The sequence below is a fragment of the Flavobacterium xylosi genome (assembly GCF_042787345.1).
Lineage (GTDB): Bacteria > Bacteroidota > Bacteroidia > Flavobacteriales > Flavobacteriaceae > Flavobacterium > Flavobacterium xylosi.
The window spans coordinates 1-57,671 of record NZ_JBHZPZ010000020.1; the positions used below are offsets into that span (position 1 = coordinate 1).

Genomic DNA, 57,671 nt, shown 5'->3' on the forward strand with positions numbered 1-57,671 from the left:
GGAGCAAATAAAGAACATTTATTCCATTCGAGAGAGAGGACTTTAAAGTCCTTTCTTTTGAAAAAATATCTTTATCTTTTCCCTAAAGTTGCATTAATTAGTTGAATCTAGTAAACATAAATTTTAACAAATTGTAAAAGGGTGATATTCATCCTTTTTCTTTTTTTAAGTCAAAAAAAAATGAAATGGATTGCTAGGTTTTCCTTTTTTAACTTATTTAGTCTTATTTTTGTTCGGATAAAGGCATTAATCTTTAAAAAAATAAATTTTGGGTACTACTGAAAATTCTGAATCATCATCGGTAAAAGCAAATTTTTTTTCTAGAGCGAATTTAAAATTTAACATTCATAACTTAAGTTATCTTCCTAGGTGGGTAATCGTTATGATGGATTTCTCCGTTTTACTCATCTCCTTTTTCTTTACTATTCTGATTTTTAGAGGCACTGGATTGGATTATATTATTACTCCTTATACCGTCCGATTTATCGTAGCTTTTTTTGGAATAAATATTTTCTTTTTCTGGTTGTTTAGAACCTATTCCGGAATTATCAGACACTCGTCCTATATTGATGCGATTAAGCTTTTGTTTTCACAAATGGCTGTTCTGGTGATTTTTCTTTTTTTTAACTTTTCATACGAATTGTTCTATGGTGAAAAAGCCTTTTTAAACACTGCATTTTTTATTAATATAGTGCTTTCTTTTTGTGGTCTGTTTTTGTATCGTGTGATAATTAAACAAACTTTCGAACGGTATTTTTCAGAAATTGGAAAAGAGAAATTAATACGGACTATCATTTATGGTACGGATGCCAATGCCATATCCGTAGCCAATGCCTTAAAATTTGAAACGCCTTCCCGTTTTAAAATCGTTGGATTTGTGGATAAAAACAGCCAAAATGCAACCAAAAGAATGTTGGATCTGCCTATTTTAATTAAAAAGAAAAAATTACCGCCTCTTATGCGCTCCGTAAATGCTCAGGCAGTAATTATTGCAGATAAAAGCATGTCTAAGGAAGAACAGTTGACCATTGTAGATCAGTGTTTAGAATTCAATTATAGTGTGTTTACAGTGCCTCTTATTTCCGATTGGCAAAATCAAAAAGAGATTTCCCAAAAAGTAAAGAGCATCCAAATTGAAGATTTACTGGAGAGAAAACCTATTGTATTAGACAATAAATCGATATCTAAGCAGTTGAAGGATAAAACTGTCCTGATTACCGGTGCTGCAGGGTCTATTGGAAGCGAAATTGTACGTCAGGTATTAAGTTTCAACCCTAAAACAATAATTATTTTGGATCAGGCTGAAACTCCCTTGCACCATATGTGTTTAGAAATGCAAAACACAGGTTCTAATTCAAAAATATATGCTGTAATTGCTGATGTAAGAAATAAAAGCGCCATGAATATGGTTTTTAAAACTCATCTTCCCCAAGTGGTTTATCATGCAGCTGCCTATAAACACGTGCCATTGATGGAAGAGAATCCCTCACAAGCTATACTTACCAATATAGAGGGAACTAAGAATCTGGCCGATTTGTCCTGTTTGTATAAGGTCAAGAAATTCGTAATGGTCTCTACTGATAAAGCAGTAAACCCCAGTAATGTAATGGGTGCCAGTAAAAGAATAGCCGAAAAGTATGTGCAATCATTGCAATTAAAAAGTCAAAACGAAGGAGAGAACATTGTTACGAAATTCATCACCACCCGTTTTGGAAATGTTTTAGGTTCTAATGGATCTGTAGTGCCTTTGTTTACCAAGCAAATCGCTGCAGGCGGACCGGTTACCATTACGCATCCTGATATTATTAGGTATTTTATGACGATACCCGAAGCCTGTCAGTTGGTTTTGGAGGCAGGGGCGATGGGTAATGGAGGGGAGATTTATATTTTTGACATGGGAAAACCGGTTAAGATTATTGATTTGGCCAAAAAGATGATCAAGCTGGCCGGATTTATCCCGGATAAAGATATTAAGATACAAATAGTTGGTTTAAGGCCAGGGGAGAAATTATATGAAGAATTGCTCAATGATACTTCAAAAACATTAGCCACCCATCACGAAAAAATTATGATTGCACAGGAAATTCAAGATGAATTTGAGACCCTGCATGCCGATATTGACGAACTGATAGAAAAAGCGAACTTCTTTGGTAATGACGATATCGTAATGCAAATGAAAAAAATTGTACCTGAATTTATAAGTATGAATTCCACTTTTCAACTATTGGATAAGTAATAAAAAAAAGGATTGAATAAAAAAAGTCTGCAAAGAATTTGTTCTCTGCGGACTTTTTTTTTTTAAATGGAACGCATCCCTGGAACGTCACTTCGAGTGTTTTTGACTTGAATGTATTATTTGAAAATACGAATTTGTTCCGTCAAAATGTAACGAGAAGTATTGGTAGCAAAATGGTTCTCGATACATTTTTTAAAGCTAAATCTGTCGCTTATTTAGGAATAGTATCTCAGCTTTTAAAGTCGAACTGACTAATACGAGGTCTGAAAGATTTGAAAAAAAAAAAATTATTATAACTTGAAGAACTGATTGTTAGCTATTGCTTCTTTTAACGGTACCAAGTCTTTTATTTTTACTTTTTGTTCAAAAGAAGCAATGTGATTGTCATGATGTACATCAGAACCTACATAGGTGTACATTCCTTTTTTTAGTAATTGCTCGGCTATATTTGTGATTTCAGCGCCATAATAACCAACTACCGACAATAAATTCAATTGAAATAGACAACCTGCTCTTTTTAGTTTTTCATATTCACTGAAATTATTATGATAAAAGAGATAACGCTCCGGATGGGCTAACACAGGAATATAGCCAGCCACCTGTAGATCAAAAAGGATAGAATACAATTGGATAGGCGCGTTGATATAGGACATTTCGACTAATACGTAATTGTCTTTCAGTGTTAATAATTCGTGTGATTGGAAAAGTTGCACAAACTGATCGTCCATTAAGTACTCGGCAGCAGCGTTGAAGGGAATAGTGATTTTATTTTTTTCTAATTCAAGAACAATTGTTTCTTTCTTGGACAGGATTTGATCGTGCGTGTTGTCCCAAACATATTGAATAATATGAGGCGTAGTAATAAACTGGCAAACCCCAAAACCCTGAAGAGCTTGTGTAAGTCGTAAAGTGTCTTCAAAAGTTCTTGCTCCGTCATCAATACCCGGCAAAAGATGGGAATGAATATCGATATGACTATCAGGAATTAGATCTTTAAGGACGGGTTTTGATTTGAATAGTGTAAACATGAGGCAAAGGTAGAGAAAAGTAATTAGTATTCAGTGATTAGCAGGGGGACGGCATAGAAACTGTCTGGAAATATCTAGTGTGAAATCGTATTACAGCAAAAATTTAAAAACCCCAAAACTAGATGAGTTTTGGGGTTTACTTTTTAATGAATGTCCTTTTTCATCAATATGTTATATTGATTACAGTACAAAAGAAACCAACTGAATTATAAACTTTTAGCAGTTTTTGTTTTTTCTGTTTTTACTTCTTCATTATTTTTTAAATATTTTTCCAAAAACTGGTCTTGTTCCCAAAGTAAATGCAAAATATTTTCTTTTGCCACATAACTATGCGCTTCTTTTGGTAAAATTACCATTCTGGCTGGAGCTCCCAATCCTTTCAAAGCTTGAAAATAACGTTCGGTTTGCAAGGTGAACGTTCCCGGATTATTATCGGCTTCACCGTGTACTAAAAGCATTGGCGTTTTCATTTTATCCGCATTCATGAATGGCGACATTGTGTTATACACTTCAGGAGTTTCCCAGTAGTTACGTTGTTCTGTCTGAAAACCAAAAGGAGTCAAGGTTCTGTTATAGGCACCGCTTCTGGCAATTCCACAGGCAAAAAGATTAGAGTGTGTCAATAAATTTGCCGTCATAAAAGCGCCATACGAGTGACCACCAACAGCTACTTTTTTTCTGTTGATGTACCCCAAAGCATCTACAGCATTAATCGCTGCTTCTGCATTGTCTACTAATTGCGTCATGAAATTATCATTTGGTTCTGTTGTTCCTTCCCCAATAATTGGAAAAGCAGCGTCATCCAGTACGACATATCCTTTGGTTACCCAATACACGAAGGAACCATAATTAGGAAACGTGAATTCATTTTGGTTTTGTGTGCTTTGTCCTGCTGAATTTTTGTCTTTGTATTCTGCCGGATACGCCCAAATCAACAATGGCATTTTCTCTTTTTTAGCTTTGTCATAACCCAAGGGTAAATACAAAGTTCCTGATAATTCCAGGCCATCTTTACGTTTGTACTTAATCACTTCTTTGCTGACATTTTTGATGCTTTCAAAAGGATTTTTGAATGCGGTAATCGGAGTCAGTTCGTTCTTTTGTTTTATGTTTCTAAGATAATAATTCGGATATTCGTTTTTAGATTGGATTTGTACCAAAACCGTTCCTTTTTTGAAATCTTCAATTTCCAACACATCCTCTTTCTTATCGGTATACGCCGAAGTGTAAAGTCGTTTTGATTGTAAAGTTTCCAAATTATACTCCGCTATAAAAGGGAATTGTCCGTTTTTAGTGTATCCGTTTCCAATAAGGAATGCATTGTCATTTTCTATCGCCAGAACATATCTATTGTATTGGTTTTTTCTGGTTTCAAAGTTCCCGGGATCGGAATAAACATCCTGAGAGTTTCTGTCGAAAATTACTTTAGGAGCCTGACTTGGATTCGATGGATTGATTAAATATGTTTTGGTATTACGCGTATCGTACCATTCATCTGAAACAATAGCGATATTGTCATTTCCCCAAATCATTCGCTCGAAGCGCTGCGGCGTTTTTACCAATGAAGTCGGTGCTGCGTCAAAAGGCGCGTTCCAAAGAAAAACTTCGTCTCTGAATTCCACTTTGTTAGCAGGATCTCCACCGTCTAGAGCTTCAGTATAAACTAAGGTGGCAGGTTTGTCTGTTCTCCAGCTCATGTTTCTTTTTCCTTTTCTAACGGCCATGAAACCCTTTGGAATGATTTCAGTTAAAGGGACTTCGTTTACTGTTTTTACTTCGGTACCAGCTTTGTCGTAAATAACCGATTTTAAAGGGAAACGACTCAACGGAACAATGTATGAAAACGGTTTTTGAATAGTGTTCAGCATTAAAAAATTGCCGTCAGGAGAGAAACTTTCTCCGGCATACATGTCGGCTTTTTTGAATAAAGTGATGTTTCCGCTGAGGTTCACCTTGTACAATTCAGAGGTCATGATGTTTTCAAAATTGATTTCGTCATTTTTGTTTTTCAACATGTCTGGATAGGTTCTGTTTTGAGATTTGGCACCGTCAGCATTAGATATAATCGGACCGGCTGGCAAATCTTTTTTGGCATCCAAAAGTTCGGCTCTGTTTTTTGGCAGCATTTTTACCAAAATAGTCTCGTTGTCATTGAACCAACTGAACGGATTGCCTAGATTAGCGTTTACGTTAGCCTCTGTTAGTTTAGTGGCTTTCGCCGAATCAACATCCAGTACCCAAAGTTGTACTCCCGTATTTGTAGAATGAGAGAATGAAATTTTCTTGTCATTTGGTGACCAAGATATATTGCTGATACGAGGGTTTTCAGGCAATCCCGAAACTTGTACTTCGTCTGTTCCTTTTATTTTTCGTAATTTGATGTTCGTGATATAGGTAACGGTGCTTGAAATATTCGTCACCGGATTGATACGCAAACCACCTAATCGCAATTCTTCCTGGTTTAAATCATCTAAAGTTTTATAAGTATTTCTATAGCTTAAGAGCATGTATTCTTTTTTGGTATCCATGGATACCGAAGGAGCTCTTTCATAATCTGCTAAATCTAAAATGGATTTAGATGGTTTTTGGTAGCTCAAATTTTCTTGTGCCAATGCGGTTAAGCCAAGACCAAGAAACAATAATAAGGTAACTTGTAATTTCATAAGTTGAAATGTTATCGATTAATAGAAATGTTATTGTTCTGATTTGTCTGAAATAATTGAATATTGTTACATACAAAAACGAATATTTGTTGGAATTGAAACTTGCTAGCCCCGATGGTAGCGGCATCCTTTTATTATCGTTTTTTAACGAGAATGAAAGATATAGCGTACAGCGGGAAATAGCTTCTGAAAAATATAATTGCATATTCCTAAAAAAGTAGTAATTTGTGGCCTGATGTTTTAAAGAATATTTAAATTTGCATCCTTGATTATAATAAAATAACAAAATATGTACCATTCAAAAATAGCAGGATTAGGATTTTATGTTCCTTCAAATGTGGTCACTAACGATGATTTGTCGAAAATAATTGACACCAACGATGAATGGATTCAGGAAAGAACAGGAATTCAAGAGAGAAGACACATAATAAGAGGTGAGGACACGACCACATCGATGGGAGTGAAAGCGGCAGAAATTGCCATTGAGCGCTCCGGAGTTGCCAAAGAAGATATTGATTTTGTAGTTTTTGCGACCTTAAGTCCGGATTATTATTTTCCTGGACCAGGAGTTTTAGTGCAACGTGATTTAGGTTTAAGAACCGTTGGCGCATTAGATGTCAGAAATCAATGTTCGGGTTTTATATATGCTTTATCAGTGGCAGATCAATATATTAAAACGGGAATGTATAAAAATGTTTTGGTTATTGGATCCGAAGTGCATTCGACAGGACTGGATATGACTTCTCGTGGTAGAGGCGTTTCGGTAATTTTTGGTGATGGAGCAGGAGCCGCGGTTTTGAGCAGAGAAGAAGATTTGACGAAAGGAATTTTGTCTACGCATTTGCATTCAGAAGGGCAACATGCCGAGGAATTAGCACTAGTTGCTCCTGGAATGGGAGCGCGTTGGGTTACCGATATTATTGCTGATAATGATCCGGATGATGAAAGCTATTACCCATATATGAATGGACAATTTGTGTTTAAAAATGCAGTAGTTCGTTTTGCGGAAGTAATAAATGAAGGTTTACAAGCGAATAATTTACAAGTTTCAGACATTGATATGTTGATTCCGCATCAGGCCAATTTAAGAATTTCTCAATTTATTCAGAAGAAATTTGGATTGACGGATGACCAAGTTTATAATAACATTCAGAAATATGGTAATACAACAGCCGCTTCTATTCCTATTGCTTTGACGGAAGCTTGGGAACAAGGAAAAATTAAATCAGGAGATACAGTGGTTTTGGCTGCTTTTGGTAGTGGATTCACTTGGGGAAGTGCTATTATAAAATGGTAGTATAACTTCATCTTATATTTTGAAGTAAAAAACCCGGAGTTGGCAAACTCCGGGTTTTTCTTAGTAACAAATAATTTAAAGAAGCCCACCACTACCTTGGGTTTCATTTTTGTCACGTTATTTTCTTTTAATGGCTTTGTTTTTACCACTACCAAAACGGTAATTGAATCCTATTTATGCTGTTTGACTTTCCCAGTTAAATTGTCCATTTGATTTGTAAGGTCTGTCGCCATTCGATAATGTTTGTTACTTTTCTTTTCGATTGCTTTTCCATAATACTGCCGAGGTTTTCCTGACTTGTAAGCTGGACCGAATTTTACACTTTCATAGAAAGCATGGTTCCAAATACGCACACTAAAATTAATTTGAGATTTGAGATTGTTTTTTTTTATTAAAATTGATTGATGATACTTGCTGTTTTAAAAGTTACCTAATAGACTCTTAAGTGGATATATTGTTACAAGTTTTTCTAAAATAAATAACGGAACTTTAATCAATAAATAGTTTAGCAGGATATTTTGGATGGGAAATTATATTGTTTTCCAATTTTCAAATCGATGCAATATGACTATATTTGCAACCTTAAAATAAACACATAAAATGACATTATCACAAATTCTTACGCCATCGATTGAAAAAGCGGTTCAAGCCTTATTTGGCATTGCTATTGACAAAGTAGAATTTCAAACTACTCGGAGAGAATTTGAAGGAGATATCACTATGGTTATTTTTCCTTTATTGAAGGTTGTAAAAAGTAATCCGGTAGAATTAGGAAATAAAATCGGGAACTATTTATTAGAAAATGTAACTGAAGTAAGTCGTTTTAATGTCGTTTCAGGATTTTTAAATATTGTTATTTCTGACGAATATTATATCAATTTCTTTAATGAAATTAAGGATGATGCCAAATATGGTTTCGTTACTCCATCCCCAGACGATAAAGCGGTAATGGTTGAATATTCTTCGCCAAACACAAACAAACCATTGCATTTAGGTCACGTTCGTAATAATCTTTTGGGTTATTCCGTAGCAGAGATTATCAAAGCTTCCGGTAAAAAAGTATACAAAACACAAATCATAAACGATCGAGGAATTCATATTTGCAAATCGATGTTGGCTTGGCAGAAATTTGGCAACGGACAAACTCCGGAAAGTTCAGGTTTAAAAGGAGATAAATTAGTCGGGAATTACTATGTGGCTTTTGATAAAGCATACAAACAAGAGATTGCTCAACTGATGAGCGATGGAAAAACAGAAGAAGAGGCCAAGAAACAAGCGCCAATAATTCTGGAAGCCCAAGAAATGCTATTAAAATGGGAAGCCGGTGATGAAGAAGTGATTTCGCTTTGGAAAACCATGAACCAATGGGTTTATAATGGTTTTGCCATTACCTATAAAAATTTGGGAGTTGACTTTGATTGTTATTATTACGAAAGCAATACCTATTTATTAGGTAAAGACGTAGTTCAGATTGGTTTAGAAAAAGGAGTATTCGAAAAAGATCCTGATGGTTCTGTTTGGATTGATTTGACTGATGAAGGATTGGATCGTAAAATCGTGCTTCGTTCTGATGGAACTGCGGTTTATATGACGCAGGATATAGGAACAGCAATACAACGTGTGAAAGATTATCCAGATGTTGGCGGAATGGTTTACACGGTGGGTAACGAACAGGATTATCACTTCAAAGTATTGTTTTTAATTCTAAAAAAACTCGGTTTTGACTGGTCTAAAAACCTATTCCATTTATCGTACGGAATGGTGGATTTGCCTACGGGAAAAATGAAAAGCCGTGAAGGAACGGTTGTTGATGCAGATGATTTGATGCAGGAAATGACGGATACCGCTCAAAAAATTGCTGAAGATTTAGGAAAATTAGACACCTATTCTACAGAAGAAAAAGCTAAATTATACAATACTATTGGTCTTGGTGCTTTGAAATATTATATTTTGAAAGTGGATCCTAAAAAACGAATCCTTTTTAATCCGGAAGAATCAGTTGATTTTGCTGGAAATACAGGGCCGTTTATCCAATATACCTACGCCAGAATTCAATCTATAATTCGAAAAGCAAATTTCGATTTTTCTAATAAAGCAGAGATAGTGACCCTTCATGAAAAGGAAAAAGAATTGTTGAAACAACTCGAGTTATTTCCAGAAGTCATACAAAATGCTGCTCAAAATCACAGCCCTGCATTGTTAGCAAATTATACGTATGATTTAGTGCGCGAATACAATTCATTTTACCAAGCGGTTCCTATTTTAGGATCAGATGTGGTAAATGAAAAAATATTCAGAGTACAACTTTCTAAAAAAGTTGCTGATACTATCGCAGCTTCATTTAAACTACTAGGTATTGGTGTACCCGAAAGAATGTAATAATGGCATGCCTTTTGCGTTATGAATTAATTAACAATTTAAAAATACCATTATGAAAAAAATTTCAATTTTAGCTTTGCTTGCGCTTATAATAAGTTCTTGTACAAATGATTCCACTTCAGGAGGGAATGTAACATTGAAGGCTTCTGCAGTTTCCTCAACAGGTAAGACCTCTTTAACGGCACGAACTACAGCAACTTCTACAGTAATTATAACCGACTTTAAAATTAATATTGGGAAGATCAAATTTGAAACCGATATGGAAGATGCAATGTACAGTACGGATCCAAAGCATGATGATGTTAAACTTAATGGGCCTTTTTTATTGGACTTGCTTGATCCTAACTTAACCTTAAGTCCTTTTATTACTTCTGTAAATGTTCCGAATGCTAGATATGAAGAAATCGAATTTAAGTTCGAAAAATCAACTTTAGTAGGTGAAATGAATGGTAAGGCTTATTTGATTAAAGGAACTATTAATGGGAAACCATTTATTATCTGGAGCGACAAGGATGCGGAACATGAATTGGATTTTGAAGACCATAACAAAGATTTCACTATCAATGGTAATGATATATCTTTAAACATTAAAATACATCTTGATACTTTAATGGCGAGATTAACTACTTTGGCAAACCAAGGTCTATTGTTAGATACCGATGGAGATGGAGTTATCGAAATTAGTACTGGCAGTGATGATAGTCACAATGATATTGGGGAGTTGATAAAAGATTTACTAAAGGATGAAACAGATTTAGACGATAAGGATTAACCTTCAGGTTAATTGATTTCATAATAAAAGAGGCTATCTTAAAAAGACAGCCTCTTTTTATGTATAATACTATTTAAACTTCAAAATCAAATGCTTAAATTTGCACCTTAATTAAAGAGAAAAAAAATTATGTTCGATAATTTAAGCGATAAATTAGACAAAGCTTTCCATATACTAAAAGGTCACGGAAAAATAACAGAAGTAAATGTTGCCGAAACTTTGAAAGAAGTTCGTAGAGCTTTACTTGATGCCGATGTCAACTTTAAAATTGCCAAAGATTTTACCACTAAAGTAAAAGAAAAAGCAATTGGACAGGACGTATTAACTACGCTTCAGCCAGGACAATTATTGGTAAAGTTGGTCAAAGATGAACTTACGGAATTGATGGGTGGCGATGTTGCGGGAATAAACCTTTCCGGAAATCCAACTGTTATTTTAATGGCGGGTTTACAAGGATCTGGGAAAACAACATTTTCCGGGAAATTAGCGAATTATCTACAAACAAAAAAGAATAAAAAACCGCTTTTGGTGGCTTGTGATATTTATCGTCCGGCTGCAATTCAGCAATTATACGTTGTTGGAGATTCGATAGGTGTTGAGGTTTACTCAGAACCTGAAAATAAAAATCCTGTTGAGATTGCACAAAACGCCATCAAACACGCAAAAGCAAATGGCTTTAATGTAGTGATTGTCGATACGGCTGGTCGTTTGGCTGTCGACAAAGAAATGATGGATGAGATCGCTAAAGTTCATAAAGCGATTGAACCACAAGAAACTTTATTTGTAGTTGATGCAATGACAGGTCAAGATGCGGTAAATACTGCTAAAGCTTTCAACGATATCTTAAATTTTGATGGGGTTATTTTAACCAAATTAGATGGTGATACTCGTGGTGGAGCTGCTATTTCGATTAAATCAGTAGTAAACAAACCTATAAAATTTGTTGGTACCGGTGAAAAAATGGATGCCATTGATGTGTTTTATCCTATTCGTATGGCAGAACGTATCCTTGGAATGGGAGATGTTGTGTCTTTGGTAGAAAGAGCGCAAGAGCAATTTGACGAAGAAGAAGCACGAAAAATCCAAAAGAAAATTGCCAAAAACGAATTTGGTTTTGATGATTTCTTATCTCAAATTCAGCAAGTAAAGAAAATGGGTAATATGAAGGATTTGGTAGGAATGATACCAGGTGCTTCAAAAGCGATGAAAGATGTAGAAATTGAGGATGATGCTTTCAAACATATTGAAGCGATTATTCACTCAATGACTCCAGCAGAGAGAAGTAAACCAGCGATTATTGATGTTAAAAGAAAAGCCAGAATATCAAAAGGTTCGGGAACCAAAATAGAGCAAGTTAATCAGCTGATGAAACAGTTTGAGCAGATGAGCAAAATGATGAAAATGATGCAAGGACCAGGAGGAAAAAACCTCATGAAGATGATGGGCGGAATGCCAGGTGGTATGCCAGGAATGAGATAATTATTAGTTATAGGTTTAAAAGTTCAAGTTCTTGAAATTTTAAACCTTTACTTTTTATATACAACAACACACTACTATTCAGTTAGAAGTTTTTTGTTTTTCGATTCCAAGGAAAACTTTAAGCATTAAACTTTTTAACTTTAAACTAAATTAAAATGCAACTACTAGACGGGAAAAAAACGGCGGAAGATATTAAAAGTGAAATCGCTGCAGAAGTACAAAAGATCAAAAATAAGGGGGAGAAAGTGCCTCATTTAGCAGCAGTTATTGTAGGTAACGATGGAGCGAGCTTAACTTACGTGGGAAGTAAGGTAAAAGCATGTGAACGAGTAGGTTTTGAATCGACTTTAGTAAAAATGCCGAGCACTACATCAGAAACGGAATTGCTAAAAAAAATAAAAGAATTGAATGAAGATCCTAATATTGATGGATTCATTGTTCAGTTGCCGCTTCCAGAACAGATCGATGAACAAAAGGTATTAATGGCTGTTGATCCAAGTAAAGATGTTGACGGTTTTCATCCTGAGAATTTTGGAAAAATGGCATTAGACATGAGTACTTTTATTCCGGCGACTCCTTTTGGAATTCTGGAATTATTAGAAAGATATGGAGTAGAAACTAAAGGAAAGCATACCGTTGTAATTGGGCGTAGTCATATTGTGGGCCGACCGATGAGCATTTTGATGGGAAGAAAAGGTTTTCCTGGAAATTCAACAGTTACCCTGACACATAGTTACACTAAAAATATCGAAGAAATCACGATTCAGGCAGATATCATTATTACTGCTCTTGGTGTACCCAATTATCTAAAAGCTGATATGGTGAAGGATGGGGTAGTAGTTATAGATGTTGGTATTACCAGAGTTGCTGATGAAACAAATGCCAAAGGATATGTGATCACCGGTGACGTTGATTTTGAAAATGTGAGTAAAAAGGCCTCTTTTATTACCCCGGTTCCCGGAGGAGTTGGACCTATGACGATTGCCATGTTGTTGAAAAACACGCTTTTGGCTAGGGAAATGAAAATATTGAAATTAGAATAATAAAAACACTTAGCCTATTCATTCGAATAGGCTTTTTTTATATTTATGGGAAATACACAAGGAAAAGAATTTAAAACCATAGAGGAGTTTCTGGACTATCTAAGTGAAGAAGAACTGGAAATTGTTCTTTTTTTGCGTAAAATTATTTTGGAATGTATGCCAGATTGTAAAGAGAAATTGGCATACAATGTTCCTTTTTATTACCGCCATTCCCGAATTTGTTATATCTGGCCGGCTTCCGTTCCTTGGGGGAAAGTAGAAAAAGGAGTAGCAATTGGCTTCTGCAAAGACGCTTCATTTTTAGACGAAACTTTTGAAACTACAAAGTTTGTTACAAAACTGAATTTCAATTCTGTTAAAGAAATTGATGTCTCATTATTGAAACAGGAAATCTGTGAAGCAATTTTGGTAGATAACCAAATTGTTAAAGCGAGAAGAAGAAAAATTCAGTAAAATCAGTTTGCAATAGAAAACAATTAGGCGTAATATTCAAACACGAATTTCACTAAGTTGTACAAATTAATTCGTGTAAATTAGTGAAATTCGTGTTTTACTTTTAAATATTGCCGATTTTCTTTATGCTAATAATCTCCTCGTCCTTTAAACCTGGGATCATCTCTTTTGATGAATTCTGTTCTTCTTTTAGCAGGTTCCGCTTTAGGTAAACTTGCTTCTTCTGTTTTGCTCGAAGGTTCTATCAATTCGTTCAATTCTTTGATTTCGGCATCAGTCAAATCTCGGTATCTCCCAACAGGAATGTCCAGTGAAATATTGATGATTCTGATGCGTTTTAAAGCAGTGACATCTGAACCTAGGTATTCACACATTCTACGAATTTGGCGGTTTAGACCTTGTGTCAGAATGATTTTGAAAGTGTATTTGCTGATTTGTTCTACCTTACATTTTCGGGTAACGGTGTCTAAAATAGGAACTCCATTTCCCATTCTTTCGATAAAACGATCGGTTATAGGTTTGTTTACAGTTACGGTATATTCTTTTTCGTGATTATTTCTGGCGCGTAATATTTTATTAACGATATCGCCATCATTAGTCATGAAAATCAATCCTTCACTGGCTTTGTCTAATCGCCCAATCGGGAAAATACGCTTCGGATAATTGATGTAATCCACAATATTATTTCGAACGTCCAGATTAGTCGTACATTCTATTCCTACAGGTTTATAGAAAGCAAGATAAACAGGTTTCTCATTTTTCTCACGGATTAATTTGCCGTCAATACGCACTTCGTCATTTGGAGAAACTTTAGTTCCTAACTCGGGAACAATTCCATTGATAGTCACTCGACCTTCTTCAATGATCTTGTCTGCTTCACGACGGGAGCAGTACCCGGTTTCTCCTATGAATTTGTTAAGGCGTTTTAGATTTTCTTCCATACTGCAAAAGTAATACTAAATTGTTTAATCGTTTGTGCGGTTATTTGTTTATTTGAAAAATTAGAAGTCAGCAAAATATTTTACCGATGTATTTTTTAGTTATTCCGTTTCAAATAAAAAATGAATGACTTTTTTGTACAATTGCTCATCATGCATGCTGTGTCCCAAGCCGTTTGTTTCGATGAAAATTGAATCTTTCCATGTGCTGGCTATTTTTTTTCCTTCTTCAAATAAAACAACTTTATCGTCGGTGTCATGAGCTATAAAACCTTTTGTTTTTATTTCAGATGCAAATTGTTTAGCAGAGAATTTTTCCAGTTTTAGCTTAAAATGGTTGAGATAATGTGCTTCTAGCCCTTTTGAAATTTTAGAATTCAAACTCAACATTGCAATGTAATTATTAAGAATAATTTTGAAATCACTTGGAGAGCCTAAAATCACCATTTTCTCAATGCTGTTATTTTGATAAACGGATTGGTAATACAGGCATGTTTTTCCTCCTAAAGAATGACCAATGAGGTATCGTGGTTTGAATTTTTGAACTATAAAATCAATAGATTTGGCATATTGGGGGATATTAAATTCCTTTCCACTTGATAATCCGTGGGCAGGAGCGTCGATTGCTATAATGGTGCTTCCTGATTTTTTTAAATATGGTAACATTTTTTTCCAGCGCGAGGCGTTACTTTCCCAGCCGTGTACGAGCAGTATAACCGTATCGTTTCCCTTCCATCTATACGTTTGAATATCATGGCCGTCATGCTGAAAAGTTTCAGTCTCCGTTTCCTTTAGTATTTTAGGAAGCTTTGCCTTTGTAAGTCTGCCTTCTCTAGGCTCGCTAAAAAGGGAATAGGCAAGTTGGGTTGCCTTGTCAGGAAATACGTAGCTTAATAAATTTACATATAAACCGACAGATTTGGTGAACAGGAAGTAAAGTGATTTTTTCATAAAAAAAAGTCCCGATGTGTATCGGGACTTAAATGTAATTAGAATTTAGAAAATAATTTTTCCATTTTTTCTTTTTCTTCATCAGCCAATGAACTATCGACTAATATTCTTCCGGAATGCTCATCAGTGATGATTTTCTTTCTTGAAGCAATTTCTACTTGTGTTTGCGGTGGAATAGTAAAGAATGATCCTGCAGATGCGCCTCTTTCAATAGAAACAACAGCTAAACCATTGCGAACACTTGTTCTGATTCTATTGTAAGCTTTCAATAATCTTTCTTCGATTAATGCTTGGTATTCTGCTGATTTTTCTGTTAAAAAAGCTTCTTCTTTAGCAGTCTCAGCCATGATAGCATCCAATTCTGATTTCTTATGCTTCAAGTGATTAGATTTAGTTTCTAATCTTTCTTTTGACTGAGAAATTACGTCTTTCTTATGTTCAATAGAAGCTTTCATTTCTTTAATTTGTTTTTCAGACAATTGAATTTCTAATTCTTGAAATTCAACCTCTTTAGTCAACGAATTAAATTCTCTGTTGTTACGAACGCTTTCTTGTTGTTTTGTGTATTTTTTGATCGCCTCTTTGTGCTCATCAATTGCATTCTTTTTTACCTTGATAAGATCTTCGATACTTTCAAGTTCATTTTTCAATTTTTCTGAACGGGTGCTTAAACCTGCAACTTCATCTTCTAAATCTTCTACTTCTAAAGGAAGTTCTCCTCTTACGTTTCTGATTTCGTCAATTCTAGAGTCAATTAGTTGTAAATCGTAAATTGCTCGTAACTTGTCCTCAACACTTAATTCTTTCGTATTCGCCATATTCTATAAGTACTTAACTGGATTTGAATTTTCTTCTGATAAAATAACTGCAAAATTAAGGATTTTTTTCCGAAGATACTCAACAATATAATTTTTTGTATAGCGTTCGCTTTCAAAATGTCCGATATCTGCCAATAAAAGTCGATTTTCGGCTTCATAAAACTGATGATACTTTAAATCTGCCGTTAAAAACACATCAGCTCCAGCCTGAATCGCATTTTTTATGGCAAAACTTCCAGCTCCACCAAGCACGGCTATTTTTTTTACTTCTTTTCCTATAAAGTTGGAATGACGAATGCCATCAGCTTGCATTTTCTCTTTTGCAAAAAGCAGAAATTCTTTTTCTTTCATCGGATTCTTTAATTCGCCAATCATTCCTAAACCAATATTCTGATGTTTGTTTTGCAATTCATAAATTTCATAGGCAATTTCTTCATAAGCATGGCTTTTGAATAACGCTTTAAGAATTTTGTTTTCCAAATGCTTTTCGAAAGTGACTTCAATTTTGATTTCATCTCCCTGGACAAACTCAAATCGCTCTCCAACTTGTGGATTACTGTGTTCATTTCCCATATAGGTTCCAATTCCTTTCGAATTAAAACTGCAATTTTCGTAGTTGCCAATATTTCCGGCACCGGCATCAAAAAGTGCATTTCGCACTTCTTCCGCATTTTCCGGTATAGTATAGGTTACTAATTTCCGAATAAAATTCTGCTTCGGAATAAGAATTTTTGTGTTTATTAGTCCAAGCGCATCACAGAAAACTTTATTTACGCCTTCTTGATGATTGTCTAAAGCAGTGTGGACAGCGTATATAGCGACGTCATTTTTTATGGCTTTTATTACGGCTCTTTCCACATAATTTTTACCCGTTATTTTTTTTAATCCAGAAAATAAAATGGGATGAAAACAAACCACTAAATTGCATTTTTTAGCGATTGCATCATCAATTATGTTTTCTAAAGCATCGTGACAAACTAAAACACCCGTTGCTTCTGCTTCTTGGTCGCCAACTAATAATCCTACATTGTCAAAATCTTCGGCATAGTCGAGTGGAGCCATTTCTTCGAGGAAGGTAATAATTTCTTTTATTTTCATTTTTATTTCGATTTTTAGATTGTTGGATTTTTTAGATTGTTCAATTTATTGAATAACCAAAGCACCGAATAACCAAATCAACTTTTTTTTATAAAGATAATTTATTCTACTTTCGTAAAATGAATTTACTTCGAAAATTACTCTTTCCGTTTGCCATTTTATATGGTCTCATAACGAGTATTCGGAATTTTCTTTTCGATACAGGTATTTTAAAATCGTACTCATTTGATATGCCAATTATTGCTGTCGGAAATCTTAGCGTTGGCGGTACCGGGAAAACGCCCCAAATTGAATATTTGATTCGGCTGCTTTCAGATAAATATAAAGTTGCAACATTGAGTAGAGGTTACAAAAGACAATCTAAAGGTTTTATTTTGGCGGAAGCCGGTTCAAATGCTGCAATTCTTGGCGATGAACCTTTTCAGTTTTATAAAAAATTTGCAACTATCCAAGTTGCTGTTGATGTCGACAGAAAAAATGGAATAGGAAAATTACTTTCACTACCCAAAAAACCAGAAGTTATTTTGTTAGACGATGCTTTTCAACACCGAAAAGTGAAAGCGGGATTTTATATTTTGCTAACTTCGTACGGGGATTTGTATTCAGATGATTTTATGTTGCCAACTGGGAATTCACGCGAAAGTAAAAGTGGAGCAAAAAGAGCTAACGTAATTATTGTAACGAAATGTCCTTTTAATCTTTCTTTAGACAAACAAAATGATATTAGAAACAGATTAAAGGTTTCTGCAAACCAAGAATTATACTTTACTTTTATAGCGTATGACAATTTTATTTATGGGGAAAACCGAAAGATAAATGTAAATGAAATTCAATCCGCTTCTAAATTACTGGTGGCAGGAATCGCAAAGCCAGAACCATTTTTTGCCTATTTGCAAGATACCAATGATGTCTGTTTGTCTTTTCCGGACCATCATAATTTTACCGATAAAGACATTTTAGAAATTAAAAATTTAGCTCAAAACAACATTATTATCACTACCGAAAAAGATTATGTACGATTAAAGGGAAGTTTACCAAGCGAACAACTTTTCTATTTACCCATACAAAGTTCTTTTATTTCCGGTACCGATTCCGAAGTGTCGGAACGGGGAGATGATTTTGATAAAAACATTTTAAATTATGTGGGAACAAGTACAAGAAACCGTTAGTTATATTAAAGGAAAAATAGATTTCACTCCAGAATACGGTGTGATTCTAGGATCAGGATTAGGAAGTTTTACTGATGAAATGAAGATAGAATATTCCTTGCCTTATAATGAAATTCCAAATTTTCCGGTATCGACCGTTCAAGGTCATAAGGGAGCATTAGTTTTTGGTACAATTGGAGAAAAGAAAGTGGCTGCTATGCAAGGCCGATTTCATTATTATGAAGGATATTCCATGACCGAAGTAACTTTTCCGGTGCGGGTAATGAAATTTTTAGGTATAGATAAATTAGTTGTTTCTAATGCTTCCGGTGGTGTAAATCCAAATTATAAAGTAGGTTCTATTGTCCTTATTAAGGATCATATCAATATGACGCCTGAACATCCATTACGTGGAAAAAATGACGACCGTTTTGGACCTCGTTTTGTAAATATGAGCGAACCCTATTCGAGAAAGATGATTACTAAGGTAAAAGAAATAGCGCTTGATTTAAACATTGAAGTTTTCGATGGAGTGTATTTAGGACTTCAAGGACCAACTTTTGAAACCTTAGCTGAGTATAGAATGGTAAATATTCTTGGTGCAGATTGTGTAGGAATGTCAACCGTTCCTGAAGTCATTGTGGCACGTCATATGAATATTGAGACTTTTGGAATTTCTGTTATTACGGATATGGGAAATGAAGAAAATATTGATACGATTTCACATGTTGAGGTATTAGAAGCCGCGAAAAAAGTAGAACCAATGGTACGAAGCCTAATCAAAGAATTAATTTTGAAATATTAGATATTTCTAGACATAATTGGCAATCGTACTGTAAAATTCTTCTGGAATGAACGGTTTTGTAATAACATCATTCATTCCAAACGATAATAACATGTCACGATTTTCATCCAATGATATTGCAGTTAGTGCTATTATTGGTGTTTTTTGATCAAATTTTCTAATTAGTTCAGTTGCTATAGTACCGTTCATACCCGGTAAATGAACATCCATCAGTATTAAGTCAAATGTATTGTTTTTAGCTATTTCAATCGCTTCTTCACCATTTTCAATTATGTAGCAAATTATCCCTTTGTTTTCGAGCATTTTTGCTGAAATCATTTGGTTAATTTTATTGTCCTCGACCAAAAGTATTTTTTTATTCGCTAAAACAGAATCATCATATGTTTTACGTTTTTCATCAACTTTCAATAATTCAGAGCCTTTTTTAAATTTTAATTCAAATGAAAAAGAAGAACCTTCTCCTACGATACTTTTCAGACGTATATGACCACCAAGAGTTTTAATTAATTTCTTTACGATTGTTAAACCTAAACCGGTTCCTCCGTATTTGCGATTTACCTCTATCGAGCCTTGCGAAAAACTATCAAAAACACTTTTTAATTTGTCTTCAGGAATTCCAATCCCTGTATCAATTACTTCAAAATATATAATAGCATGGTCATCCTCTATTGATTTTAGTTTAATAATTACATTTACAGTACCATTTTTAGTAAATTTTAGCGCATTGTTAATCAAATTCAGGATTATCTGTGATAATTTTGTGGGGTCACCAATCAAATAATCCGGAATCGAATGGTCGATTTCAAGGTTGAATTTGTTGTTTCCTACTGCGGCTATTTCTTTTAAAGAGTTTTGTATGTCTTCTAATAATTGTTTAAGATTAAAATTGATGTATTCAATTTCAATTTTGTTGGAATCGATTTTGTTTATTTCTAGGATTTCATTTATAAATTTTGTCAAGTAATCGCCTGAAAATTTTAATGAAGCTAGATATTTCATTTGAGACCTCTTTGGCTTTTCTTCTAATAATAAATGAGCAATACCATTTATAGCATTCAGTGGAGTACGAAGTTCATGACTTACCGTTGATAAAAACTCAGATCTTGCATTGGAGGCCTTTTCTGCTTTGTCCTTAGCAATTTCTAATTCTTTATTTTTAACTTCTAGCATTAGATTGGATTGTGTTCTAATGATGTTATTTTTATATAAAGATAAACTCAATAAAGATAAAATGGAAATCAAAGCAATGGCGAGAATACTTATTAATTTAGAGAATTTATTCGCTTTTTCCTGCTGTTTATTTTGATTGCCAATTTGTGCAATTTCTTTTAGCCGTTCGGATTCTTTAAATTCATTATAATCATCAATGCCAAGTCTTTCGTTATTTAAAATTGAGATGCTCTCTTTCAAATTGAGATGTTGTTTCAAATAAGAATACGCATTGTTTTTATCTAACATTTTTTCGTAAACAGAACTCATTGCGAGTAAAATATCCGATTTTTGGTCCAAATTGTTATTTTTAGCATTAGTTTCTAATGCTTTATTGAGGTAATTTAAAGCTAAATTATACCTTTTTTTGGATGCTTCAATAGTTCCCATTTGATACAAAGCTTCTGTTCTGGTATTCAGTATTGCCGCATTATAAGGTTTAGCGATTATTGTTGTGAATATTGTTGAAGCTAAATCGTTATTCCCTTTCGATTTACTGATAATTCCTTTCTGAAGATACAACAAGTTGAGTATTTGGGCAGAATTAGAGCTTTTTAAATTATCAATTATTAATTTGGTATCATTAAAATAAATTTCTGCATCCTTAAAATTTCTTTTTTCAATATAACTTAAGCCTAGATAATAAGTTGCGTATGCATAATTCGAACTTGGTTCTAGTTTTTTATAGATTGCAATGCTTTTCTGAAATGTATTTATAGCATCGTTATATTTTTTTAAATCAAAATATAGTTTTCCTAATTTGAACGTTTGATCAGCTTGCGCTTGAACATCCCGAATTAATTTAGAGTAACTAATAGTTTTTTGTGTATAAAATAAAGCTTGTTGGTAGTTATCGGATTTGATATTTGTAGTAGTCAAATTTTTGTAATACGCTAGGCTATCTGTTTTCTCATTGGTTTGAGAATACAGAAACGAATTACAAAAAAAGATAAAAACAAAGAATTGCTTCATTTATAGCTGAATTGTTTTATGTTTTATTTTTACGTTCCATCAAAATTATCAAATCAATTATTCGGGACGAATATCCTATTTCATTATCATACCAACCGACGACCTTCACCATTTTGTCGATAACTGAGGTCAGTAGAGCATCAAATATACATGAATTTTTATTACCAATTACATCTACGGAAACGATTGGATCTTCGGTGTAATCGAGAACTCCTTTTAAATTAGTTTGTGCTGCAATCTTGAAAGCAGCATTTATTTCATTTATTGTGACTGCTCGTTTTACATTAAAAGTAATATCTGTTAAAGAGCCATCGGGAACGGGTACTCTAATTCCGCATCCACCAATTTTCCCTTGCAATTCAGGGAAAATTTTTGTCAGTGCCTTAGCTGCGCCTGTAGTTGTTGGAACTATTGACTGGCTTGCACCACGAGCCCTGCGTAAGTCTTTGTGGGGTTGGTCATGCAAACTCTGGTCAGTCGTATAGGAATGGATGGTTGTGATATAGGCTTGCTCGATACCGCAAAGTTCATCAATAACTTTCATCATTGGTGCGGCATTGTTCGTAGTACAGCTCGCATTAGACAGTATAGTTTCAGTACCGTCAAGAATATTTTCATTCACACCCAGAACTACAGTTTTTATAGTTTCAACCTCAGAAGGTGCGGAAAGAATTACTTTTTTGGCCCCAGCCAGAATATGGGCATTGAGCTCTTCAAAAGTTTTGAATTTTCCTGTCGACTCGACTACGTAATCTATATTTAGACTTTTCCAGTCTAGATTTGAAATCTTTTTTTCATGAAAAAACAAAAAATGGTTTCCATTTATAACAAATCCTTTTTCATTTGCCGTTACCGCATAAGGCAAAACCCCGTGAATACTGTCATATTTCACTAAATGGGCCATTGTTTTTGTGTCGGCAATATCATTTATGGCAATTACTTCAATATCTGGATGGTTTAAAAGCAGACGAAATAAATTTCTCCCTATTCTTCCAAAACCATTAATGGCAATTCTTGTTTTCAAATGTATTCGTTTAATCGTTTATTTGGTTAACCGCTTAACCGATTAAACAAATAAACTATTTATAAAATATGTTTCTGCGCTTTGTACGAAGAACGAACTAACGGACCGCTTTCTACGTGACGGAAACCTAATTCCAACCCGAATTTTTCATATATCGCAAATTGATCTGGCGTTATGAATTCTTTCACAGGCAAATGTTTTTTACTAGGTTGCAAGTATTGACCTATAGTAACAATGTCAACATTAGCATTACGCAAATCTCTCATCGTCTGAAAAACTTCCTCTTCTTTTTCTCCAAGTCCAAGCATAATCCCAGATTTAGTTCTGCGAATACCTTTTTCTTTTAGGTATCTCAAAACTTCCAGACTTCTGTCATATTTGGCCTGAATACGTACTTCACGAGTCAGCCTGCGAACGGTTTCTACATTATGCGAAACTACCTCGGGATTAGCCTCCACGATTCGATCTATATTTCTTTCGATACCTTGAAAATCAGGAATCAAAGTTTCTAGAGTTGTGTTGGGATTCATTCTTCGAATAGCTTTAACGGTTTCAATCCAAATAATGGAACCGCCATCTTTTAAGTCATCTCTATCTACGCTAGTAACTACAGCATGTTTAATATTCATGATTTTTATGGAACGCGCCACTTTTTCAGGTTCATCCCAGTCTACGGTTTCCGGTCTTCCGGTTTTTACACCGCAAAAACCACAAGAACGCGTACACACATTTCCTAAAATCATGAACGTTGCCGTTCCTTCGCCCCAGCATTCCCCCATATTGGGACAACTTGCGGAGGCACAAATCGTGTTCAAACTATATTTATCAACCAAGCCACGAAGCTCTGTGTATTTTTGTCCAATTGGAAGTTTCACCTTCAACCATTTCGGTTTAGCTCCGCTCAGTTCGGCTCCGCCTCGGGTTCCAACAGGTAAAGTATTTTCTAAAACAGTTTCCATATATTAATTTTCAAAGCACAAAGATAAGCAATGTACTTTATTATGGATTCGTTTATTTGTTTATTTAAATGAAGGGAAATGGAAGATTTAGGAGCAGAATATTCAGGTTTTTTTAAGTAATAGTTGTCCTGCTTTCCATTCTATCCACGCTGATTGTTCGTTCCTCACAATGACAGCGCGGGATGCTCCCGATCCCGAAGTTTCGGGACGAGACAAATCAGGGCTAGATAAGTACTTTTTGTTGTTGCAACGGTAAAAAATTCAACGACCGTTTTTTGCAACCGTATATTTCTGAAACTAATTTTAAATAGAAAAGCAGAATCTTTCGACTCTGCTTTTCTTATGGTTTAATTAGTCCATCTGGACTGAAATGGGTAGGTTATAGGCAGTTCGAACCGCTTTTGAACCAACCATTCCCGGAGACCATTTTGTTTTCAATGATTTTAATACTCTGATAGCTTCTTTACCCAAACCATAACCTGGGTCTCTTTTTACTTGAATGTCAGTCATGCTACCGTCTTTTTCTATTACAAAAGACACATAAACTTTCATGGTGCTGCCACCATCAATTTCTGGTTTTTCAAAATTATTTCCAACATAAGAATAGAATTTATTAATGCCTCCCGGAAATTCAGGAAGTTTGTCTAGCGCAACACTGGCAACTATGGTATTTCCCTTGTCAGAAGGCGTATCAGTTATTGTTCCTTGTCCGGAGGAAGAAGTCGGATTTACCCCAATAGTTGCAGTTCCCTCTGTGCTTGAATTTGTTACCGTTGCATTATCTATATTCTTTGCTATGTCTTGGTTTGCCAGTTGGGCCCGAACAATTACAGGATTCACAAGTTGGTCGCTTTGAATTGGTGCCTCGGTATTTAATATTTTCACTTCAGGAAGAACCGGCTTTTCAACTTTATTAATTTCATTAGGTGCAATGTCGATCAATTCAACTACCGTGTTTGTAAATTCGGGAATGGCTAAGGTTATACTTTTTTCTGGATAAAAATGATTGATAACGATAGGAATACTCATTGCAGAAGTTAAAAGCAATATTCCCATAAAAAGTGCAAATAAGGAAGTTTTAGTACTTTCTTTGCGTAACTGATACGCACCGTATTCTTTATTTCTGTTTTCGAAAACAAGGTTTAACCAGCTGGTTTCGTAAATACTTAATTTTGACATGGTTTATGGATTTAATGGTTAGGTAGCAGTTAAATCATAAGCATAGTTGTTTTAAGTAACAACGTAAATAACAGGAATTTTAGTATACAAATCGTGAAATTTTTTAGTTTAATCGTTTTAAACTTTTATCGTTTGCCGGTTAGAATAAGTGTCAATTTAATAACCCCGACCGTGCAGATATGTTCACGTTGGATAACGCGGATTTGCGAACCTTACGAAAAAAATTTCTGCGCTATCAAACCGCTGACATATCCGAGCAGTCAGGTAAAAATAATAAGAAAATAATCATTTTTTAATTCTCTTTTTACTATTTTAACTAACTCTATGTAAAGTAGTTAGCTGATGGTAATTAAAAAAAATTGACATGAAAAATTTAATTAAGTTACCAATCTATATATTGTATTTAATAGTATTGGTTTCTTGTACAACAGATTCTCCAAGTGAATTGCAGGCGCCTGTGATTTCTGGAGGTAACACTGGAGGAAGTGGTAACACTGGAGGAAATTATGCAACAAATCCTTTTTTTGGGTTTTTAGATGGTGATGGTAGTTCTAGTACTTATATTATCATGCCTATAGAAAGTTCATCCACTAATTTAATAATAAGTAGATGGAAAATTATAAAAGAAGGTGTTGATGAAAACAATGATGGAAATATAAAGTATTATAATTATCTCGATTATAAACATAATGAATATGGACTAAGTTTTTTGCAATTCAATAACAATGGAGTAGTTTTCGAAAATGCTTATTACAATGATAATGGAACTTGTATTTTATATTCAGAAAGGGTTAATTGGGAGTTACTTGAAAATAACAGAATTAAAATTTATGTTTATAATAATATATATCTTGTTAAAGTAACTCAATCAGAATTGATTTTAAAATATGAATGGAATTTTGCAAATTCACTTTATGGACCAGCGCAAGTATACTATCATTATGAAAGAATTGTTGTAGAGGATTAGTAAAAAGAGCATTAAGATCCAATCCCATGGATATCTACCCGCTAAATATAGCGGTTTGCAAACTCTACCCTCAATCAAAATCAAACACGATAATTTTTTATTTAAAAAACAAAACCCCTTTTTACGCTTGTAACTTCCTTGTTTTCTTACTTTGTGGTCATGGAAAAATTTCCGCGCGATCAAACCGCTTACATATTCGAGGTACCTGTTTATTTTTCAGTTAAAAAAAGAATTGAAAAGCGAGGCTCGTGGAGCGTTTTTTTATAACCACAGATATGAATTGTCGTTGGTTTTAACCAACAGATAGGAAATTCCAGAGCGAATTGGCTTTAGCCAAAATAGTTTTATAATTTTGGCTAAAGCCAATTTCTATTTCTTCTTTTAATCCGTTGGTTAAAACCAACGGCAATTGAGAAAATAAAGAATAATAAATTGTAATATCATCTTTTATTCTGAATGATTTCTGCCAATAGTTTCTTGGCGCGGAGGAGTTTGATTTTTACATTACTCAAGGGCTCACCAATTTTATTCGAAATTTCCTGATAACTCATCTCCTGGAAATAACGAAGTTGAATTACTTCTTGATAATGTGGTTTTAATTCTTTGATGAACCGAAGTAACTGAGAAAGGTTCTGTTCCGTAATCAATTCATCTTCTGCCGATGGAGTCGTGTCGGCAATATTATACGCTTGTTGGTCTTCTTCGTCTGTAATTTCGACAAAAAGACTCGATTTCTTTTTACGAAGTAAATCGATATGGACGTTTTTTGCAATAGCAATAAGCCAGGTGTTGAACTGAAATTCCGAATTATAGGTGGCTATTTTATCAAAGGCTTTCGAAAAAGTCTCAATAGTAATATCCTCAGCATTGGTTTCGTTTTCCGTGCGTTTTAGCATGAAACCATACACTTCATTCCAATAATAATCCAATAGAAAAGTGAAGGCAACTTGGTCACCTTGTTTCGCTTTTTCTATTTGTTTGTTTATTTCCAATGTACCGGTTTTGAGAATGTATTTGTTATAAAGATATTAATTTGTGTGAATATAAGTACTAATTCGATTATTGGATACCAATATACCACATCTTTTTCTTTTAATTTTCCTGCCGAAAACCCAATAACGATCCAAGATATTATGTATCGGACGCAAAATAAGCTTAACACTATTATCCACTGAAATTGAAAAGTCAGTAAAAGTATAGCCAGCAAAATAAAAAGCAGTTGCGTAGAATAGAAAACGCTTAATTGAAATTTATCGAACTTTTTGTAATAATTTGCCGTAGCAATATGTCTTCTTTTCTGGATAATCCAGTCTTTGTATGTCGTTTTTGGCTTAGAATAAGTAAAACTTTCAGTCATAAATGCAATGGCTGTGTTTCTTGCATTTGCAGCTTGATTGACAAACAAATCATCATCACCGGAACGAACTTTCATGTGTTCGATAAAACCATTTACATTGAAAAACTCTTCTTTTTTATAGGCTAGATTCCTCCCTACGCCCATATAGGGATGACCCATTTTTGCCCAAGAAAAATATTGAATGGCCGTAAGTAAAGTTTCAAAACGTATTATTTTATTTAAAAAAGAATTAGCTATTTTCTCATATTTACCATAACCCAAAACAATCGTTTTTTGCATCGTAAATTGGGAACTAATTGCGGTAATCCATTCTTTTGATGTAGGGTAGCAATCCGCATCAGTAAATAATAAATACTCTTTTTTTGCAGCCTTTATTCCTAATGTTAATGCGTATTTTTTGTTTCCCCAAAAGGCTTCATTGTTTTGCACTTTTACCAAACGTACATTTGGATATTGTTTTTCAAAACCTTCAAATGTTGCCAAAGTGTTATCATTTGAAGCATCGTCAATTAAGACAATTTCAAAATCAGGGTAATTTTGTTCGGCAAGTAACGGAATAAAATTTATTACATTTTCTTCTTCGTTTTTGGCACAAACAATGACCGATATCGGAATTTTTTTGGGCGTTATCTTCTGCGCTTTTGCGAAAGCAAATTTCCCAAAAAAACCTAAGTAAAACAAAATCTGAACGGCAACAATAAAAATAAAAAAGTAAAGAATGATTATAAGCATCGGTGTTTAATGAGTTTCTAATCCACGATCCCGACGCTTCGGGACTGGAGAATGCAAAGGTATGAATAGAATTAGGAATTGTTAATCATAAACTGTGAATTTTAAAAGAATTTATCTGGGACATTTCTTCATTTCATTGGCGACGGCAATGGACTGATTTTTGTTGATTTTTTCCAACTCAGAAATGATGTTTTTGTAGTTTTTATCGTCACGGTTTTGTGACATTTTTTGCTGCGCCTGAATTTCTTCGATTTCGATTTCAAAAGCTACAATTCCCCGACTTTGCATCATGGTTTTCTCAGATAAATCTTCTATTCGAACAGGGTTTTCGGAATTTTGTTCGTATTTATCGACTAGCCTTTTCAGCGATTCGATAACTGCATCCCCTTCGATAATTTTAATTTTTCCGTAAACATGAACCGCAATGTAATTCCAAGTTGGTACATTTTCGTGATCGTACCAGGAGGGAGAGATATAAGAATGTGGTCCTGAAAAAATGGCTAATATTTGGTCATTCTCCGAGAAACCTTTCCATTGTGGATTTTCTTTAGAAATATGTCCCTCTAAAATTGTTTTTCCTTCTTTATTGGTACCCAGTTCTAACGGAATATGAGTGGCCCACAATTTTCCATTAGTCTGATTGATTAGAATTCCAAAACTGTTTTCTTTTAGAAAAGCGGTAATGGCTTCTTGATTTTCATTTTTATAGATATCTGGAATATACATTTTTAATTTAATTAGGATTTAGGGATTTTGAAATACTATTTTGGTTTTAACAATTTGAAATCAATCTATGTTCTGATTTCTAATGGAGCTGAACACTGTGACTTAATACGGAATACAAAAACCTATATCACATTCACTTCGGCCTCAATATGAATTCCAAAAGTCTTAAAAATGGTCTCTTGGATGCTCTTGGAAACATTCAAAATTTCCTGTCCCGTTGCATTTCCGTAATTGACTAAAACCAAAGCTTGATTTTTATGTATCCCAGCATCACCAAAACGTTTTCCTTTGAAACCAGCTTGTTCAATGAGCCATCCTGCAGGAACTTTTACTTGGGTTTCAGAAACCTCGTAATATTTCATTTCAGGAAATTGCTGATGAATTTTTTCGAAATCAGATTTTAAAAGAATAGGGTTTTTAAAGAAACTTCCGCTATTTCCCAATTCTTTTGGATCGGGTAATTTGCTTTGGCGAATCGCAATAACCGCATTACTCACGTCCTTTAAACTAGGATTGGTAATGTCATTTTTTGCTAATTCAGCCGTAATATCTCCGTAAGAAATATTGATTTTATGATTGCGTTTTGTCAGTCTGAAAACAACCGAGGTAATAACATATTGATTTTTCGCTTCGTTTTTGAAAATACTTTCTCGATAACCAAAATGACAATCCGCCTTTACAAAGGTTTTCGTTTCTTGATTTTCGATCCCCATTGCTTCGCAGGAAACAAAAGTGTCTTTGATTTCAGTGCCATAAGCACCTATGTTTTGAACAGGAGTTGTGCCTACATTTCCCGGAATTAGTGACATGTTTTCCAGTCCGCCAAAATTTTGATCGATGGTCCAAATCACAAGTTCATGCCAGTTTTCGCCGGCTTGACTTTCGACCCAGACAAAATCTTCGTTTTCTTCGATGATTTTTTTTCCTTTTAAGTCGATATGAATCACCAATGCGTCAATATCTTTTGTCAAAAGCATATTGCTTCCGCCTCCTAAAATAAATTTCTTATTTTCTTTATTTTCTTCTAAAATAACTTTCAGCTCGTCAGCAGAGTGAACCGCTGCGAATTGTTTTGCTTTGGCTTCAATGCCAAATGTATTGTATTTTTTTAAAGAGATATTGTGTTGTATTTCCATAAAGGAGTGCGTTTTGTTTTTAAAATTGTAACCATTCAGAATGCTATTTGTCTTTGATAAAGTGGTCTTGATTTATCCCAAAGTTGAAACTGTGGATTATGCTTTTATCATAAATTTATGAATATTACATCAAGGCATCTATATCATTTCCAACGGTTTCAACCGTGGGGATATTTATGAAATAAGTTTCATCTGAATAGTTATCTAAAGTATATCTTGAAAGTTTTCGGTTCTAATTTAGAACTTCAAAAGTAAGTATTAAAATTTATATGGATGTCCGAAAAGCGGACTAACTTTATTTTTTTTGCCACACATTTCACCGATTTTTATCAAAAAATCAAATTCTTTTTTCTTGTAATTTGTGAAAATCTGTGGCGAAAATTATTTACTAATAGTATTAAAATTTATTTACGTAGGATTTCATCCAGATATGCATCATAAAAAGAGGCATAATATAAGGAGTCATAGTTGCGTCTCCTTTTTGTAAATTCTGAACGAGTTTTTTGATGTTTATATTTTCAAAATAGGGGTTTTGAAACAGATCACTTTTTGAAAATGATTCTAAATCTTCTTTAAAGGCGGGACTTTTTGTGACATAATCGCCCCAAGGAGCGCTTAATCCCACTTTTCTGAATTTTAGAATTTCATCTGGTAATCGTTCTGCCATAGCTGATTTCAGAATGAATTTCCATTTTTTTCCTGCAAATAACCATTTGTCTTCCAATGAGCCCAAACCAATGACTAATCTTGGGTCCAAAAACGGTTCTCTACATTCAATGGAAGCGCCCATGGTACAGCGATCGTTTCTGTCCAGCAACGAACATAAGTAAGTATGTTGATCAAAATAAAGTGCCTGTCTGCGTAAATTATCCGGGTATAATGATTTTGCTTCTTTGTAAATTTGTTTTCGGTATTCATTTTTTGGAAGCGTATTAATTCCATAATTCTCCTCAATATCTTTCGGATAAATATTCGAGCCATTAAAAATCACCAATTCAGATTTTTTACTGATTTGTGCGTAACGAAATAACTTCTCATAACGAGGCTTATTTGTAAATAGGTCTAAATTGCCAATTGTTGCAATTGAATTCAATATCGATGGATATTGTAAGGCTTTGTATCTCACGTAACCTCCCATTAATTCATCAGCTCCTTCGCCCGAAAGTAACACTTTTACGGATGGTTTTGCCATTTGTGAAACGGCCAATAGATGCGGTTCACTCAAGTGCATGATAGGTTCGTCCTGAAAATAAGTTGAACTTATTAATTTATCGTAAAGTTTTTCATTTTCTAATTGCATCGTATGAAAACCATAATCAAATTTCTCAGCCATCATTTTGGCTAGGTGAGCTTCGTTGTGTTCCTTTTCTTTAAAGCCAATATTAAAAGTTTGTATGTCTTTGTAATTCTGATGATGTAAGGAAGCCAAAACGGAAGAAGAATCCAGTCCGCCGCTTAATAGAACGCCAACAGGGACATCACTTACCATTCGTAATTTTATGGAATCATCAAATGTTTCCCGAAACCAGTCTACTGGATTTTTTATTTCGGGTTGGTTTTGAATCTCCTTTTTTAAATTCCACCATTTTTCGGTAGTGATTTTTCCTCCTTCGTGAATGGTCATAATATGTCCAGGTAACACTTTTTTTACGTTTTCGTATAAAGTGTTTTCGCCGGCAACAAACCGATTAAAGATATACTCTTCTAATCCGTCTTGCGCCATTTTGAGAGGTACGCCGGCTGTGAACAGCGCTTTTTGTTCGGATGCAAAATAGAAAGTCTCGTTGTAAAACGAATAATATAAAGGTTTAACTCCCATTCGATCCCTAACAACAGTAAGCTTTTTTTCTAGTTTGTCCCAAATAGCAAATGCAAACATACCATTAAGACGGTTGAGCATTTTTAAACCATGCAATTGAAATAATTTCAACAAAACTTCGGTGTCAGAATTTGTTCTGATATCAAATCCGTTGCTTTTTAGTTCGGGATAGAAGTCCTTGAAATTGTAAATTTCTCCATTATAAACCAGTACGTATCTGCCGTCATCGGAAAGAAAAGGCTGATGTCCGGCTGTGGAAACATCAAGAATCGAAAGTCTCCTGTGGCCAAAACCAATATTGTTTTCAACGAACAACCCTTTATCATCAGGTCCGCGATGCTCCAGCGAATCGCGCATCTTTGTCAGAATGCGTTCGTCGACTTTTTTTTGTGATTGTAAATGCAAGATTCCATTAATTCCACACATAGTTAATTGGGGCTGTTTGTGTTGATTAATTGGTGGTATTTATCAGCAATAATTTTCATGTTTGTATTGTAATTGGCATTTTCTTCCACAAATTTTCTGTTTTTCAAAACAGCGCTATTTCTATGCTCTCTATTTTTAAATGACCATATTAATTCTTCTGCGAGCATTTTGAAATCATCAACGGCAATTAATTGACCGTTTTCTCTGTGCTTAATCCAACTTTGGTTTCCTATTATATCGGTTGCGATTGGATAACAGTTACAGGCCATTGCTTCAAATAAAGAAGCTGAAACTCCTTCTGTTGTTGGCATGCTGATGTAAATGTTAGATTGCTGTAATAATTTTGGTAATTCTGTATTTGGAATTCTTCCGGTGAAGTTTACTTTGTTTTCAATTTTTAGTTTTTTGGCTAATTCTTTCAATTTTGAAAGTTGGGTTCCGTCTCCTATAATAGTAAGTCCGAAATCGATTCCTTTTTCGTTTAAAATAGCAAAAGATTTTAAAATGATATCATGACGGTACTCCGGCAGCAAGGAACGAGTTACTACGGCGCAAATTTTTTCCGGATTGGCATTGTTTTTATTTCCGAATTTTACCAAATCGATTCCTTTTGGCAATACCAAAACTTTTTTCATATCTACATTGGCTTCCTTCATGGAAATAGTCATCACTGGGCCCCAGGCATGTATCAAATCTGCTTTTTGAAAAGCATAATGCTGAAGGAGTTTTTTTAACGGTAATGAAATGGATTTTTCAGGCCATAAATCAGTTCTGCCTTGTTGTGCAATTGCCACGGGTTTCACGCCGGATAAGGCAGCAAGAAACCCGTAACTGGTGGTTCTCTCGGCAATAACCATATCTGGTTGATGGAATTTGATTAGTTTTTTTATTTTAAAAATGGCGAATTTATATTCGAAAATCCTTAAAATGCGTTTGTGAAGGCAATTACTGGGTGTTTTTAATTCCCATGTAATAATTTCAAAATCACCAAATTCTTTCAGACCATTCATCCATGTGATGGCGTCAGCTCTGTAGGATTCTCCCAGAAAAAGTATTTTCTTTTTTTTTGCCAAAATAAATTATTCTTCAGAAGTTAGCGCTCGATTGATAAAATCATTCAACGGTTTTAGTGTGATTAATTTTTTACTCACTGTAGCAACAAAATCTTTTTTTGTTACTTCTGAAATATCAATTCTCTGAGTAGACTCAAAGCTTTTTAATTTCAATAATTCAATGGCAGGATGGTCTTTTTCGTAGCCTCTTGGTGGATTTTTAAGTGTATTTTTTTCATTTCGATCAAAATTATTAAACTCCTTTTTGAACTCTTTTTCATTAAGAATTGCTTCTAAATCATCGTGGAAATAAGCAATTTCTTTGCGCATTTTTTTTAAATCTTCCGCTTCCGGACAATACAATCCTCCAGCAATAAAACTAGCTCCTTTTTCTATTTGAATATAATAACCCGAACGATTCATTCCTTTTGCACCCGAAGAAATCCAAATCCCTACATGAGACTTGTAAGGAGATTTGTCTTTGGAGAACCGGATATCGCGATTGATTCTGAAAGTACAATTTTTGACTTCCAGCATTTCCAACGATGGATCCAAGGGCTTCATCGCATCAAGCAAATCAGCAATGAGCTGATGTAAATCTTTTTTGAAAACTTCGTACCTTTTTTTATTTTCCAAAAACCAATCCCGATTGTTATTGGCTTTTAAATCTTCCAGAAATTGTAAAGTGTCTTTTGAAAGCATCTAAATGTTATTGTAATTGTTTTTTTAAATCTTCTTCACTAATAAAACCAGAATTTTTCCATTTTACGTCCTTATTTTCATATAAGATTAAAGTAGGCAGTTCGCTAATTTTCATGTCAGAAATCAAGGTTTTATTTTTATCTGCATCTAATCGAATAATAACGACTTTGTCTACTAATTCTTTTTCCATTTTCAAAAGATACGGTTTCATTTTTTTGCATGGAGCGCACCATTCTGCATAAAAATCAATCAATACTTTTTTGTCGGTATTTAATAATTCGTTGTATTCCTGAGTTGACAGGCCAATTATTTTATCACTTGGTTTTGACAACCCGGCGGCATCCCATTTTAGCATTCCGCCTTGTAATTCATAAACAGTGGTAAAGCCTAATTCTTCTAATTTTGCTGCTGCTTGTTTACTTCTTCCACCGCTTTTGCAATACACGAAAACAGGTTTTGTTTTGTCTAATGCTGCTGCTTTGACGACGAAATCAGTACCGTTCCAATTTACATTAGCTGCATTGTCTATATGTCCGGATATATATTCTTCCGGGGTTCTAACATCCAGAATTTGCGCGTTTGGAGTTGCTGCAATTTTTTCAGCAAATGCTGCGGGTTCTATCGTTTTTACGTTTTTAGAAGGTTGTCCGTTACAGGATAAAACAGCAAATGATATAATTAATAGGAATATAAGACGGTATTTCATGGTAAATAAGTTTAAAATTTGTGTAGGCTAAAGTAGGTAATTTTTCAACTTTCGAATAGTTTAAACTATTAAATAAAAGTTATAAATTGAAAATTTTATAGGTCTGATGTGTCGATTTTACAATGGTTTCTGTGCGTTCAGGATGTGTATCTGAAATAAATAATTGTCCAAAGGTATCGCTATTGACCATTTCGATGATTTTAGCCACTCTGCTTTCGTCTAATTTGTCAAATATATCATCAAAAAGTAGAATGGGTTTTACGCCACTTTGTTTTTTTAAAAATTCAAATTGGGCTAGTTTCAAAGCGATCAGAAATGATTTTTGTTGGCCTTGTGAGCCAAATTTCTTGATAGGATGATTGTCGATTTCAAATGATAAATCATCTTTATGGGTTCCTACGCTTGTGTACTGTAAAGCCCTGTCTTTATTGATGTTTTCATGTAAAATGGTCAATAAATCATTTTCGAATAAATGGCTTTCGTATATTAATTGAACCGTTTCCTGCGAGCCGGTTATTGCTTGATGATGCACATTGAAAATAGGGATAAAATGATCGATAAATTCTTTCCTTTTTTCGAAAATATATTTTCCAAAACTATTAAGCTGCTCATTATATATAGAAAGAGTGTCGTTTTCAAAAACATGATTCAGCGCAAAATATTTTAATAAAGCATTGCGCTGGCTCATTACTTTTTGATATTGAATGAGTTGTTGCAAATAGTGGGAATCCAGTTGCGAAATTACGCTGTCCATAAACTTTCGTCTCGTTTCGCTGCCTTCAACGATCAAATCCGTGTCGGCAGGTGAAATAATAACCAATGGAATGAAGCCAATATGGTCTGAAAATTTATCGTAGGCTTTCCCGTTGCGCTTTAATATCTTTTTCTGTCCTTTTTTTAGACTGCAAAGAATTTGTTCGTTTCTTTTGTTTTTTTCGAATTCGGCATCAATCACAAAAAATTCTTCACCGTGTTTAATATTCTGAACGGCCAATGGATTGAAATAGCTTTTTCCGTAAGATAAATGATAGATTGCATCAAGGACATTTGTCTTTCCAATGCCGTTTTTACCTACAAAACAATTTATTTTGGTGTCAAATTCGAAATTTGCTTCCGAAAAATTCTTATAATTGAATAATGAAATCTTTTTTAAATACATGGGGAAGGCTTGCTGGTATTGAGAACTTTGATGTTTTGTGACAAGTTTTTCAAAGCGGTTGCAAATTATTGAAAAATATCGATAAAAATGCCTTTTAGATTTTTTCTCTGTTAATTATTTTGCCATGGGAAAGAAAGAACCGTCCATAATATTTTTTTTGAATATAAAAGCATATTTTTTATGACGGTTTGAATAAAAATTTTATTTTTGCGATTCACTAAATTAAAAATAAATGGCTACTTACAGTAAAAGAGGATATAAAGCACCAAAAGAAAAAGAAGTAAAAGACACAGTTGGAGAGATAAAAGTTGATGAAAAAGACAGCGCAACTGCAGGCGTTTTTTCTAAATTAGATGAAACAGCTTCATTGACGGAGAATTGGGTAGCCAGAAATCAAAAAATCATTATTGGATTAGTTGCCGGTGTTGCGATTTTAACTGTTGGTTATTTAGCCTACCAAAAATTTATTGCTGCGCCAAAACAAGACGAAGCTGCTAACGAAATGTTTGTTGCACAACAAAATTTTCAAAAAGCTACAGACGGAGTTGCCAGTGATTCATTATATAAATTATCTTTAAATGGTTCTGAAGGTAAATTTGGATTTATAAAAATCGCAGATGAATATTCAGGAACTGATGCTGGAAACTTAGCTAATTATTATGCGGGTATGGCTTATTTAAATACAGGTAAATATGCAGAAGCTATTGATTTTTTGAGTAAATTTAACTCAGAAGATATTGTATTGAATGCTATGGCAAAAGGCGCAATAGGAGATGCCTATTCGCAACAGAATAAACCAAAAGAAGCTTTAGAAAATTATGTTAAAGCTGCTGAGGTAAATAAAAATGATTTTACAACTCCACGTTTCTTATTAAAAGCAGGTAAGACAGCTTTGGGTTTAGGAAATAAAGAAGAAGCACTAAAATATTTTACAGATATTAAAGATAATTATGATGCAAGTCCAGAGGCTGCTTCAGTTGATGTTTTAATAGGATTAGCACAATAGTAAAAAATGATGTAAGATTGGTGATTTAAGATTGTAGATTTTTGATTTCAAAAATCTATCTTTAACATCTGAAATCAAAAATCTGAAATCAAAAATATACAATCAAATGGCTACAGTAAATAAAAACTTATCCGAGTACGACAAAAATTCAATCCCAAACGCGAAAGATTTTCGCTTTGGGATTGTTGTTTCAGAATGGAATGATTCTATAACTGAAGGACTTTATAAAGGTGCTATAGAAGCCCTTTTGGAAAACCAAGTTCCGGCCCAGCATATTATTCGCTGGAATGTTCCTGGAAGTTTTGAACTTATATATGGATCAAAAAAAATGTTGCAAACGCAGAATGTTGATGCCGTTATAGCCATTGGATGTGTAATTCAAGGGCAAACGAAACATTTTGATTTTGTATGTGAAGGGGTAACTCAAGGAATAAAGGACTTGAATGTGCAAACGGACATTCCTGTTATTTTTTGTGTTTTGACTGATAATACCATGCAACAATCCATTGATAGAAGTGGAGGAATTCACGGAAATAAAGGTACTGAAGCTGCTATTGCAGCCATAAAAATGGCTTATATTCGACAACAAGCTTCATTGTCACATCAAATAGACAATCAACATTTATTGTCTTCAGGGGCCATTCAAATAGAAGAAGGATCGCCTTTAGAATTAAAGGGATAAAAATAAAGTTTTATTATCTTAAAAATTTAAAAAAAAACCTACACAATTGAATTCAATGGTGTAGGTTTTTTATTGAGCTAAAAAAGAATTTTAACCTAAGGAATTATTCATCTGCATGAGCTGCTTCAAGATTAATATCAGACATGGCAATTTCTGTTAATGATACATCAGCCTTTTTCTCTTCTTCGAGAGTTTTAGCCAATAAAGTAACCGCTTTAGTTTCGCCTAAAGTTACAGCATAGGCACGCAGAGTACCATATGTAGCAATTTCATAATGTTCTACTTTTTGAGCTGCAGCAATCATTGCCGCATCGCGTACAACTCCTATTTGTGTTTCTGCCATAATACCGTCAGCTTCTTTTAGTAATCCTTCCATAGCATTACATTTTTTACCTACTGCTTTTAGGCCTAAAGATTCAAATATTTTTTCTAAACGATGCACATGTTCCTCTGTTTCTTTTAAATGGTGTTCGAAGGCATGTATCAGTTTTGACGAAGTAGCATTTTTCGCCATTTTTGGTAAGGCTTTCGTCAATGCATGCTCTGCCCAAAAGATGTCTTTTAATCCATCTTCAAAAAAATCTCTCAAACCTTGTGCAGCATCTGGCTTTGCTTTTACAGCTCCTTTTTTAGATTCCACTTTTACATTTTCTTGTTTTTCATTGGTCGTTTTCATAATTGTTGTTTTTAATGGTTAACTTCTTTATATAGCAAATTTAAGTTTTAAACCTGTAAACGGATTATAGAATTTCGTTAAAAAACTCCAAAATTAACACTTTATATTGTTGTATATCAAATACTTGAATAGTTATGTGAATCCTCACGATTTTAGTCTGAGATTAATAATAAAACCCAACAGAATTTCATTAAATTTGTGCGCCTTGGTTTTATAAAATTTTATCCCGAAGTGTCGGGACTTTAAACATCAAACAATATTTTTTTAATGTCGAGTATCATTCAATTACTTCCTGATCATGTTGCCAACCAAATTGCCGCTGGAGAAGTCGTTCAAAGACCCGCTTCTGTGGTCAAAGAATTGCTCGAAAATGCTGTAGATGCAAGGGCAACGGATATAAAATTAATTATTAAAGATGCAGGGAAGGCATTGGTTCAGGTTATTGACAATGGTTTAGGGATGTCTGTTACAGATGCACGTTTGTGTTTTGAACGCCATGCCACTTCTAAAATTCGTCAGGCCGAAGATTTATTTTCTTTGCATACAAAAGGTTTTCGTGGCGAAGCATTAGCCTCAATTGCTGCTATTGCGCATATGGAGATGAAAACCAAACAGGATCAAGAGGAGTTAGGGACGCATATAGTTATTGAAGGCAGTAAGTTTATATCTCAAGATGTAGCGGTTTTGCCAAAAGGCACTTCATTTGCAGTCAAAAATTTGTTTTTTAATATTCCTGCGCGGCGCAATTTTCTAAAGTCGGATACGGTGGAATATCGTCATGTTATCGATGAGTTTCAACGCGTGGCTTTGGCGCACCCAAAAATACATTTCACCTTTTATCACAACGGTAGTGAAATGTTCAATTTGCCTCCTTCCACTTTGAGACAAAGGATTGTCAATGTTTTTTCGGGTAAAACCAATGAGAAATTAGTACCTGTTCAGGAAGAAACAGAAATCGTCAGTATTCAAGGTTTTGTCAGTAAACCTGAATTTGCCAAAAAGAATCGTGGCGAACAATTTTTCTTTGTCAATGATCGGTTTATTAAAAGCGGGTATTTGCATCACGCTGTTATGGCTGCTTATGACGGGATTTTGAAAGATGGTGCACAGCCTAGTTATTTTTTATATTTGTCGGTGCCTCCCAATACAATAGATATCAATATCCATCCCACAAAAACGGAAATTAAGTTTGATGATGAGCATGCCTTGTATGCCATATTGAGAGCGTCTATAAAACATAGTTTGGGGCAATTTAATGTAGCGCCAGTTTTGGATTTTGATCGGGATTCTAATTTAGACACGCCTTATCATTACAAAGATCTAGAAGGCGCAACGCCAACCATTCAGGTAGACGGTAATTTCAATCCGTTTTCTGACAATAATCCTAATAAACATTATTCGAATTATAAAAAACCGGAACCAACAGCAAACTGGGAAAGTTTATATGTTGGTTTAAAACAAGATACGGATGAAATTGGTGGTATTACTTTCGAAAATGAAGAGGTAACTTCTTCTTTATTCAATGATGAAGAAGTAGAACATGCGGTACATAAAACCTATCAGATTCATAAAAAATATATTGTTTCTTCTATAAAATCAGGAATGGTGATCGTAGATCAGCAGCGAGCGCACCAGCGTGTTTTGTACGAACAGTTTTTGGTTAATATGACCGTTAAGCAAGCATCAAGTCAACAATTATTATTTCCTTTGAACTTGTTTTTTTCTGCAGGCGAAATGGAGCTCATTGCTGAATTACAATTTTCTTTAATGAATACCGGTTTTGTTTTTGAAGAAAATAACACGGATCATATTGTCATTTCAGGAATTCCTGTAAATGTTACCGAGAGTGAAGTGTCACTTGTTTTGGAACAATTATTAAGTGATTTACAAGATGGAATTCCAGAAAGCAGTTTCAGTCAAAACGATACGATAGCGAAATCGATGGCTAAAAGTTTGGCTGTTAAAACAGGAACACACCTTACAGAAAAAGAACAGGAAAACTTGGTAAATGGGCTTTTTGCTTGTAAAGACCCCAACGTTTCCCCATTTCAAAAACCCACTTTCATCACCATGCGTGTGGAAGATTTAGATAAAAAATTTGCAGTATGAGAAACGTAACGGAAACGGTTAAGCAATTAATCATTATTAATATTTTATTCTTTGTTGGAACATTGGCTTTAGGGGATGTAACGTATAAATTTCTGGCATTATATTTTCCCGAAAACCCTAGTTTTCAATATTGGCAACCTCTTACCCATATGTTTATGCATGGTGGGTTGATGCATATCTTTTTCAATATGTTTGCATTATATTCTTTTGGATCTGCATTGGAACAAATGTGGGGTAGTAAGAAATTCTTGTTTTTTTATATTTCCTGCGGTTTAGGTGCTGCGTTGTTGCATACCGGAGTCAATTATTACTATTTTCAAGATAGTTTGAATACTTTGATTGCTAACGGATTTCCTAAACAAGAAATTTTACTACTTTTAAATGAGGGTAAAATCGATACCAGATGGCAAGAAATTTTATCGGTTTCTGACTTTCAAAATTTCACAAGTGCCTATATTGGCACAGCGGTAGGTGCTTCCGGAGCTATTTATGGGATTATTGTCGCTTTTGCCTTTATGTTTCCAAATGCTGAATTGGCTTTGATGTTTATTCCCGTTCCTATAAAAGCAAAGTTTTTTGTGCCAGGTTTAGTTTTAGTAGATTTGTATTTAGGTATTTCAGGAAAATCAATTTTCGGAGGTGGAGGAATAGCTCATTTTGCACACGTTGGTGGTGCTTTATTCGGTTTTATCATAATGTGGTACTGGAAGAAAAATCAGTTCAATCAAAATCGCTGGAATTAAAATAGTAATTAGTTTTCAGTCGCAATCTACAGTTATGCGACCTTTATAGAAATTTAAATAATAAATTAGATTATGAGTATTATTGAGGACTTGAAACTGCAGTATAAATTAGGTGGAATTGCCCAAAGGTTAATCTATTGGAACGTATCCTGTTTTCTGGTTTCATTAATTTTTTTCTATCAATTTAAAGTTGGAGCGTTTGATTTTCCTACTTGGATAGCCCTTTCTTCGGAACCTTCTAATTTTATTTTGAAACCTTGGACTTTTCTAACCTATTCTTTTTTACACGATGGGTTTTGGCATTTGTTTTTCAACATGATGGTATTGAATTTTTCAAGCTCTCTGTTTTTGACTTTTTTTACACCTAAACAATTTCTGGGATTGTATATATTGAGTGCTATTTTTGCCGGTTTAGCTTTTGTTGCGGGATATTATTTTTTAAATTTAAATGCTTCAATTGTAGGTGCTTCTGCTGCGATTATGGCCGTTTTAGTTGCTGCGACGACTTATCACCCTTTGATGAATGTCAGATTGTTGCTTATAGGTAACGTAAAATTATGGCATATCACCTTTGTAATTATTTTGTTGGATCTGATGCAATTTAGACTGGAAAATACCGGCGGACATATTTCTCACCTTTCAGGAGCATTATTTGGTTTTATTTTTATTAAATTGCTTGAAAATGGAATTGATTTAAGTAAAATAGTGTCAAGTGTTTTAGATTTTTTTGCGAATATTTTCACTAAATCGTCTTCAACACCATTCAAAAAAGTACACAAAAATTATAGCAGACCTGTTGAGAAAAGCGGCTCCAGAATCATAACAAAAGACAAAGCACAACAACAAATTGATGAAATTTTAGATAAAATTAGTCAGTCCGGTTATGATAGTCTGACAAAAGAAGAAAAAGAATTTTTATTCAAAACAGGGAAATGATTTGGTTTAAAGTTTAAAGTTTAAGGTTGATTAACTTTAAACTTTTAAACTTTAAACTTTAAACTAAAATAAATGAAAAACCTCTCGTGGTTCAATAAAATAATGTTTTTTTTGAATATAGTTCTAATTGTATTAACATTTATAGCTTATGTTTTACCATTTTTAGCACCTAAATCTTTCCCGTTTTTAGCTGTTTTGACACTATTCATGCCGTTTTTTTTTATTATGAACGCGTTGTTTTTTGTCTATTGGCTGTTGCAGTTTAAAAAGCGAATGATTTTGTCTGGCCTGGTACTTTTGATAGGAATCACTTTTATAAATAAATTTTATAAATTTTCTTCGAATGATTTTCCTGTGGAGGAAAAAGATTTTACGGTAATGAGCTATAATGTTCACCTGTTTAATGTGTTCAAGTGGATTGACAGAGATGACGTTCCCACTGAGATTTTGGCGTTTGTGAATGAAAAAAATCCGGATATTTTGTGTATTCAAGAATACTCTTCATCGGCTAATATTGATTTTAAAGTTTATCCGCATCGATATATTTTTACGGATGGGAATAATGTCAAAACTGGGCAAGCTATCTTTTCTAAATTTCCCATTATTGACCAAGGAAGTATTGTTTTTGCTAACACCACTAATGATATCATTTTTGCTGATATTAAAAAAGGAAAAGATATTATCAGGGTATATAATATGCATTTACAGTCCTTAAAAATATCTCCTGATGTTAATGAAATCAATGAAAATATTGAGGCAATTAATAAGGACAAATCCCAAATGATGTTCAAAAGTATTAGTGTCGCTTTCAAGCAGCAACAGGAACAAGCGGAAATGTTTATGAAGCATAAAGATAAGTGCGAATATCCTATTATAATTTGTGGAGACATGAATAACAGTGCATTTTCCTATGTTTACAGAAGCATAAAAGGAAAACTGCAAGATAGCTTTGAAGAAGCTGGTAAAGGATTTGGGGTTACCTATAAATTTAAATATTATCCTGCAAGAATCGATTATATTTTTGCAGATGACAGAATGAAAATTAAAAAATTCGAGAGTTTTCCTGAATTTGTAAATTCAGATCATTTTCCTGTTATGGCAAGAATGTCATTTGAAGGAGAGTAATTTTTGAAGACTATTTTATATCAATTCTTGTTTCTTTAAATATTCCAGAGCATATTTCCCTTCATTAAATAGTAAATCAAGAACACTTAGATTATTGATGAAACCATATTTATCATCAAAAACCTGGGTGTAACTTTCGAACGAAGAAGAATCTTTTTTCCCGTTTACTAATGCTCTGAAGTCTTTATACTCATTTGCATCCACTTCATGAAAGTATTCTGTCGTGGTAGTGTATTCCAATTTCATTCGTAAACATTTAGATACAATTTCTAAAGTTTCAAAATTTAAATCCAATAAAAAGTTGTGTTTTTTTTCGAAAATGGGACGGAGGTCATCTTCGAAAAATTCGAAAAATGGCGAACTTCGGTAAGCTGCTTCCAATGATTTGAAATGTTGTTTTTGCCAGTCAAAATCAGTTTCTATTTGAATGTCTTTTGTTTTTTGATGGCTTTCTTTAGAATGCTTCACAGGAATATTCAAAAGCTGAATCCCGTTTGGGCTGTAGATATACGTTCTGTTTCGATTGGTTTGTTTCTGAAAATTATCCTCTATTTCAAACACTGTATTTTCTGATTGCGCAAGAGCAGCAAAATGACTTATCGAAGGGAAATAGGTTGGGAATAACAGGGTTTTCATACAATCAGGTTTATATATAAAAAGTAAGGTTTAAAGTTACGAATACAACTTTAAACCTTAGACTTTAAACTAGAAATTTTATACGTTTGCTTTTCTCTCTTTTCTTTTTTTCCAAAAATATTCTCCAACAAAGAAAGCAACTAAGCCAAGCAGAAACAGTTTGAAATAGGATTGTGGTTGTCCTTCACCACTAACAGTCGTGAAAACTCTGTCCCAACGGATTTTGCTTAGCCATTTTCCATTTGTATCCCAACTCATCCAGATAAATATAGGTTTTCCTACAATGTGATCCTCGGGCACAAAACCCCAATAGCGGCTATCTTCTGAGTTGTGACGGTTATCTCCCATCATCCAGTAGTAATTTTGTTTGAACGTGTAATTCTTAACAATTGCTCCATTCAATCGTATTTCATTACCTGTAACTTTTAGGTCATTTTTTTTACCGTTATCATTCTTTTCGTACTCCGTGATAATTCTTTTGTAAAATGGCAAGGTCTCTGTTGTCAAAGCAACCGTTTTTCCTTTTTGGGGAATATAAATTGGTCCCAAATTATCGCGATTCCATTTGTGGATATCAGGGAATATACCATCTTCAACTCCTGAAGAAATTTGTCTTGTTACAGACACTATTCCGGGAACATTTTTTAATCGTTCAGCGCCTGCTGCGGTAAGTGCTTTTAAGAATAATGTGTCTCTTAGTTCGCTTTTAAAGCCTGCTTCGTCTGTTATATCTAAATCTTTTATTAAATACTCAAAATCAATCGGCGTTTTTCCGTCTAAAGCTACGGCATAGGAATATTGAGGTTTTGCTCTTTCTGGCATAACCAATATTTTGCCATCGATATAAACAATTCCATCTTTGATAGACAAGCTATCGCCAGGAACTCCAACACATCTTTTTACATAATTCGATTTTTTATCTACTGGTTTTAAAACATGTCTTTTAGATGTATCAAAAAATTTATAGACAGTATCTACGGGCCAATTGAAAACTACGATATCTGTTCTATCTATGGTTTGAAAACCGGGTAATCTCAAGTAAGGCAATTGAGGCCAATTTAAATACGATTTTCTTTTTGTAAAAGGAATGGAGTCATGTACCATTGGCAAAGCCACGGTGGTCATTGGAACTCTGGCTCCGTAATTCATTTTGCTGACAAATAGAAAGTCACCAATTAGCAAAGATTTCTCAAGTGAAGAAGTTGGTATGGTGTAAGGTTGAATAAAATAGGTATGAACTAAAGTTGCCACGATGACAGCAAAAAGTAGTGAGCTAACGGTGTCTGCTGTTTTATTCTCAGGTTGTAAACTTCGGTCAGCTATGTAATCTAGTTTTTGGGTATAATTAATGTAATAGATGTATAATCCAAAAGTTATTATGCCTAAAAAAGTATCTAAGCTGGATTTTTTTCCAAAACTTCTTAAGGTCTCAATCCAAATAACAGGAAACATAATCAAGTTTATAATTGGAATGAAAAGTAATACGGTCCACCAGGTTGGGCGACCGATGATCTTCATTAAAACAATGGCATTATATACGGGAATTGCTGCTTCCCAACGTTTTCTGCCGGCACTTTCATATAATTTCCACGTCCCTAAAAAGTGAACTATCTGTACAAGCAAGAAAAATACAAACCATTGATATAAAGTCATAATATGTTTTTTTGGTTAATCGGTTATTTGTTTATTATGGAATCATAAAGTTCTATGATTTCTAAAAATCTATTTATCTAATTTGAAAATTAAAATTCTAATACGTCTTTCATTGTAAAAACCCCATGTTTGCCCACAATCCACTCTGCTGCAATTACAGCACCCAATGCAAAACCTTCACGATTGTGGGCTGTATGTTTGATTTCTATTGCATCAACGGCCGAATTATAAATTACGGTATGTGTTCCGGGAACAGTACCGATTCTTTTGCTTTCGATATGAATTTGCTTCGCCAGTTCGCTATCGCTCGAGTGATTTGGTTCTGGGTTTTCAAGAGTCCAATTAGTGTATGAACTATTCTCGATAACTCCTTTTGCTAATGAAATTGCTGTTCCACTTGGTGCGTCCAGTTTTTGAGTATGATGAATTTCTTCCATCTCAACACTATAGCTATCGAATTTTGACATTATTTTTGCCAAATATTCATTGAGTTCGAAGAAAATGTTTACCCCTAAACTAAAGTTCGAGCTGGAGATAAACCCTCCGTTTTTTTCTTTGCACAACGCCAACATTTCATCATAGTGTTCCAGCCAACCAGTCGTTCCTGAAATTACCGGAACATTAGCGAGAAAACAATTCGAAATATTTGTCACAGCAGCAGTTGGAACACTAAAATCGATGGCGACGTCAGCATTTGAAAGGCCGTCATAAGAATTGAATTCGTCTTTTTTCAAAACAATTTCATGACCTCTTTCAAGTGCAATCCTTTCAATTACATGACCCATTTTTCCGTATCCTAAAAGCGCAATTTTCATTTGTGTTTTATTTATGATTAAAAAAATTAAAGAGTAAACAAGTTTATTTTGCTTTTTAAAAATTGTAATTAAGTGTTAGACCAACATTAGTCTTAAATGTTACATCATTGGGATAAATAATAGGTCTGAAGGATAAGTTCTCATCTACATTAAATTGTAGTAAGGCTGCGTCAACATTGGCATCAATGATATTTAAGGCATAAAAGGCCAATGTTATTAAAGCAGATAAATCACGATTCCTTTGATAAAATTTCTGACCCGCAATCAATCTCGTATTATCCAGATACGTATAATTATCATCCGTATATCCTTCTAATCTTCGTTTATAGGCATCTCTATATTGATGGTATTTTTTATTGTTGTCTATGTAAAAATACAGGCTGGTTCCAATGGCGCCATAAACAATCGGAATTTTCCAATACTTTTTGTTGTAGGCTTGTCCCAATCCTGGCAAAACAGCCGAATAAAATGCAGCTTTAGCAGGTGTCAGAGGATCTATGTTATTCGATTTCAAAGTGTCTTTAGCAACAAGAACTGTATCTGGTTTTGTTTGGGCAAAAACAGTACTGTTACCTGTAATAAAAAGGAAGAGAACTATGAAAATGATTTTATGCACTATTCGTTTATTAATTTAATAATTCTGTTGAAGTCTTCTTCGGAATGGAATGGAATAGTGATTTTTCCTTTACCATTTCCGGCTACTTTTACATCTACTTTAGTTCCAAAATAATTTGTAAAAGTACTTTTGTGTGAATCAGCAATTTCAAACGCCGCAGCTTTAGGTTTACCGGCAGGTTTAGGTTTTAAACTTTCCTGATAGTTTTTTACCACTGCCTCCGTATCACGAACCGAAAGATTCTGACTTACGATTTTTTGATAAATATCCGTTTGAATATCCTGATCTTCAATGTTAATTATCGCACGACCGTGGCCCATACTGATGAATCCATCACGAATTCCGGTTTGAATGATGGGGTCTAATTTTAAAAGTCTCAAATAATTAGCAATGGTAGAACGTTTTTTACCTACGCGTTCGCTCATTTGTTCTTGAGTCAATTGAATTTCGTCAATCAATCGTTGGTATGAAAGTGCAATTTCTATTGGATCTAAATCATGACGTTGAATATTCTCAACCAATGCCATAACGAGTGATTCATTGTCATTTGCAATACGAATATAAGCCGGAACTGTTGTCAATCCCACAAGAGTCGACGCACGAAGACGACGTTCCCCTGAGATCAATTGGTATTTATTGAAGTCTAATTTACGTACGGTAATAGGTTGAATAACACCTAATTCCTTGATGGAAGTCGCTAATTCTCTCAATGATTCTTCATTGAAATTGCTCCTTGGTTGAAACGGATTTATTTCTATAGCATCTATTTCAAGCTCAATAATATTTCCTACAACTTTATCGGCATTTTTATCGGCAACGGATTTTATATCGTTTTCCGGATCTTTCAATAACGCAGATAATCCTCTTCCTAAGGCTTGTTTTTTTATTGCTTTTGCCATAAAACTATTTACTGTTTTTCTTTATAACTTCTTGAGCCAAATGCAGGTAATTTATAGCTCCCTTACTTGTTGCATCATAGTTTATTATGCTTTCGCCAAAACTAGGTGCTTCGCTCAATTTTACATTTCTTTGAATAATTGTATCAAAAACCATATCGTTGAAGTGTTTTTGAACCTCTTCTACCACTTGGTTTGATAGCCGCAATCTGGAATCGAACATTGTTAATAACAATCCTTCGATATCTAAATCGGCATTATGGATTTTTTGGATACTTTTTATTGTATTCAACAACTTCCCTAAACCTTCCAATGCAAAATATTCGCATTGAATTGGGATGATTACAGAGTCAGCAGCTGTCAAAGCATTTAGCGTTAACAATCCAAGTGATGGAGCACAATCGATAATGATAAAATCATACTCATCCTTTATGCTTTCCAATGCTTTTTTTAGCATATATTCCCTGTTTTCTTTGTCGACCAATTCGATTTCGATGGCGACAAGGTCAATATGAGAAGGGATGACATCTACATTTGGAGCAGAACATTTGATGATGGCCTCTTTCGGGGTATGACTGTGTTCGAGAATTTGATAGGTTCCTATTTCAACGTTTTCAACATCAATACCTAAGCCGGAGCTGGCATTAGCTTGAGGATCTGCATCGATTAATAACACTCTTTTTTCTAAAACACCTAATGAGGCCGCAAGATTTACAGACGTTGTAGTCTTTCCAACTCCACCTTTTTGATTAGCAATCGCAATGATTTTGCCCATTTATTTTTCTAAATTTTGAACCGTAAAAATACAATTATTTATGGTTTCTAAAAATCTATTTTGTTAACATTCGTTAAAGCTTGATTCCTTGCTATTTGACCTAATTATCAGTTTTTAAATTGAGGTCGTTTTCAGGAGCTATTTCAACTGTTCGTTTCAATCCCGATACTTTGGGACTTGAGCTACACCCTTTTTTCTATTGTCATAAAAGTAGCTTCCTTTGGTCGCTCTTTTCTGCCAAGAAAAAATTAGCTTTTAGCGCTGCAAAGTATTCCTCTGTCATTTGGGCTAGTGTAGTTGAGGTTGTAGAATAATTAGGAAGATAAATTTCGATTTTTTTTAGAGCAAGTAAATTTATTTCTTATTTCATAAATAGTTTTGAAGAAGCAAAAAATAGTTATATATTTGCCGACGCTTTCGGGGTGTAGCGTAGCTCGGTTATCGCGCCTGCTTTGGGAGCAGGAGGCCGCAGGTTCGAATCCTGCCACCCCGACAACCTAGTTGTCAATTCACATCAAAAGGCTGTAAATCACATGATTTACAGCCTTTTTTGTTTTTTGCCAATAAGCTATTTAAGCTATTTGTAAAGCAAGGTTTGTTTGGTCATTTCTTCACTTTATATTATCATCAATACTACTATACCTTGGAGATTTTGGAAATTTAAAAATGGATTATTGTTCTTTATTTCTCTTTTAATTAAGTTGGATATTAAAAATCGCTATTGCCGGTGCTCTCGTTTATTTAATTAAGTGCTTTTTTCAATTCCGCCGCGGCCTGTAATAATGCAGATTTTGTGCCGGGAACATTGCTCAATGCATTTAGCAGTGCCCAGTCATGAATCATTCCATTATAACGTATTGCAGTCACTTTTACACCTGCTTCATCCAATTTACGTGCGTAAGCCTCACCTTCATCACGCAAAATATCATTTTGAGCCGTTTGAACCAGAGCAGGAGGCAGGTCTGTGAGTTGTTCTTTTGTGGCTAATAACGGTGAGGCATAAATTTCTTTACGTTCTTTAGCATTGGTGGTATAATTATCCCAGTACCAAATCATCAAACTTTTGGTTAAAAAGCGTTTTGTTGCAAATTGATTATAAGATTGCGTTTCGAAGTTAGCATCAGTTACTGGCCAAAACAATACTTGTAACTTAATTTTAGGTCCTTTTTTATCTTTAGCCATTAGCGCAACTACCGTGGCCATGTTGCCGCCAACGCTATTACCCGCCACGGCTATGCGCTGACCGTCTATGCCAATTTCTTTGCCATTTTTAGCCACCCATTTTGTTGCGGCATAGGCTTCATTAATGGCCACTGGATATTGGGCTTCGGGTGAGGGGGTATAGTTTACAAATACCGCGGCAACACCTGATGCTACCACCAAATCACGTACCATGCGTTCGTGAGTGGGGAAATCTCCCAAAACCCATCCGCCGCCATGAAAGAACATAAATACGGGTAAAATTTCTTTTGCTTTTTTTGGCTTAACAATATTCAATTTAATAGTCAATCCGTCTTGAGTGATGGTTTTTTCAGTAACGGTTACCCCGGAGAGATCCACTTTTACAGAGGATTGAGCCTTAGCCAAAACTGCTCTACCCTCTTTGGGAGATAACTCTTCTATCGGTTTTCCTGGTGCTGCGTTAATGACTTTTAAAAATGATTTAACGTTGCTTTCAATATTTGGGTCTTGGGCCGGATCGATCGTCTGGGCCGAAACCCCTTCACCAGAGGCTATAACGATCATAGTAATTGCCGCTTTACTTAAAATTGATTTTCTTTTCATTTTGTGCAATTTTTTGATAATGTTCTTAATCATTTATATAATGAGTTAAAATAATTTACTATTTGGCAGCTTTAGCCATCTCTGGTTTTAATATGACTTTCGTCCATCCTTTGTCACGGGCATCAAAATGTTTGTAAGCTTCAGGAGCCTGATCTAAGGATAGTTCGTGTGATACAATTAACGAAGGTTTTGCTTTCCCTACAGAAATCAGAGTGCTTAGCTGACGATTGTAGGCTTTCACATTTGCCTGTCCCGTAGCTATTCGCTGGCCTTTCATCCAGAATTGACCAAAATCAAAATCCATATGTCCTTCTTTCTGTAAAGCCTCTTTTGATTTTGGATCTTTGGGTACAAAAACTCCTACTACTCCGATTGATCCGGTTGCCTTCACGGCCTGTACCAATTCATTCATCGTAATATTTGAATGTTCTTCGCCGTGTTTATCACAACACTGGTAACCCACGCATTCGCATCCTTTATCGGCACCGATACCTTTGGTAAGCTCCATCACTTGCTCCACAGCGGAACCTTTGGAAAAATCAATAGCAATTGCTCCTAATGCTTCGGCAAGTTTCAGTCGGTCAGGATGATTATCAACAACCATAATCTGACTTGCGCCTTTAATACTTGCTGAATGTGCTGCCATTAGCCCAACAGGTCCTGCGCCATAAATAACTACAGAATCTCCGGGCATTACATTAGCTAATTCAGTTGCATGGTATCCTGTGGGGAAAATATCGGATAACATCACATAATCATTCTCCTTTTCAAGAGCATCTTCCGGTAATTTTAAGCAATTAAAATCCCCATGGGGTACACGCAAGTATTCCGCCTGTCCGCCACTGTAAGGCCCCATTCCTGCAAAGCCATATGCAGCACCTGCCATTCCGGGATTCATAGTGAGGCAGAAACCGGTCAAGCCGCTTTCACAATTGCGACAATGACCGCACCCAATATTAAAAGGCAGACAAACCATATCACCCACTTTAATCTGGGTTACGGTTTTGCCAATTTCAACAACTCTGCCCATATTTTCATGTCCAAATATCCGACCCGGTTCCATATCTGTTCTTCCTTCATACATGTGAAGATCAGATCCACATATATTGGACGTGGTAATTTTAACCAAAACATCCGTCGGTTGCTCAATTTTGGCATCCGGCATTTCTACTACCCTAACATCATGAGGGCCAAAATAAACAAGTGCTTTCATACTAATGGCATTTTAAATGGTTAGTCAATAATTAAGTGCTTCTTTTTCTTATATAAAGTTTATATCAAGAATTAAACAAAGTTATTGATATTGGTTTAAATACTTTGTTATCAGTATGTTAATAATTTTTTTGATATTTAATAAGCTCAAATTTTCTTCGAAAAGTAAGACTGTATCTGGAGATTTTTTTACTGTATTTCCTTGCAAAAAAGAATTGATGGTTTTTCCATTATTAAAAAATTATAGAGGAGCAAGTCTTTAATTAGTTTCCTGAAGTTAATTAAAAAGCAACAAACTGTTCCAAAATAAATGAAACAATTGATGAATCACAGTAAAGTATATTTTGTACAAATTATGGTACAAAAAAGAGTGCAATCCTGCCATAATATAAAAATTCTTTTTCTGTCTCAACAATAGGAATTTCTTATAGTAGAATAAAAAAACTCATTATTCAGGTTATATAATCCAGCAATTATGCCTTATTTTTGCAACTTCAAAAATGTAATAAAATCTTGCTATGTCAGATACAATCGAAAAAATTAAATGTCTTATTATAGGTTCTGGTCCGGCAGGTTATACTGCTGCTATTTATGCTGCCAGAGCAAACATGAATCCTGTTTTGTACCAAGGAATGCAGCCTGGTGGACAGCTAACAACAACTAATGAAGTAGAAAATTGGCCTGGAAACCCTGAAGGAATTACGGGTCCGGAAATGATGGTTGGTTTACAAGCGCAAGCACAACGTTTTGGTACTGAGGTGCGCGATGGTTGGGCTACAAGAGTTGATTTCTCGGGCGATATTCACAAAGTATGGATAAATGAGACTAAAGAATTGCATTGTGAAACTGTTATTATTTCTACAGGCGCTACTGCTAAATATTTAGGTTTACCTTCAGAACAACATTATTTAAAAATGGGTGGTGGTGTTTCGGCTTGTGCTGTTTGTGATGGATTTTTCTATAGAAACCAAGAAGTTGTAATTGTTGGGGCAGGGGATTCTGCATGTGAAGAAGCACATTATTTGTCAAAACTTTGTAAAAAAGTAACGATGTTAGTGCGTAGCGAAAAATTCAGAGCTTCAAAAATCATGGAAGAACGTGTTCGCAAAACGGAGAATATTACCATCCTGATGAACCATGATACCGTTGAAGTTTTAGGAGACGAACAAGTGGTTACGGGTGTAAAAGCTTTAAATAAAACTACTGGTGAAACTTTTGAAATAGAAGCTACTGGTTTCTTTGTTGCCATTGGACACAAACCTAATACAGATATTTTTACGGATTTTATCACACTAGATGAAACGGGTTATATCGTTAATACTCCCGGAACTTCAAAAACAAATGTTGCCGGTGTTTTTGTAGCCGGTGATGCTGCAGATCATGTGTATCGTCAAGCAATAACTGCTGCCGGAACCGGTTGTATGGCTGCCTTAGACGCGGAAAGATATTTAGCTTCTAAGGAATAAACGGAATTAGAAAATTTATTTGTAGATAATAGATTCATTCTAAGATTTTTCAGTCTTGTTTTAAATTGAAACCCCCATTAGCTAAAGGCTGATGGGGGTTTCGTTTATACTTATTTTAGAGTAATTATTTGACTCCAGTTTTTCTACCCTCCTTCGGAAGGGTTGGGGGGAGGATTTTCTATTTTATTTTTTTGAATAGTTTTGCTTCGTCGCTAAATTGTCGCATTTCTATTTTTGGTGACCCAAAAAGGTGTAGCTCTGATTTGTCGGCTGCATCAATAATGACGTTTGTCTCTACAAACAGGCTGCAATTCGTATAGCTTTCCGTAATTATTTCTGCATCTTTTACAATTAGTTTATTTCCGGTTAAAGTCGAATTATTATCTAATCGAATTATTGCTTTAGTTGCGCTACCTTCAAGCGTAGCATCAGATTTTTGATACAAATCAACTTTTAAATCAAAAGTGGTAAGTAAAGATTTTAATGCTGCATTTTTACTCAATTGTATAGTCGTGTTTTCCGATCTTAGATTGAGTTGTGTTTTCGATTTATCATCGGCCTGCAAAATGAATTTCTTAGTGTTGACATTCAAAAAAAGTTTAGAATAATCTGAGGTTTTAAATGTAATTTCATCCAGCTGAATTTCTTCTATTGCATTAATTATTGCCTCATTTTTTGAAGTTACCAGAGTCAAATCGCTGTTGTAGGTTACCCTTACAATTAGTTTTTTATAATTTACCGCTTCTTTTGTAGTGTAAATGCGAAGTGTGTTGTCTTTTAAATCAAATGAAATAATATCATGAAGATTATCATCAGCTTCAATTTTTATACTACTTTTTTCTCCTCGCTCTAAGTTTACTTCAACGTTATCTTCTACTTCCAAGGCCTGAAAATTTCCAATTTCCTTATTTTCGATTGTAACAGTTCTCGAACCTTTTATTTTATCTTTCTTCTGCGCCAAAGTTAGAGTTGTAGACAATACGAGTAGGAGTATAGCGATGTGGTTTTTCATTTTTATTTTTTGATTATTGTTTGACAAATATAAAAAAACATCCGTTTCATTAAGCATAGAAACGGATGTTTTAGAAATTGGGTTTGAAAATTATTCTTCTGTTTTCTTCAAATTGTCGTCAGGGATTCGATCTATCAAATAATTGTAAGGATCAATTCCAGCTTCAAAAGGCTTTTCTTTTGTTTTGAAAGTATAAACATTGTCTTTTTTTGTTATTTTCAACCTTTTGTAAACTAAAACCTTTCCTAAATCAGCATCACTTTTCGGTTCTGCAAAAACGGCTACGTCGATATAATCGGCAACAGGCATTTTGGTTTCCTTCCCAAGTGCGTCAGATCTGAATTTTTCGGAGGTTGTTTTCAAAGTGACTTCATATTCCGTACCTACTTTTTTGTATTTGGCTTCCAGCATTCGGTTAGAGAAAAGCGTAATATTTTCGAACATATCGGCTATTAAATACTGCAAATGCGGCGGAGTTATTTTTCGGAATTCATTCACAGCATCTATCGAAGTAGGAAAAGGTGGGTTTTTGTAAGCATACATGTTAACTAAATTTTTCATCGCCTGATTTAGCTTTTTTTCGCCAATCATTTCTTTGAAATAATACATAACCACACTCGCTTTTTGATAATGAATGTATTGTTGCTGTTCAGTTTTCATCAAAGGCTGTTCTCCTTCAAGTTCCGAACTTCTTCCACTTAAATAACGATCCATCTCATATTTCAAGAACTTTTTCATTTTGTCTTTTCCATATTCTTTTTCCATTACCATAAGCGCTGAATATTGAGCAAAACCTTCGCTCATCATTTCGCTTCCTTGCATATTGGCACCGGAAACTTGATGTGCCCAATATTGATGGCCCATTTCGTGTGCCGTGACATAATAAACCTGGTCAATATCGTCCTTTTTTACTTCACGTAAATCGGTGATAAAACCAATTCCTTCACTGTATGGCATTGTCCCCGGAAAGGCTTGCGCAAAACTTTGGTATCTTGGGAACTCAATAATTCTACATTGTTTATGGTAGTAAGGGCCAAAATTTGCTGTATAATATTCCAACGACTTTTGCATACTTTTCAGCATATTAGGAACATTATAGGCATGCTGTTTGTCATAATAGACTTCCATGTCAATTCCGTTCCATTTTTTTCTAGCAACTTCATATTTTGCAGAAATAAAAGAATAGAAATTCAATGATTTTTGATCCAATTTGTAGTTGAAATATTTTCTTCCGTTGGCTTCCCATGTTTTTATCAAAGAACCCGGAGCAATAGCCGTTTGGTCTGGCGTTGTGCTAATCGTTGTGTTCACTTGGACCCAATCCGAATCATTTCCAATGTATGTATTGGCTCTAGCCGTTAGATTGTTCTCATCCAGTTTTGCCATTCTTTCTCGTTTTGGCAATTTCAGTTTGATGCGTTTGTTTTTATCTGAAATTTCCGCATTACGATTGTATCCTAAAGAAGGTGAAATGTCGTAATTATTAAAGAAAGTTCCATTTTCAGTCAGTTGTGTGAAGCTCACTTGATTTTCAAATCCTTTGGATAATTTCCATAAATCGATATTGATTTTGATGGAGTCATTTGGAGCCAAAGGTTTTTCTAAAGTATAGATTCGATAACTTAAACGGGAATCCTTTAATTTCAATTTTGCTCCTGAAATGCTAATTTTTATACTATCGGTCAGTTGTGGCATCGTAAAATGGAGTTCCTGAATTGGCGCATTCGATTTGTTTTTTGCCCAAGCTTCGACTTTGGCAATCATGCTTCGTTCTTCGGGCATGATGTCAATAGTATAATTGAATTTATAAAACCGGGGTTGCGCTAAATGTTCGAATTTCTTATACTTTTTTTCATAATCTACTTGTTTGTTTTCTTGCTCTTTTGAAGAATCGTAAGTATTTAGAATTTTTGTATTGTAAAAAACAAAACTACCGCAAAGTATAAAGGCAAATAGACTAATGGTTATTGGGATTGTGTTTTTTCTAAATTGAAGTTTTGCATTTGCCCATCTGTATTTAAATTGAGGTTCCTTACCTCGAATAAAAAAGGCAATGATTACAAAACACAAAATCAAACTTGCCAATGCCCAATAGATATTGAACCAAATTGTTGATGCCACAAATGGTCCAAAGCCATTCATGTCCGAGTAGGTTATTCGTGGGACTGCCCCAAAATTCAACATATTTGTATTGATTTCAAGCAAACCCCAAACGAAACTATTTACAATCACAAAAGTGACGAAAGCAAAATAGGCAATATATCGATTGTTGATTAAATAATGGAACAACAGTGAGAGCACAACCAGAAAGGAGAAACTCAGCAATTCGATAATTAATAGTGATTTGAAGTAAACATCCAATTGGTAGTTGTAATAGCCGTATGCTGTTTGTGCAATAATTCCAACAACTATTGTCAATGCAAAAACAATGGCCAAACTGATAATCAGGGCAACTAATTTTGAAGTAAACAAAACCCCTGTTTTTATAGGAGTGGCATCTTGAATTTCATTGATTTTTGCATCGCGTTCTTTCCAAACTAAAACGCCGGTGTAAAAAGTAATAAAACCAATCATAAAGATGTTAAAAGCTCCTTTTATAGTATCGATTACATTATACGTTACAGGATATTGCGATGTACCATAATTACCCGTAAAAATAGCCAGACTCGCAATCAAATTAATCATGCCGATGGCAACAATGATAATAAATGTAGGATTTTTGACGATAGCCTTGGTTTCGAATTTTACTAAATTCCAAAATGTGTTTATCGAAAACACATTCGCTTTTGTTGGTTCTAATACAATAGTTGAAATAATTATTGGCGTTTCAACTGCTTTTAATTTTTTAGTTTTTTTAGTTTTTTCTTTTTTGGTATTAAAAGAAAATTTGTAATAAACAGCTATTAATATAATCAAGCTGATTCCCAGCCATATCAAACGATTGGTTAATAAATCGCCATGCAATGTAACTGCATCTAAATTTTTTTCGGCAACTGTGGCGTATTTGGTCATAATCCTAAAAGGGCGGATGCCAAAAGGATCAAGCAAATTTGCCAACCATTCTTTTTGGATGTCTTTCGTAAATCCCGCTGAGACAATATAGAAAACCAAAATGAGCATGGCGCCAATAAAGGAAATAATATTGCTTCTGAAAATAATAGCTAAACCAAATAGTAAAACTCCCGAGATAATCACATTTGGAATACCAAAAACCAAAAGGCCTTGCAAATGCCCAGCCCAAATGACTTCGCCAAATCTTTCCGGCGGACACATATCGAATATTGGTGCTAAAACAGGAGCAATCAAGGCACCAAGTGAAACGCCAAGCAAAGGAATTACCGAAACGATTGCTGCGCCTATAAATTTCCCGAAATAATAATCTCTTTTTTTGATAGGTGATGAAAATACAAATTGATGCATCCCGTATTGAAAATCACGGTTGGCAGTAGCATTCATAAAGGCAGTGGTCATCAACAAACAGATTATCGAAATGATGCCATAATATTGCTCAATAGCGTAAGGAGCATTTTTGTGAATGTTGCCTATGCTTCCGCCAAGTGTAACATTTTCTGAAGCGACAGCAAAAAAAACGAGTAAGGTATTGATGAATAAAAAGATCCATATCATTGGCGTTCTTAACCAATATTTTAATTCATATCGTATAAATTTCCACATAGTAATTTAAAATAATGGGTTAGACTAATTCGTTTAATTGCGCAAAAAATACATCTTCCAGATTTTCTTCTGCCGGAGTGAATCCATCATTTAAATGGCTATCCGAAAATACATGAATCAAAGGTTGACCTCCAACTAGTTTATTAGAAATGACTTTGTACTGATTTTGATATTCAGGCAATTTTAATTTAGTTACTTTTTTCTCCCAAACTTTACCTTTCACTGCTAGTAATGCATCATCAGTATTGCCGCTAAATAATACTTTTCCATTGTTCATTACCGCCATTTGAGTACAAAGTTCACGAACATCTTGCACGATATGTGTAGAAAGAATTACGATAGTGTTTTCGCCAATTTCACTCAAAATATTATAGAATCGATTTCTTTCACCAGGATCCAATCCAGCGGTTGGTTCATCTACAATAACTAATTGCGGCTTGCCGATTAAACATTGTGCAATCCCGAAACGCTGACGCATACCGCCGCTGTAACTGCTTACGGCATTTTTTCGGTGTTCCCAAAGATTGACTTTGGTCAGTAATTGTTCTACGATTTGTTTGCGATCGGATTTTTTGTCAAATCCCTTTAGTAATGCTAAATGATCTAAAAGTTCCACCGCA

Annotated in this window: 48 protein-coding genes and 1 tRNA gene (1 of these 49 running past the window's edge); 18 read left to right on the forward strand and 31 right to left on the reverse strand. The window is 34.5% G+C overall.

What is annotated here, in order from left to right; translation table 11 throughout:
- The first annotated feature begins 268 nt into the window (after positions 1–268).
- Complete coding sequence (locus ACFX5E_RS14180) at positions 269–2,236, forward strand: polysaccharide biosynthesis protein (RefSeq protein WP_379855815.1); 1,968 nt, start codon at positions 269–271, stop codon at positions 2,234–2,236.
- A 290-nt stretch (positions 2,237–2,526) separates the two neighbouring features.
- On the opposite strand, the gene ACFX5E_RS14185 is transcribed toward ACFX5E_RS14180, so the two are convergent.
- Both ACFX5E_RS14185 and ACFX5E_RS14190 read right to left on the reverse strand, forming a co-directional pair.
- The gene (locus ACFX5E_RS14185) at positions 2,527–3,264 is read right to left on the reverse strand and encodes a tyrosine-protein phosphatase (RefSeq protein ID WP_379855816.1); all 738 of its coding nucleotides are present in this window, start codon (positions 3,262–3,264) and stop codon (positions 2,527–2,529) included.
- A 206-nt stretch (positions 3,265–3,470) separates the two neighbouring features.
- Positions 3,471–5,927 carry a S9 family peptidase gene (locus ACFX5E_RS14190; RefSeq protein ID WP_379855817.1) on the reverse strand — a complete coding sequence of 819 codons (2,457 nt, stop codon included), beginning with the start codon at positions 5,925–5,927 and terminating at the stop codon, positions 3,471–3,473.
- 289 nt (positions 5,928–6,216) lie between these two features.
- Between ACFX5E_RS14190 and ACFX5E_RS14195 the strand changes: the two genes are divergently transcribed.
- From ACFX5E_RS14195 to ACFX5E_RS14220, 6 genes are all read left to right on the forward strand, one after another.
- Positions 6,217–7,224 carry a 3-oxoacyl-ACP synthase III family protein gene (locus ACFX5E_RS14195; RefSeq protein ID WP_379855818.1) on the forward strand — a complete coding sequence of 336 codons (1,008 nt, stop codon included), beginning with the start codon at positions 6,217–6,219 and terminating at the stop codon, positions 7,222–7,224.
- Between the two features lie 600 nt (positions 7,225–7,824).
- Positions 7,825–9,603, forward strand: coding sequence for an arginine--tRNA ligase (gene argS, locus ACFX5E_RS14200; RefSeq protein WP_379855819.1), 1,779 nt, complete (start codon positions 7,825–7,827; stop codon positions 9,601–9,603).
- Positions 9,604–9,655: 52 nt separating this feature from the next.
- Entirely contained in the window at positions 9,656–10,375 is a 720-nt protein-coding gene (locus tag ACFX5E_RS14205; RefSeq protein WP_379855820.1) for a hypothetical protein, read from the forward strand.
- A gap of 129 nt (positions 10,376–10,504) precedes the next feature.
- On the forward strand, positions 10,505–11,854 hold the full coding sequence (ffh, locus tag ACFX5E_RS14210; RefSeq protein WP_073210079.1) for a signal recognition particle protein: 1,350 nt from the start codon (positions 10,505–10,507) through the stop codon (positions 11,852–11,854).
- Positions 11,855–12,009: 155 nt separating this feature from the next.
- Positions 12,010–12,897 (forward strand): bifunctional 5,10-methylenetetrahydrofolate dehydrogenase/5,10-methenyltetrahydrofolate cyclohydrolase, encoded by an 888-nt coding sequence (locus ACFX5E_RS14215; protein WP_379855821.1) that lies wholly within the window; start codon positions 12,010–12,012, stop codon positions 12,895–12,897.
- Positions 12,898–12,942: 45 nt separating this feature from the next.
- Positions 12,943–13,350 (forward strand): DUF1801 domain-containing protein, encoded by a 408-nt coding sequence (locus ACFX5E_RS14220; protein WP_379855822.1) that lies wholly within the window; start codon positions 12,943–12,945, stop codon positions 13,348–13,350.
- 128 nt (positions 13,351–13,478) lie between these two features.
- Here the strand turns inward: ACFX5E_RS14220 and rluF are convergent, their stop codons facing one another.
- From rluF to ACFX5E_RS14240, 4 genes are all read right to left on the reverse strand, one after another.
- Positions 13,479–14,291: a 23S rRNA pseudouridine(2604) synthase RluF gene (rluF, locus tag ACFX5E_RS14225; RefSeq protein WP_379855823.1), complete on the reverse strand. Its 813-nt coding sequence runs from the start codon at positions 14,289–14,291 to the stop codon at positions 13,479–13,481.
- Between the two features lie 99 nt (positions 14,292–14,390).
- On the reverse strand, positions 14,391–15,239 hold the full coding sequence (locus ACFX5E_RS14230; protein ID WP_379855824.1) for an alpha/beta fold hydrolase: 849 nt from the start codon (positions 15,237–15,239) through the stop codon (positions 14,391–14,393).
- Between the two features lie 38 nt (positions 15,240–15,277).
- On the reverse strand, positions 15,278–16,057 hold the full coding sequence (locus tag ACFX5E_RS14235; protein ID WP_379855825.1) for a zinc ribbon domain-containing protein: 780 nt from the start codon (positions 16,055–16,057) through the stop codon (positions 15,278–15,280).
- 3 nt (positions 16,058–16,060) lie between these two features.
- Positions 16,061–17,155 carry a Nif3-like dinuclear metal center hexameric protein gene (locus ACFX5E_RS14240; RefSeq protein WP_379855826.1) on the reverse strand — a complete coding sequence of 365 codons (1,095 nt, stop codon included), beginning with the start codon at positions 17,153–17,155 and terminating at the stop codon, positions 16,061–16,063.
- A gap of 119 nt (positions 17,156–17,274) precedes the next feature.
- On the opposite strand from ACFX5E_RS14240, the gene lpxK reads away from it, so the two are divergent.
- Both lpxK and ACFX5E_RS14250 read left to right on the forward strand, forming a co-directional pair.
- Positions 17,275–18,324 carry a tetraacyldisaccharide 4'-kinase gene (gene lpxK, locus ACFX5E_RS14245; RefSeq protein WP_379855827.1) on the forward strand — a complete coding sequence of 350 codons (1,050 nt, stop codon included), beginning with the start codon at positions 17,275–17,277 and terminating at the stop codon, positions 18,322–18,324.
- Entirely contained in the window at positions 18,296–19,108 is an 813-nt protein-coding gene (locus ACFX5E_RS14250) for a purine-nucleoside phosphorylase (RefSeq protein ID WP_379855828.1), read from the forward strand. The genes lpxK and ACFX5E_RS14250 overlap by 29 nt, the downstream gene beginning before the upstream one ends.
- A 6-nt stretch (positions 19,109–19,114) precedes the next feature.
- Here the strand turns inward: ACFX5E_RS14250 and ACFX5E_RS14255 are convergent, their stop codons facing one another.
- The 4 genes from ACFX5E_RS14255 to ACFX5E_RS14270 form a co-directional block, all read right to left on the reverse strand.
- Positions 19,115–21,289 carry a tetratricopeptide repeat-containing hybrid sensor histidine kinase/response regulator gene (locus ACFX5E_RS14255; RefSeq protein WP_379855829.1) on the reverse strand — a complete coding sequence of 725 codons (2,175 nt, stop codon included), beginning with the start codon at positions 21,287–21,289 and terminating at the stop codon, positions 19,115–19,117.
- A gap of 16 nt (positions 21,290–21,305) precedes the next feature.
- Complete coding sequence (gap, locus tag ACFX5E_RS14260; protein ID WP_379855830.1) at positions 21,306–22,313, reverse strand: type I glyceraldehyde-3-phosphate dehydrogenase; 1,008 nt, start codon at positions 22,311–22,313, stop codon at positions 21,306–21,308.
- A gap of 59 nt (positions 22,314–22,372) precedes the next feature.
- A complete protein-coding gene (gene lipA, locus ACFX5E_RS14265) occupies positions 22,373–23,272 on the reverse strand; it encodes a lipoyl synthase (protein ID WP_379855831.1) in 900 nt (299 codons plus the stop codon).
- A gap of 351 nt (positions 23,273–23,623) precedes the next feature.
- Positions 23,624–24,451 carry an energy transducer TonB gene (locus tag ACFX5E_RS14270; protein WP_379855832.1) on the reverse strand — a complete coding sequence of 276 codons (828 nt, stop codon included), beginning with the start codon at positions 24,449–24,451 and terminating at the stop codon, positions 23,624–23,626.
- 397 nt (positions 24,452–24,848) lie between these two features.
- On the opposite strand from ACFX5E_RS14270, the gene ACFX5E_RS14275 reads away from it, so the two are divergent.
- A complete protein-coding gene (locus ACFX5E_RS14275; RefSeq protein ID WP_379855833.1) occupies positions 24,849–25,418 on the forward strand; it encodes a hypothetical protein in 570 nt (189 codons plus the stop codon).
- 440 nt (positions 25,419–25,858) lie between these two features.
- On the opposite strand, the gene ACFX5E_RS14280 is transcribed toward ACFX5E_RS14275, so the two are convergent.
- The 9 genes from ACFX5E_RS14280 to recF all read right to left on the reverse strand — a co-directional run bounded on the left by ACFX5E_RS14280 (position 25,859) and on the right by recF (position 35,233).
- Positions 25,859–26,410 (reverse strand): RNA polymerase sigma factor, encoded by a 552-nt coding sequence (locus ACFX5E_RS14280; protein ID WP_379855834.1) that lies wholly within the window; start codon positions 26,408–26,410, stop codon positions 25,859–25,861.
- Complete coding sequence (locus tag ACFX5E_RS14285) at positions 26,401–27,507, reverse strand: glycosyltransferase (RefSeq protein ID WP_379855835.1); 1,107 nt, start codon at positions 27,505–27,507, stop codon at positions 26,401–26,403. Before ACFX5E_RS14285 ends, ACFX5E_RS14280 begins: the two co-directional genes overlap by 10 nt.
- Positions 27,508–27,618: 111 nt before the next feature.
- A complete protein-coding gene (locus ACFX5E_RS14290; RefSeq protein WP_379855836.1) occupies positions 27,619–28,233 on the reverse strand; it encodes an FMN-binding negative transcriptional regulator in 615 nt (204 codons plus the stop codon).
- A gap of 122 nt (positions 28,234–28,355) precedes the next feature.
- Positions 28,356–29,408 carry a UDP-N-acetylmuramate dehydrogenase gene (gene murB / locus ACFX5E_RS14295; RefSeq protein ID WP_379855866.1) on the reverse strand — a complete coding sequence of 351 codons (1,053 nt, stop codon included), beginning with the start codon at positions 29,406–29,408 and terminating at the stop codon, positions 28,356–28,358.
- Positions 29,409–29,766: 358 nt separating this feature from the next.
- Positions 29,767–31,614 (reverse strand): asparagine synthase (glutamine-hydrolyzing), encoded by a 1,848-nt coding sequence (asnB, locus tag ACFX5E_RS14300; RefSeq protein WP_379855837.1) that lies wholly within the window; start codon positions 31,612–31,614, stop codon positions 29,767–29,769.
- A gap of 2 nt (positions 31,615–31,616) precedes the next feature.
- Positions 31,617–32,624: a glycosyltransferase gene (locus tag ACFX5E_RS14305; protein WP_379855867.1), complete on the reverse strand. Its 1,008-nt coding sequence runs from the start codon at positions 32,622–32,624 to the stop codon at positions 31,617–31,619.
- A gap of 69 nt (positions 32,625–32,693) precedes the next feature.
- Positions 32,694–33,368, reverse strand: a complete 675-nt coding sequence (locus tag ACFX5E_RS14310) for a DUF2461 domain-containing protein (RefSeq protein WP_379855838.1) — start codon at positions 33,366–33,368, stop codon at positions 32,694–32,696.
- Between the two features lie 7 nt (positions 33,369–33,375).
- Positions 33,376–34,074 (reverse strand): thioredoxin domain-containing protein, encoded by a 699-nt coding sequence (locus tag ACFX5E_RS14315; protein WP_379855839.1) that lies wholly within the window; start codon positions 34,072–34,074, stop codon positions 33,376–33,378.
- A 79-nt stretch (positions 34,075–34,153) separates the two neighbouring features.
- Positions 34,154–35,233, reverse strand: coding sequence for a DNA replication/repair protein RecF (recF, locus tag ACFX5E_RS14320; RefSeq protein WP_379855840.1), 1,080 nt, complete (start codon positions 35,231–35,233; stop codon positions 34,154–34,156).
- 232 nt (positions 35,234–35,465) lie between these two features.
- Here recF and ACFX5E_RS14325 point away from each other — a divergent pair, with 232 nt between their 5' ends.
- Both ACFX5E_RS14325 and ribH read left to right on the forward strand, forming a co-directional pair.
- Positions 35,466–36,239 carry a tetratricopeptide repeat protein gene (locus ACFX5E_RS14325; RefSeq protein WP_379855841.1) on the forward strand — a complete coding sequence of 258 codons (774 nt, stop codon included), beginning with the start codon at positions 35,466–35,468 and terminating at the stop codon, positions 36,237–36,239.
- Positions 36,240–36,345: 106 nt separating this feature from the next.
- Positions 36,346–36,921, forward strand: coding sequence for a 6,7-dimethyl-8-ribityllumazine synthase (ribH, locus tag ACFX5E_RS14330; protein ID WP_379855842.1), 576 nt, complete (start codon positions 36,346–36,348; stop codon positions 36,919–36,921).
- 103 nt (positions 36,922–37,024) lie between these two features.
- Here the strand turns inward: ribH and ACFX5E_RS14335 are convergent, their stop codons facing one another.
- On the reverse strand, positions 37,025–37,597 hold the full coding sequence (locus ACFX5E_RS14335) for a YciE/YciF ferroxidase family protein (RefSeq protein ID WP_379855843.1): 573 nt from the start codon (positions 37,595–37,597) through the stop codon (positions 37,025–37,027).
- A 267-nt stretch (positions 37,598–37,864) separates the two neighbouring features.
- Here ACFX5E_RS14335 and mutL point away from each other — a divergent pair, with 267 nt between their 5' ends.
- The 4 genes from mutL (at position 37,865) to ACFX5E_RS14355 (ending at position 42,510) form a co-directional block, all read left to right on the forward strand.
- On the forward strand, positions 37,865–39,706 hold the full coding sequence (gene mutL / locus ACFX5E_RS14340; RefSeq protein ID WP_379855844.1) for a DNA mismatch repair endonuclease MutL: 1,842 nt from the start codon (positions 37,865–37,867) through the stop codon (positions 39,704–39,706).
- Positions 39,703–40,449 carry a rhomboid family intramembrane serine protease gene (locus ACFX5E_RS14345; RefSeq protein WP_379855845.1) on the forward strand — a complete coding sequence of 249 codons (747 nt, stop codon included), beginning with the start codon at positions 39,703–39,705 and terminating at the stop codon, positions 40,447–40,449. Before mutL ends, ACFX5E_RS14345 begins: the two co-directional genes overlap by 4 nt.
- Before the next feature lie 72 nt (positions 40,450–40,521).
- Positions 40,522–41,385, forward strand: a complete 864-nt coding sequence (locus tag ACFX5E_RS14350; protein WP_379855846.1) for a rhomboid family intramembrane serine protease — start codon at positions 40,522–40,524, stop codon at positions 41,383–41,385.
- 72 nt (positions 41,386–41,457) lie between these two features.
- The gene (locus ACFX5E_RS14355; protein ID WP_379855847.1) at positions 41,458–42,510 is read left to right on the forward strand and encodes an endonuclease/exonuclease/phosphatase family protein; all 1,053 of its coding nucleotides are present in this window, start codon (positions 41,458–41,460) and stop codon (positions 42,508–42,510) included.
- A gap of 15 nt (positions 42,511–42,525) precedes the next feature.
- Here the strand turns inward: ACFX5E_RS14355 and ACFX5E_RS14360 are convergent, their stop codons facing one another.
- From ACFX5E_RS14360 to ACFX5E_RS14385, 6 genes are all read right to left on the reverse strand, one after another.
- Positions 42,526–43,146, reverse strand: coding sequence for a WbqC family protein (locus ACFX5E_RS14360; protein ID WP_379855848.1), 621 nt, complete (start codon positions 43,144–43,146; stop codon positions 42,526–42,528).
- A gap of 78 nt (positions 43,147–43,224) precedes the next feature.
- Positions 43,225–44,799: a signal peptidase I gene (gene lepB, locus ACFX5E_RS14365; RefSeq protein ID WP_379855849.1), complete on the reverse strand. Its 1,575-nt coding sequence runs from the start codon at positions 44,797–44,799 to the stop codon at positions 43,225–43,227.
- A gap of 89 nt (positions 44,800–44,888) precedes the next feature.
- Positions 44,889–45,614 carry a 4-hydroxy-tetrahydrodipicolinate reductase gene (gene dapB, locus ACFX5E_RS14370; RefSeq protein ID WP_379855850.1) on the reverse strand — a complete coding sequence of 242 codons (726 nt, stop codon included), beginning with the start codon at positions 45,612–45,614 and terminating at the stop codon, positions 44,889–44,891.
- A 55-nt stretch (positions 45,615–45,669) separates the two neighbouring features.
- Positions 45,670–46,230 (reverse strand): DUF5683 domain-containing protein, encoded by a 561-nt coding sequence (locus tag ACFX5E_RS14375; protein ID WP_379855851.1) that lies wholly within the window; start codon positions 46,228–46,230, stop codon positions 45,670–45,672.
- Positions 46,230–47,129, reverse strand: coding sequence for a ParB/RepB/Spo0J family partition protein (locus tag ACFX5E_RS14380; RefSeq protein WP_379855852.1), 900 nt, complete (start codon positions 47,127–47,129; stop codon positions 46,230–46,232). The genes ACFX5E_RS14375 and ACFX5E_RS14380 overlap by 1 nt, the downstream gene beginning before the upstream one ends.
- Positions 47,130–47,133: 4 nt before the next feature.
- On the reverse strand, positions 47,134–47,901 hold the full coding sequence (locus ACFX5E_RS14385) for a ParA family protein (RefSeq protein WP_379855853.1): 768 nt from the start codon (positions 47,899–47,901) through the stop codon (positions 47,134–47,136).
- A 418-nt stretch (positions 47,902–48,319) separates the two neighbouring features.
- On the opposite strand from ACFX5E_RS14385, the gene ACFX5E_RS14390 reads away from it, so the two are divergent.
- A tRNA-Pro gene (locus ACFX5E_RS14390) sits at positions 48,320–48,394 on the forward strand.
- Positions 48,395–48,642: 248 nt separating this feature from the next.
- On the opposite strand, the gene ACFX5E_RS14395 is transcribed toward ACFX5E_RS14390, so the two are convergent.
- Together ACFX5E_RS14395 and ACFX5E_RS14400 are read right to left on the reverse strand one after the other, a co-directional pair.
- Positions 48,643–49,719 carry an alpha/beta hydrolase gene (locus ACFX5E_RS14395; RefSeq protein WP_379855854.1) on the reverse strand — a complete coding sequence of 359 codons (1,077 nt, stop codon included), beginning with the start codon at positions 49,717–49,719 and terminating at the stop codon, positions 48,643–48,645.
- A gap of 25 nt (positions 49,720–49,744) precedes the next feature.
- The gene (locus ACFX5E_RS14400; protein WP_379855855.1) at positions 49,745–50,899 is read right to left on the reverse strand and encodes a glutathione-independent formaldehyde dehydrogenase; all 1,155 of its coding nucleotides are present in this window, start codon (positions 50,897–50,899) and stop codon (positions 49,745–49,747) included.
- Between the two features lie 517 nt (positions 50,900–51,416).
- Here ACFX5E_RS14400 and trxB point away from each other — a divergent pair.
- Positions 51,417–52,364, forward strand: a complete 948-nt coding sequence (gene trxB, locus ACFX5E_RS14405) for a thioredoxin-disulfide reductase (protein WP_379855856.1) — start codon at positions 51,417–51,419, stop codon at positions 52,362–52,364.
- 178 nt (positions 52,365–52,542) lie between these two features.
- Here trxB and ACFX5E_RS14410 read toward each other — a convergent pair whose 3' ends face one another.
- The 3 genes from ACFX5E_RS14410 to ACFX5E_RS14420 form a co-directional block, all read right to left on the reverse strand.
- On the reverse strand, positions 52,543–53,376 hold the full coding sequence (locus ACFX5E_RS14410) for a GIN domain-containing protein (RefSeq protein WP_379855857.1): 834 nt from the start codon (positions 53,374–53,376) through the stop codon (positions 52,543–52,545).
- A gap of 90 nt (positions 53,377–53,466) precedes the next feature.
- Complete coding sequence (locus ACFX5E_RS14415; protein WP_379855858.1) at positions 53,467–57,051, reverse strand: M1 family aminopeptidase; 3,585 nt, start codon at positions 57,049–57,051, stop codon at positions 53,467–53,469.
- Between the two features lie 19 nt (positions 57,052–57,070).
- Positions 57,071–57,671: the 3' portion of an ABC transporter ATP-binding protein gene (locus ACFX5E_RS14420; RefSeq protein WP_379855859.1), read on the reverse strand. It continues 272 nt past the right edge of the window; the window shows 601 of its 873 coding nt (coding positions 273–873); the start codon falls outside the window, past its right edge; its stop codon occupies positions 57,071–57,073.

Bases quoted from the DNA above. Each gene is read 5' to 3' on its own strand.
- ACFX5E_RS14220 (WP_379855822.1), top strand. From the start codon at position 12,943: ATGGGAAATACACAAGGAAAAGAATTTAAAACCATAGAGGAGTTTCTG.
- ACFX5E_RS14415 (WP_379855858.1), bottom strand. From the start codon at position 57,051: ATGTGGAAATTTATACGATATGAATTAAAATATTGGTTAAGAACGCCA.
- lpxK (WP_379855827.1), top strand. From the start codon at position 17,275: ATGAATTTACTTCGAAAATTACTCTTTCCGTTTGCCATTTTATATGGT.
- ACFX5E_RS14255 (WP_379855829.1), bottom strand. From the start codon at position 21,289: ATGAAGCAATTCTTTGTTTTTATCTTTTTTTGTAATTCGTTTCTGTAT.
- ACFX5E_RS14355 (WP_379855847.1), top strand. From the start codon at position 41,458: ATGAAAAACCTCTCGTGGTTCAATAAAATAATGTTTTTTTTGAATATA.
- ACFX5E_RS14250 (WP_379855828.1), top strand. From the start codon at position 18,296: ATGTGGGAACAAGTACAAGAAACCGTTAGTTATATTAAAGGAAAAATA.
- ACFX5E_RS14310 (WP_379855838.1), bottom strand. From the start codon at position 33,368: ATGCTTTCAAAAGACACTTTACAATTTCTGGAAGATTTAAAAGCCAAT.
- ACFX5E_RS14335 (WP_379855843.1), bottom strand. From the start codon at position 37,597: ATGAAAACGACCAATGAAAAACAAGAAAATGTAAAAGTGGAATCTAAA.
- ACFX5E_RS14195 (WP_379855818.1), top strand. From the start codon at position 6,217: ATGTACCATTCAAAAATAGCAGGATTAGGATTTTATGTTCCTTCAAAT.
- ACFX5E_RS14215 (WP_379855821.1), top strand. From the start codon at position 12,010: ATGCAACTACTAGACGGGAAAAAAACGGCGGAAGATATTAAAAGTGAA.
- ribH (WP_379855842.1), top strand. From the start codon at position 36,346: ATGGCTACAGTAAATAAAAACTTATCCGAGTACGACAAAAATTCAATC.
- ACFX5E_RS14400 (WP_379855855.1), bottom strand. From the start codon at position 50,899: ATGAAAGCACTTGTTTATTTTGGCCCTCATGATGTTAGGGTAGTAGAA.
- ACFX5E_RS14350 (WP_379855846.1), top strand. From the start codon at position 40,522: ATGAGTATTATTGAGGACTTGAAACTGCAGTATAAATTAGGTGGAATT.
- ACFX5E_RS14315 (WP_379855839.1), bottom strand. From the start codon at position 34,074: ATGAAATACCGTCTTATATTCCTATTAATTATATCATTTGCTGTTTTA.
- argS (WP_379855819.1), top strand. From the start codon at position 7,825: ATGACATTATCACAAATTCTTACGCCATCGATTGAAAAAGCGGTTCAA.
- ACFX5E_RS14305 (WP_379855867.1), bottom strand. From the start codon at position 32,624: ATGAATGGTCTGAAAGAATTTGGTGATTTTGAAATTATTACATGGGAA.
- ACFX5E_RS14410 (WP_379855857.1), bottom strand. From the start codon at position 53,376: ATGAAAAACCACATCGCTATACTCCTACTCGTATTGTCTACAACTCTA.
- ACFX5E_RS14190 (WP_379855817.1), bottom strand. From the start codon at position 5,927: ATGAAATTACAAGTTACCTTATTATTGTTTCTTGGTCTTGGCTTAACC.
- ACFX5E_RS14205 (WP_379855820.1), top strand. From the start codon at position 9,656: ATGAAAAAAATTTCAATTTTAGCTTTGCTTGCGCTTATAATAAGTTCT.
- ACFX5E_RS14185 (WP_379855816.1), bottom strand. From the start codon at position 3,264: ATGTTTACACTATTCAAATCAAAACCCGTCCTTAAAGATCTAATTCCT.
- ACFX5E_RS14270 (WP_379855832.1), bottom strand. From the start codon at position 24,451: ATGTCAAAATTAAGTATTTACGAAACCAGCTGGTTAAACCTTGTTTTC.
- ffh (WP_073210079.1), top strand. From the start codon at position 10,505: ATGTTCGATAATTTAAGCGATAAATTAGACAAAGCTTTCCATATACTA.
- ACFX5E_RS14240 (WP_379855826.1), bottom strand. From the start codon at position 17,155: ATGAAAATAAAAGAAATTATTACCTTCCTCGAAGAAATGGCTCCACTC.
- recF (WP_379855840.1), bottom strand. From the start codon at position 35,233: ATGTATTTAAAAAAGATTTCATTATTCAATTATAAGAATTTTTCGGAA.
- lipA (WP_379855831.1), bottom strand. From the start codon at position 23,272: ATGGAAACTGTTTTAGAAAATACTTTACCTGTTGGAACCCGAGGCGGA.
- dapB (WP_379855850.1), bottom strand. From the start codon at position 45,614: ATGAAAATTGCGCTTTTAGGATACGGAAAAATGGGTCATGTAATTGAA.
- trxB (WP_379855856.1), top strand. From the start codon at position 51,417: ATGTCAGATACAATCGAAAAAATTAAATGTCTTATTATAGGTTCTGGT.
- rluF (WP_379855823.1), bottom strand. From the start codon at position 14,291: ATGGAAGAAAATCTAAAACGCCTTAACAAATTCATAGGAGAAACCGGG.
- lepB (WP_379855849.1), bottom strand. From the start codon at position 44,799: ATGACTTTATATCAATGGTTTGTATTTTTCTTGCTTGTACAGATAGTT.
- ACFX5E_RS14290 (WP_379855836.1), bottom strand. From the start codon at position 28,233: ATGTATATTCCAGATATCTATAAAAATGAAAATCAAGAAGCCATTACC.
- ACFX5E_RS14345 (WP_379855845.1), top strand. From the start codon at position 39,703: ATGAGAAACGTAACGGAAACGGTTAAGCAATTAATCATTATTAATATT.
- ACFX5E_RS14385 (WP_379855853.1), bottom strand. From the start codon at position 47,901: ATGGGCAAAATCATTGCGATTGCTAATCAAAAAGGTGGAGTTGGAAAG.
- asnB (WP_379855837.1), bottom strand. From the start codon at position 31,614: ATGTGTGGAATTAATGGAATCTTGCATTTACAATCACAAAAAAAAGTC.
- ACFX5E_RS14325 (WP_379855841.1), top strand. From the start codon at position 35,466: ATGGCTACTTACAGTAAAAGAGGATATAAAGCACCAAAAGAAAAAGAA.
- ACFX5E_RS14230 (WP_379855824.1), bottom strand. From the start codon at position 15,239: ATGAAAAAATCACTTTACTTCCTGTTCACCAAATCTGTCGGTTTATAT.
- ACFX5E_RS14360 (WP_379855848.1), bottom strand. From the start codon at position 43,146: ATGAAAACCCTGTTATTCCCAACCTATTTCCCTTCGATAAGTCATTTT.
- ACFX5E_RS14235 (WP_379855825.1), bottom strand. From the start codon at position 16,057: ATGGCGAATACGAAAGAATTAAGTGTTGAGGACAAGTTACGAGCAATT.
- ACFX5E_RS14380 (WP_379855852.1), bottom strand. From the start codon at position 47,129: ATGGCAAAAGCAATAAAAAAACAAGCCTTAGGAAGAGGATTATCTGCG.
- mutL (WP_379855844.1), top strand. From the start codon at position 37,865: ATGTCGAGTATCATTCAATTACTTCCTGATCATGTTGCCAACCAAATT.
- ACFX5E_RS14395 (WP_379855854.1), bottom strand. From the start codon at position 49,719: ATGATTAAGAACATTATCAAAAAATTGCACAAAATGAAAAGAAAATCA.
- ACFX5E_RS14285 (WP_379855835.1), bottom strand. From the start codon at position 27,507: ATGCTTATAATCATTCTTTACTTTTTTATTTTTATTGTTGCCGTTCAG.